We start from the raw sequence: 56,597 nt of genomic DNA, 5'->3' as shown, positions 1-56,597 counted from the left end.
GCAGGATCCGCAGGCGACCAACATGAACTTCATGCGGCTCGAAGGCATCACGAACGTCGACGACGCGTTGCGCGCCGCGCAGACCTTCGGCCTGCCGACGCAGAACTTCATGGTGGCCGACGCGCAAGGCCATATCGGCTGGACGCTTGCCGGGCCGCTGCCGCGCTTCGCGGATGCCGATGCGGACGCTGAAGTGGACGCTCAGGCGGCCGCGCTGGCGAGCCTGCCATACCCCTCCGGAAGTTACGCCGGCTGGCAAGGGTATCGGACGCCCGATGCGTATCCGGTGCGCGTCGATCCGCCGGGCGGCCGCATCTGGACCGCGAATAACCGCACCCTGCCGATGGAAGATGTGGCGCGAATCGGCGACGCCGGCACCGATCTCGGCGCGCGCGCCACGCAGATTCGCAACGACCTGCTCGCGCTGCCGCACGCGAGCGAGCGCGACATGCTCGCGGTGCAGACCGACGACCGCGCGTTCTGGATCGCGTACTGGCGACGCGTGGCGCTCGACGCGCTCGATGCACGCGCGCTCGACGGCCATCCCCAACGCGCCGAATTCCGGCGCCTCGTTGAGGCGTGGGATGGCCGCGCCGATGTGCATGCAGTCGGCTACCGGCTGGTACGCGCGTTCTACGACTCGCTCTACGAAGCATGGTTCGGTGTACTGGACAAACAGATGGCCGCGATTGCGCCGGACCTCAGCTATCGTGCGGCGAACTCGCGTTACGAAGCGACGATGGAGACGCTGGCCGACCATCGCGCGTGGATACCGGGCGGCTTCGCGGACTGGCGCGCGTTCATGCTGGACCGTATCGATCACGCGATCGCCCGGGTGCCCAAAGGCACCACGCTCGAAGAGGCGCGCTGGGGCGAGCGCAACCGCTCGGTCATTGCGCATCCGTTCGCGCGCATGGTGCCGGCGTGGCTGCCGTGGGTTCGCGACTGGCTCAGCGCGCCGCACGACCTGCTGCCGGGTGACATCAACATGCCGCGCGTGCAGACGCCGGCGTTCGGCGCGTCCGAGCGTTTCGCGGTGTCGCCGGGGCGCGAGCAGGACGGCATCTTCGAGATGCCGGGCGGGCAGTCGGGCAATCCCATGTCGCCGTATTTCCTCGCGGGGCACGAAACGTGGGCGCATGGCGACGCGGCACCGTTCCTGCCGGGCACAGCGGTGCATACGCTGAAGCTCGTACCGGCCGGCGCGCAGCAGGCCGCAAACTGAGGGTGCTCGGGTTGGCGCGCGCGGCGGATTAGCAGAACTCCGCCGACACCGCTAGAAGTGCTGGCTGATTCTGCCTATATCCGTTGCACGCCTACCTCCGGTGGGGGGGATTGCGTCAAGCTTGGCGCGCTCGCGTCGAGGCTTTCTCTCGCCGTGAGCCACATAAAACGGAAACGGATAAGGGGACAGCCATGAAGTGGCTCGATCGCATGACGGTGTTCAAAAAGCTGCTGACAGCATTCGCCGTTGGGATCGTATTTGCGGTGGCCGTCGGTGTGGCCGGCGTTGCGTCGCTGGCATCGATGCATGACATCGCCGATGAAATCTGCAACCGGCACATGAGCGGCCAGTTCTGGCTCGAGGAAGCGGCCTGCAGCAAGCTGAGCACCGACCTCGACGCCGCAAATCTGGGCTTCGCCGACGAAGCGGGACACCATCGTCTGAAGGAAGACATCGTCGCGCAACTCAAACGCATGCACGAATCGCTGGATCGCTATGGCGCTGCCGGCGTCTCGGCCAGCGACCGTGCGCTTTACGACCACGTGCTCGGGAAAACCTCGGCATGGGAAGCGATCGTGCATCAGCAGATCGGCTTCGCGCCCGTGCCCGCAGGCGTGGACAATGCCGAACTCGTACGCCGCGAGATTGCGGCGAGCGTTGCGTCAGGCGACAGCGTCGCCGCGCTGATCGATTCGCTGCAACGCGAGGCGAAGAGCGCGCAGACCCAAGCCACGGCGCAATTCCAGCACATGCGCACCCTCATCATGGCGATCCTGCTCGGGGCGGTCGCGACCGGCGCTTTGCTTGGCTGGTTGATTTCGCAGCGGCTTTCGCGCCAGTTGGGCTGCGAGCCGGCACATGCGATGGAAATCGCAGGCCGTATCGCGGCCGGCGATCTTTCGGCACCCATAGCAACGCGTCGCGGCGATACGGGCAGCCTGCTGTACGCGCTGGGCGGCCCTCGTCGAACAGGCGGCCGCCGCGGCAAGCTCGATGGCCGATCAGGCGGCGCAGTTGCAGCAGGCGGTGTCGGTTTTCAGGTTTGCGGGCGCCTGAGGTGGGGGCCGGTGCCGCAGCGATGGCTGCGGCATCAGGGCGTCATCGGGAAAGACCGCGTGCGTCGATCGGCCAGATCGCTTCCACGCGCTCGCCCCGAAAGCAGACGTACTGATCATGGAGATTCACGGTCGGGTCGCAGTGCCCGGGTGTCACGAGAACGCGCTGTCCCAGGAACTGGGTCGTATCGGTTTTCGGCGCACCGACTGTCTCCAGCTTGCCGTGCTCGTCATTGGCCGCGATGTAGGCGAGTGGCGGACCTTCGGATCCCGCCCATGTCACCTCTCGCGGCAGCCCGGCATCGACGGCCAGCCCCTTGAGGCCAACATCGCATACCACCATGCCGGGGCGGGTTGCGCTCATGATCGTGGATAGCACGAACAGGCTGTTGCGCGGCCGTACGGCGCCGTGCCACGCAATGCCGCCATACTCGCCGTCCATGATCGCGTAGGAGCCCGGCTGCACTTCGGTGTAAACGCCGCTGGCGACGTCGAATTCAAACGTGCCGGTGCCGCCGCCGGTCACGCGCGCGCATCGCACGCCGCGCGCCTCGAGTGCGCGGACGAAGGTTCCGGCGCGCTCGGCGGCGCGGCTGGCCGTGTCCTTTCTTGCCGCCCAGTCTGCAATGTGCTGCGCACCGCCGTGGTAGGCCTGCAAACCCGCGAAGCGCAGGCCCGGATGCGCGGCGATCGCCTCGACCAGTTCGAACAGGCCGTCATGGGTTGTCACCCCGCAACGGTTCTGACCGACATCGATCTCAGGCAACACGTCGATCGTGACGCCTGCGGACGCCGCGGCTTCGCCAAGCGCGCGCACTTGTGGCAGTGCGTCCACGCAAACGCTCAGACGGACGTGCGAGGCGAGTTCGGTGGCCATCAAGAGCTTGTCCCTGCCGACAAACTCATTGGTGACGTGGATGTCACGCACGCCGGCAGCGGCAAATGGATACGCTTCGCTCAGCTTCTGGCAACAGATGCCCACCGCGCCGGCTTCGAGCTGCCGCTGGGCGATGGCGCTGCTCTTGTGAGCCTTGGCATGAGGCCGCAAGGCAACACCGTGGCCGGCGACGAACGCCGCCGTGTCGCGCAGGTTCGCTTCGAATGCGTCGAGATCGATCAGGAGCGACGGGGTGCCGACCGAGGCAAGCGGGTCGCCGACCAGGGCGGGGGCAGGAGGGGTGAGAGTCATCGAGGCTCCGTTCAGGACGCGCAACAAGGTTGCGCCAGTATTGCACACGGCGTGGCCGGCATCAGCGGCCCGCCGTGTTCTCCTGCTGCCCGGAGGGCATCGCGGGCATGCGATCAGTGAGGCAGCACGCGCATGAGAAAGTCCTTCGCGCGCTCCGACTGCGGGTTGTCGAAAAAGGCCTCCTTGCCGGCATCCTCGACGATGAGCCCCTTGTCCATGAACAGCACCCGTTGGGCGACCTTTTTCGCGAAGCCCATTTCGTGCGTCACGCACATCATCGTCATGCCTTCCTGCGCGAGTTCGATCATCACGTCGAGCACTTCGTTGATCATCTCGGGATCGAGCGCCGAGGTCGGCTCGTCGAACAGCATGGCGATGGGGTCCATCGAGAGCGCCCGCGCAATCGCCACGCGCTGCTGCTGTCCGCCCGACAGCTGGCCCGGAAACTTGTCGGCGTGCGCGCGCAGGCCCACGCGGTCCAGCAGTTTCAGGCCCTTTTGCGTCGCCTTGTCCTTGCCGCGCCCGAGCACCTTGATCTGCGCGAGCGTGAGATTCTGTGTGATCGACAGATGGGGAAACAGCTCGAAATGCTGGAACACCATGCCGACCTTCGCGCGCAGCTTCGGGAGATTCGTGCGCTTGTCGCCAACCGACTCGCCGCCCACGACGATCTCGCCTTGCTGGAACGGCTCCAGCCCGTTCACGGTCTTGATCAACGTCGACTTGCCGGAGCCGGACGGCCCGCATACGACGACGACCTCACCCTTGCTGACTTCGGTGGAGCAGCCGCTCAGAACCTGGAATGGCCCGTACCACTTCGACACGTCTTTCAGTGTAATCATCGAACTATCCTTGTGATCGCGCGTGACCTGCCGGCTCAACGCACGTGCGCCAGCGCGAGGCGCCGTTCCACATGCCGCTGGACCCGCGACATCGCGGTGCTCAGCAGCCAGTAGATCGCCGCCGCGCTCAGATACAGCGGCAGCGGCTGAAAGGTGGACGCGATGACTTCCTGCGCCGCACGCAGCATCTCGGTCACGGTGATCACGGAGACGAGCGACGTATCCTTGATCAGGCTGATCAAGGTATTGCCAAGGCTCGGCACGGCGATCCTCAAGGCCTGTGGGCAGATGACGTAGCGCAGCGTCTGCAGATGGTTGAGGCCGAGACTATGCGCGGCGCCCCATTGGCCCTGGCCGATGCCGAGAATCGCACCGCGCATGCTTTCGGAAAGATAGGCCGCGGCATTGGCGGTCAAGGCGAGAATGCCGGCGCTGGTCGGATCGAGCGAAATGCCGAGATCCGGCAGCCCGTAGTAGACGACGAAGATTTGCACGAGCAACGGCGTCCCGCGCATGAGGCTGACGTAGCCGCGCGCAATGTCTGCGATGAGCGGCTGGCCACTGATGCCCATGATCGCCACGAAGATCCCGACCAGCAAGCCGAGAACGGAGGACGCGAGCGCGAACTTCAGGGTAACGACGGCGCCCATGAGAAGAACGGGCAGCGCGTGAATGACGAGGTCGATGGGTGTCATGCGATGAAGTGCCGTGCGGGTGCGCCGCCCAGGCGGGAAGCGGGGCGGCGCGCCAGGTGATGAAGAAGAGGGTTACTGCGTGACGGGTTGCGTGACGTCAGTGCCGAACCAGTGCATGGAGATCTTTTTCAGCGTGCCGTCCTGCTTCATCGCGCTCAGGGCGCCATTGACCGCCTTTTCGAACTCGGGGTTGCCCTTCCTGAACGGAATGCCCATTTCCTGCTCGCCGCCCTTGAGAACCGAACCGGCCCGCAAGGGCAGGTTCGAGGTCTTGATGATGTACGGCAGCATGAGGCGGTCGTCGAGCGTCGCGTCGATCCGGCCTGCCGCGAGATCGCGCAGTTTCTCCGGGGCGCCCGGGTAGGTCTGCACGTTGATGCCCGAAACGGCGCGAGCCATTTGGTCATAGTTCGTGCCGAGCGTCACGCCGATCTTCTTGTCCCCGCCGAATTCCTTGAGCGAGTTGAAATCGCGCTTGTCGTTGGCGCGCTGAATCAGCTGTGCTGCCGAGAAGGTGTAGGGCTGGCTGAAATCGAGCGCCTGCTGGCGCTGCGGGGTGATGGTGACCTGGTTGACGATCACGTCGAACTTGCCGGCTTGCAGGCCGGCGAGAATGCCGCTCCACTCCGTGGGGACGAATTCCGGCTTGACGCCCAGTCTCGACGCCAGGGCCTTCGCGACATCCACGTCGAAGCCCTCGAGTTCGCCGGCCGCGTTGCGGTAGTCGAACGGCGGATAGGTTCCCTCCAGACCGACGCGGAGCACACCGTTCGATTTGACCGTGTCGAGCAGGTCATGGGCGTGGGCGGCCGCGCCCACGAAGCTGAATGCGGCCGCAATGACCGCGCTGCGCAAAAGCGGGCTGATATGGCGTTTGAACATCGTCGTCTCCTCTTTTAGGGGTGTGGTCTTCGTTCTGCTGTGTGTGATTAGTCAACTATCATACGAATCCAGACCTTCGCTGTGAATGGCCGGAATTCGTCGAGATGGCGTGCACCGATGGAATCGGGGTTAACCCAGGCTGGTTGCTATCGAGGCGCGCAGAATCTTGTGTTCCAGAATCCTACGGGGCTGAGGAGAGAATTTTTTTCCAAAGATAGGCCCGTGTAACCCCTGACATCGAGAATAAAATTCTCCCGCCATCGCGAAGATGGTAGTGGATAATATGGTTGAATTATCAACTTAGATTTGCCGGCATGCTGTTCGCCTCGCGCGGCGCACGCTGCTTGCCCAGCCATTTCGCGAGATCGGCAGCGGACATCTCCTTCGAGTAGTACCAGCCCTGGCCATACTGGACGCCCTTGCTGCGCAGCCACGTCACCTGTGCGCCCGTCTCCACACCCTCGGCGACGATTGCCAGACCCAACTCATGCGCCATCGAAATGATGTGCGGCGCGACCACGCTCGAAGCGGTATCCTGGACAATCGTATCGACGAACGACTTGTCGATTTTCAGCACATCGATCTCGAAGGACTGCAGATACGCCAGGCTCGAGTAGCCGGTCCCAAAGTCGTCGATATAGATGGGATGGCCCGCGGCCCGGAACGCCGCGATGACACCGCGCGTGGCTTCGGCGTTCATGAAGCTGCGCTCCGTCGCCTCGATGCGGATTTGCGCGGGCGCGATGCCGGTGCCTTCGAGCGACGCGGTCAGCAGGTTCAGGAAGCGCAAACTTTGCAGATCCTCGGCGCCCACGTTGATCGAGACATAAAAAGCAGGGTTTGCCGTGAGCAGTTTCCCAAGCTGCGCGATGGTCTTTTCGAGCACGAGATCGGTTAGGGGCTGAATGAGATGATTGTCTTCCGCCACGCGCACGAAGACCTCGGGCGAGATGGCGCGGCCGTTCAGTGTCCACCGCACCAGCGCTTCGACGCCTGCACACTGGTTGTCCTCTAGCCGCATGATGGGCTGGAAAACCACGTCGATCTTGCGCCGGGTGATGGCCCATTGCAGCGTCGAAGGGAACGAGAGCTGCCGCGAAACGCGCTTGTAGGCGAACCAGCCGAGCGCTGCGCCCGAGAACACGCCGATGGTCAGCCACGCGGCGAGCAGCTTGGGCCAGTCGCCCGCCACGCTGCTGCGCGGCGACTTCACCACGACGCCGAGCGGGCGTGTCGCCGAGCGGGCGACAGCGTAATTCCAGTCATCGCTGTTCACGTTGCCGTTGCGTTTCCACGCGTCGAGCATGTCGTCCGGATCCGCGCCGGCCGAGACTGCGAGGAGCCTGCCCGTCGAAATCTGGATCACGGCGATTGGGCGCCTCGCCGGATCGATGAGATCGACATAGGAGCCCGGGTCGATGGAGACGTAGTGGCCATTGCGGCCAATCTGTATGTCCTTGCGGACGTCGCTTAGCGGGCTCTTCTGCTCGAACCACACCAGGTAGCCGTCGTTGCTGCGATAGTCGGGCGGCGGGAGCGTGAGATCCTTGCCGCGCGCGTCGCCAAGCAGCGGAGAGCAGAGATAGTGCCCCTCGGCGTAGGCGCCGGCATCCTGAACATAGCGGTAGTTGTAGATGACGCGCGCGGCCCGTTCGAGGCTGGACGGCGAACAGGGTGTGCCCGCTTCCCGGTCCAGGTCGGAAAGCGCGGCGAAGGCCTGGTACGTCACGAGGTCCGTGCGCATGACCGCCTTGTCGGCGAACTCTCTGAGTTCGGCGCGATCGCGCCGCTGGACGTCCATGTCCGCGACGTAAAGACTCGTGAAAACGGGGACGAGGGTGGCGAGGCACCCGAGTGCGACCGAAGCCGAAATCAGCGTGATGCGCTTGATCATTTCGCACCCCGGAGGATGGAACGTTAGGCAACGAACCACAGACTGGACGCACAGGTGGGGCATCTCAGATGCCCGGGAGCCCGAATATCAGAGCAAAGCATACTCTTTGGCGCTTCGTTTTCAACGGGCAAGCGCGTTGGCAGCGCTTGCTCGCGTGCCGCCACGGCTGTTCTTGCCGGTAGGACCATGGTCCGATTGTCCGCGGCCTGCGCGGCCGGCATGATCTGCACGTGCTGCTCGCCAGGTTCGCTGCTCAGGGGAGCGAGAATGGGGACTCTGTCCAGGTTCGTAAAGCAAGCGTGGCTTGCCGCCGTGGTGGCGCTCGTGGCCGGCTGCGCCCAGCCGTGGCAAAGCGTCGAGCCCGGCGCCGACCAGTCCGCGTTGATCGCGCGTCTCGGGCCGCCGCGCGAAACCTATAACCTGCCGGACGGCGGCAAACGTCTCATGTGGCCGACCCAGCCAATGGGGTCGACGAACACCGTTGCCGACGTCGATGCGAGCGGCAAGGTCGTGAGCGTGCGTCAGGTCATGCAGGCGAGCGAGTTCTATCGCGCGAAAATCAACGAGTGGACACGCAACGATGTTCTGATCAATTTCGGCCGGCCCGCGGAAACGGCCTACTTTTCGCGCATGCAGCGGGAAGTCTGGTCCTACCGTTACATCGAGAACAACGTCGATTACATGATGTTTCATTTCTACTTCGATGATCAGGGCATCTTGCGGCTCACGCAGAAGACGCCCGATCCATTACGCGACCGGAACCTGAGGCGCGGGTTCTAGACCAGGTTCCGTTCAGAGGCTTGCGCCTCACGGAGGCGCGTATGCGTAACGCGCGGCATTCGACGACCCTGCACCGCCTCGCGCGTGCGTGGCTATTGGCTGCGCTGCTCGTGCCGCCCGGCGTCTTGCGGGCCATGGAGTTCAAGATCTACTACCAACCCGATCTAAAACTGAACATGGTGATCGGGAAGGGAAAGATTCAGAGTGGCGATGCCGAAAAGTTTCTGGCGGCCGCCAAACTCGCCGGCCGTGATCGCGAAGGACTCGTTCCCCTGGTCCTGGATAGCCCTGGCGGAAATGTCGAAGCGGCGTTTCGCGTGGTGGACGCCATGGACCGGGTCAGGGTCTATACGATCGTTGCGGACGACGCGAGGTGCGCGTCCGCATGCGCCTCGATCCTGTTCGCCTCTGGGGAGCGCAGAAGTGTCATGGGCACGGGACAGCTTGGCTTTCACAGTTGTTATCGGCGCGCTGGCAGCACCTATGCCGAGGACTCGCTCTGCAACGAAATCATCGCGGCGAACGCCATGCAACGGGGTGTGAGCCACGCCGGCATCAATCGCTTCGTCGAGCAATATGGCGCGTCGGACATGGCGTGGGTCGGACGCAGTGTCGCGTGCACCTTGCTTCACGGGCTTTGCCGGCCAGGGCTGCTCGAAGCACAGCCCGCAACGAAAGCGGCGCTGGCGCAAAGCTTCAATTGCAGCGAACTCATCTCTGCTCAGGCACAACTGGTTTGCGGAGATTCGGAGCTTGCCAGCATCGATAAAACCATGGCCGAACTCTTTAACCAGAAGCTGAAGGTCTCGAGCAACAAAGACCGGCTAAGGGCAGAGCAACGGGCATGGCTTCGAACCTCACGCAATGCGTGCGGCGACAAGGCGTGCCTGTTGAAAAGCTATCAGCTGCGCGTGGCAGAACTGAAGCGACGTGGTTAGTGGCAACTAGTGGCAATACAGGTCGTTTTCCGCATTGAACATGTCGAACGCGAGGCTGATCGCCTGATCTTTGCGCACGGTCGCCAGCCACCGGCTGCGTCGCCACGCCATCACGGTGTCGCCGACGAAGACGGTGCTTGCCGTGTCGCCCGCGCGCGTGGCGACGAACGCGGCCTGCGCAGCGATCGTTCCGGGTAGCGGGCGATAGTAGGACCAGTCTGCCTGCTTGAGCAGCGCCTCGATCACGAACTCGTCGTCGACCAGCGCGGCGCAATCGCCTGCCTGGAACGCCAGCAGGGCATCGAGCGGCCGGTCGAAATCGTGCACGCCCGCGTGGTATTCGCGCGCCGCGCGCTGTGCATAAGGGTTGCCTCGCGATGCGCAAATCGCGCGGCCGCGCAGGTCGCGCCATGTCCGCACAGCGCCATGGCCCAGCACGAGCGCCATGCCACGGCCGCTCGAATACGAAGCCGCTGCGAACGCAACCCGCGCGTCGGGCGAGAAGCCCAGGCCGGCGATGGCGGCATCGGCTCTGCCCGACTGCAGGGCGGCGCGCGCGGCGGCCGGCTCGGCCAGCAGGAACTGCACGGGCAGTCCCGCGCGGCGAGCGAGATCCGAAGCGAGCGCCGCCGCGAACGGATCGGGCGCGCGCAGCGCGCGGTTGACTTTCCCGACGTAAAGCGTGGGCGCGGGGCGCGGGGGCACCGCCACGATCAGCACGCCGCGCGCTGCTGCGGCGGCGAAAGGCCGGTCGCTGTCGGGAAGGGCGCGTGGCAAGTCGCCGTTCAGCGCCCACGCGAGCAGGGCGACTAATGCAAGCGATGCGAGCGTGGCCGTTCGCGCGGTGGCCGGCCACGGCCAGCGCCGCGGAACTGGCGACACTTCGAGTCGAGCGTTCCTAGCCATTCTGCGCGAGCCCGACGCGCCAGCGCAGCAGTTGCCGTTCGAGTATCGACAGGCTTTGATTGATCAGTAAGCCAAAGATGGCGAGTAGTACGATGCCCGCGTACATGTCGGGAATCTGAAACGTCTCCTGCGAATTGAGCGTATAGAAGCCGAGCCCCGAACGCGCCCCGATCATTTCCGCCGCCACCAGCGCCGTAATGCTGTACGCGCCCGCCAGACGCACGCCCGTGAGGATCTGCGGCAGGGCAGCCGGCAGCACGACCTTCGTCGCGATGAAGCGCTGCGAGGCGCCCATCGAGCGCGCGCAGTCGATCAGCACGCGCTCGACCTGCTTCACGCCCGCGATGGTGTTGAGCAGGACCGGCCAGAACGCGGCCCACACGACAATGGCGATCTTCGACGACTCGCCGATGCCGAGAAACAGCATGAACACCGGAAAGAGCGCGAAGGCCGACACCTGCCGCAGCAACTGAAAGACGGGATCGACGATGCGCTCGACGCGCCGGAACCATCCCAGCACGAAGCCGCTGACGATGCCGCCCGCCACGGCGAGCAGCAAGCCGCTAATGGAGCGCACGGCGCTCGCGCCGATATGGGTCCACGCGTCGCCGTTTTCGAAGAGCCGCGCGATGGCGAGGGCGACCTGTGAAGGCGGGCTCAGGTAAGCCGCGTTGACCACGCCGAGCCGGGGCAGCAACTCCCACAACAGCAGGAAGGCGACGAGCGCGATGGAGCGCTCCACGCCTACGTAGAGGTGCGCGAAAGATGAAGCGGCACGCATGCGCCGCAGGCTGCGAGAGGATTCGCGGACCGCGCCCGGGTTGGACATCGAGTCAGACATCGAATCGGACATAATCGGCTCCCGTCAACGCATGGGTTTGCGGCTGCGCGTCGAGCCGCGTGTCGAGTTCCGTGCTGAGGCTCGCCCATGCGCGCTGCCGCAGCGCGACGAACGCCGCCGAGTGACGCAGCGCGGCGTCACGCGGGCGCGGCAGATCGACGTCGATGATCTCTTTCACGCGGCCGGGGCCACGGCCGAGAACGGCGATGCGATCGGAGAGAAAGATCGCCTCATCGATGCTGTGCGTGACGAACACGACGGTCGTGGCGCTTTGCTCCCAGATCGCGAGCAATTCCTGCTGAAGCAACTCGCGCGTCTGCGCGTCGAGCGCGCCGAACGGTTCGTCCATCAGCAGAATCTCGGGGCCATAAGCGAGCGCGCGCGCGATGGCGACGCGCTGGCGCATGCCGCCGGAAAGCTGATGCGGATAGTGATCCGCAAACTCCAGCAGGCCCACGAGGCGCAAAAAGCGTTCGGCCTCGCTGCGCCGCGCGGCGCGCTTCATGCCGCGAATTTCGAGTCCGGCTTCCACGTTCTTGCGGACCGTGCGCCACGGAAAGAGCGCGTAGCCCTGAAACACGAAGCCGAGCTTTTGCCGCACGGCGCTCACGGGGGCGCCGTCCACGCGGATATCGCCCGAGGTTGGCGGCGTGAGGCCGGCGAGCACGTTGAGGAAAGTCGACTTGCCGCAGCCGCTCGGGCCCAGAAGCGCCATGAATTCGCCCTCGTGCACGGCGAGATCGAAGCGCTTGAGGACCGTATGGTGCGTGTCCGTTTGGGCGTTGCCATAGGTGAGCGAGAGATCGTGCGCGACGATCTTCTCGCGTAGCGCAGTCGCCGCGCTCACGAGCGTGTTCCGTTCGGCAAGGTCGCCGCGCTGGCCTGGGCCTCGTGCTTCGCGAACTCATTGAAGTCGTTCGTGTAGACATCCTTGACGTTGACCTTGCCTTTCGGAATCTTGCCGGCCTGCTCGAGGATATCGATGTAGTACTGGATGGGCGGCTCCGTGACCACGAGGTCCTTCACGTAGGCATAGCGCTCCACGAGCCGAACGTCGATGCCGAGCCGCTCGGCCGTCAGCTTGCGCGCTTCGTCGGGATGCGCATTGACCCAGTTGCCCGCCTTCGCGATGGCCGTGACGAAGTCGCGCACCGCCTGCGGGTGGGCGCGGGCGAACGCGCCGTTCACACTATAGGGCGCCATGCCGCCAAGGCCGTGATCCTCGTCCCAGTCGCTCCATAGCTTGCGCAGTTGCGGATCGGCTTCCGCCGAGCCGGAAAAGGGCGGATGAATGATCGCGACGTCCACGTTCTTCGTGACGAGCGCCTGCTCGGACTGATTGTCGGGCACGACGAGCCAGTTCACCTTCGAGACATCCACGCCGTGCTGCGCCAGATACTTTTTGGTGACGAACTCCGCGCACGCGCCGAAGCTGTTGAACGCCACGGTTTTGCCCTCGAAGTCCTTCGGCCCGCGAATGCCCGAATCCTTGCGCACGAAATACTTCATGTGCGGCGCGTCGGGCAGCGTTTCACCGCCTGCCGAAACGACCTTGATATCGGCGCCGCTGGCGATCGCGGAGATGACGAGCGGCACCATGCGCGTGCCGAAATCGATATCGCCGGTACCCACGAGCGGAATGATCTGCGGCGCGGAAATCTTGCCGACATATTTGGGCCGCGTGCTCGTGTGGTCGAAATAGCCGAGCTTGTCGGCGAGATAGACCAGGTCGAACGCGGGATTGTCGGGGTACTTGAAGTAGGTGATTGCCTGCTGCGCCGACGCGTGTTGGGTCGTGACAGACGCGTCTTGCGCCTGCTCCGCATGCGGTTTGCAACCACTTTGGAGTATCAGGGCGGCAGCGGCGTACGCGGCAAGCAGAACGGTTCCGGCGGAGCGCCGACGGAGGGGGAACGCCTTCATGAGCGGAGACTCGGCAACGAGCAGGTAGGTAAGTGAATTGACGATGCTCGATGATTGTCGATCTGCAACGATTTCAGGCAAACCAACGAATTATGATTTGCTTAGTTGTTCGTATCGACAATGCGTCAATCCGGCTACTTCTGCTGTTGCTTCGAAATATCCGTTGCGGCTGCTTTGGTCCGGCTTTTCGTGTTGATCGAGTGCGAAAAGGGGCGGGCTGCACGTCACGCCCTTTTCATACGCTCAAGGCAGCGAGATCGTCAGATTCGCCGATTGCGGCCCGAGCTTGATGAGTTGCGTATACGGCGCGAGCATGTGCACCGTGTTGTCGCGCAGCCAGGTGCTGAGGCCGAGCCACGCGAGCAGACCCGCCAGCGCGAACACCGCGCCGATCGACCACAGCGGCACCTCGCGCTTGAGACGGTGCGCAACCTGGTCGGGCAGCGGCCAATGCGGCGCGAAGGCCGCGCGCTTGCCCTTGATATGCGCGATCTCGTCGCCCAGGCGCGCCGTGAGATAGGCGAGCTTTTCCGGCCCTTCGAGAATGTACTTGCCCTGGAAGCCGAGCAGCAGGCACATATGAAAGACCTCGAGCGACTGCAGCCGCGGTGCGCCCTGCGCGCGGCAGTCCTCGAGATACTGGAAGAACTTTTCGCCCGCGAGCTGCTCGCCGAACAGCGCGAGCTGCAAGGGGCGACGTTCCCACTCGGCGCGAATGCGGAACGACGACGCCAGCACCGATTCGTCGAGCGCGGCGCAGAACGCGAACTTGGCCGCGTACACGTCTTCGGCCGCGACGTTCAGCTTCTTCGCGCCGCGCTCGAAATCGCCTAGAAACTGCTGCACGCGCGCGCCGAATTCGCTTGCGTCGCCGGGCTCGCGGCCGTTCTTCAACAGGAACAGCATGAAGAAGCCGTCGTAGAGCAGATCGAGCAGCGAGCGCACCTGGTAGGCGGGTTCGGTTGCGGCCGCGGCGTGATTCACGGCCGGTGCCGCGTCGCCGAAAAGGGAAGGGGCATTGCTCATGACGTCACCGCGATGAGTTCGAGTTTGAGATCGTTGATGCCCGAGGGCGCGTAGACCATGGCCGACTGCGACTGGATCATGCGCTCATAGAGCGCACTGCGCGCCTCGAAGGCGAAATAGCACGCGCCGGGCCGCACGGGAATGGCGGGCGGCACCTGGGGCGTGTAGACGAGCCGCACGCCCGGCATGGCCGAGAGCACGAGCTTGTCGACGTCGTCGGGCGCGCCGACCTTGAAGCGCGCCGGCACCGCCTCGACGAGATCGACGGCGGGCATGTCCGCCGAGACGGCGAGGTAGAACGTGGTCTTGTCGTCGATCTTGCCCGAATCGAGCCGGCCGATATGGAACGACGGGCGCACTTCTTCGAGCGCAATGGCGAAGTATTGCGTGGAGATCACCGTTTCGAGCAGGTCGCGCAGAATCGCATCGAGGCGCGCAAAGCCGGGGCCGGGATCGTCGTGGCGGTACGCGGGCAGGTCGGCCAGCGCGTAGCCCTTGGAGAACGTCATGAGCTGCCCCGCGAGGCGCAGCAGCTCGTGAAAGAGCCGCTCGGGGGGAAGCGCCGCATGCTGATAGAGATGCGCGAGCGTGGCGAACGCGCCGCTCGCCGTATGCAGCAGCCAGAACGAGGCGATGTCGCCCGAACGGAACTCGATGATGTTCTTGGTCGGCTCGCGATGAAAGCCATAGAGCGCATTGACCTTGGCCTGCAACGCGTCGATGAGGCGGCGCAGCCGCTGGTGCAGTAGCGGCGACGCTTCGATGGCGAGACTCGGCGGCACGAAGCTTTCGTCGACCTCGAATCCCGAAGTCGCGGTGCGCCGCACGCGCGCGACGGGCACCGAGAGCAACTGGTCGCGCGGCTCGCTGTGCGCGATCAGCTTCACGTTCGTTTTCAGGAACGTCACGTCGGCCTGTGCCGCGTCCGTGTAGTGATCGGCGACGCTCGCCTGCTCGCTCACGTAGCGCGTGACGAAGCCGTCGTTGCGATCCGGCGCGTAGTTCGTGCCGGTTTCGCGCATCTGGTGCAGCGCCAGGTAGAACGTGAATTCGTTGATGCCCTCGGGCAGCGTGTCGAGTGCCACGGGCGGAGGCAGGTCGTCGGCCTGCGGCGCGCTGTAGAGCGTGCCGTCCGGAAACACGAGCGCAAGCTCGCTCATGCGCAGCATGTTGCTGCCCAGTGCGTCGTGGTCGAGCCGCGCGGTGCGCACACCCCAGTTGTACGGCGCAATGGCCTGGATCGATTCGAAGAGGCGCGCTTCGTGGTAGGCGTCCTGCCGCTGGAAGTGCTGAGGCCTCAGGAACAGGCCTTCTCCCCAAAGCACTTTCGAGGAATAACTCATGTTAAATCGGCTATATGCGTGATTCGGCCCGTGCCGCTCGCGCCGGCGATCGGCGGACTGAAATTGTTAAATATCCCGCGTGCTCGTTACTCTGCCCGGTGCTTTGTCCTTTATTCACCCGCAAGTTACCGACGAAAGCAGATTCAAGTGCTGCGGCGGTAATCCCTGGTCCGGCGAGATCACCGTGCCGCTCGTGACGGTCATTGCGCAGTTATGCAGGCCGACCATTATGCCGGATTTTTCGGATTTCGCAGGATCGAAGGCGAACTTCCAACGCTGCATGGCCGGATCGCGGAATAGCGCGACGATGCCGAATGCCTGCGCCTCGCGTGAAACCTTTTCGGTGGCGTTATATCGCTGGCCGGGAATGAGCGTCACTTCACGCACGCCGAGCAGGTCGGCGCCCAGCGCACTCTTTTCCTTTGCCGGGTCGGTGAACGTATCGAACGACGCCTGCTGGAACGAGGTCGGGTCCTTCAGTACATAGAGCCGCACGACGAGCGCCAGCGGCTTGTGGTCGGTCGCCGCGTTGAGGTTTTGCGCCGCCAGTAGCGTGATACCGAGGTCGCGCGGGGGTTTCTGGCTGTCCGGCACGTCGGGCTTGCCGATGCCCGCGAGCTGCAAGGCCGCCGACGCCGCACTGCCGAGCGCCGGCACGGCCGCCGCGCAGCCGGCGAGTTGCGCCGTGACCATGAGGATCGATGCGAAACGAATAAGACGCGCATTCATTATTTGTTGGCCAGGCGAGAATGCCCGGGGTCCGTTAAGTGGTGATATGCGATTCGAATAATGCTATCCGCATAAAGGTGCATTTAACCCCGCGTGGCGCCGATAAGCGGCTGATTATGTGAAGCGGCAAACTTTTCCGGCTCGCTCGTGTTTTCAATTGCACGAGTGAGAAATTCTTTCCTGTGTGAATTTCTTGTGGCAGTAAACCCCGCGGCAAAGAAGCTATTTAGTGTCGGCGCATTACATTAAGAAGTTGAATTATCAAAATTTGGGCTGTACTATACCCGCGCGCTAGAGCTAAAGCAAAACTCTAGTTCCCTCCCATCGAATTAATAACTACACGTTGGTGAAAGAATGATAAACCGGGTCATTTCAAGGCTCTCCGGGGTGGTGCTGGCATGCGGGGTAATCGCGGGCTGCGCTACGCAGGACCATAATCTCGCGGCATCGCCAGACGCATTCAACAAGGCGCTAGCCGACGCCGATACCGCGGCGAAGGGCGGCGATCAGGATCGCGCGATCGCGCTTTACCAGAAACTCGCCGCGGCGGATCCCACGCGCGAAGAGCCGTGGTCGCGCATCGCACAGATCCAGTTCCAGCAGCAACACTATGGACAGGCCATCGTGGCGGCGCAGGAAGCGCTGCAGCGCGATCAAACCGACCGTGCGGCGAAGAGCGTGCTGGCCGTGGCCGGCCTGCGGGTCGCGACGCAGTCGCTCGGCGAACTGCGCCAGGATGCCTCGCTGCAGGGCGACGCGAAGTCCGATGCGCAGGCGCTCGCGAAGCAGTTGCGCGACACGCTCGGCGAGGATTCGCTGTTCCCGCCCGAGCAGGCGGAAAAGCCCGCGCCCAAGAAGCGCCGCATCGTGCGCCACGTGCAGAAGCCGGCGGCGAAGCCCGTTGAAACGGCCGAGGCCGCGCCGGCTGCACCCGCCGCCCCCCCCGCTGTGGCTCCCGCGCCCGACAAAGCGGCGCCGGCCAAAGCGGCGGCAAGCGGTGGCGCGTCCGATCCGTTCAGCGCACTGCGCTGAACCGCGTGGCGGTGAATTGCTGACAACAGGTCTTGAACGACTCGAACAGGGGAGCCCTCGATGGCCAGGAAAGAAAGTATTCAGAAGCGCTTGCAGAAAGTGCGGCCGCCGCGCGTCCAGTTGACGTACGAAGTCGAGCTCGGCGACGCCATTGAGGTGAAGGAGCTGCCGTTCGTAGTCGGCGTGATGGGCGATCTCGCGGGCCAGTCGGAAGTCGAACAGCCGCGGCTGCGCGACCGCAAGTTCGTCAATATCGACCGCGACAATTTCGACGACGTCATGAAGGGCATCGAGCCGCGCGCGGCCTTCCAGGTCGAGAACCGCTTGAGCGAGGCGGGCGGCAAGTTCGCCGTGGACTTGCGCTTCCGTTCGATGGCCGACTTCAATCCCGACGAAGTCGTCGCGCAGGTCGAGCCGCTGCGCCGCCTGCTCGAGGCGCGCTCGAAGCTCGCGGACCTGCGCAACAAGCTCGCCGGCAACGACAAGCTCGAAGACCTGCTGAGCGAGGTGCTGGCCAATACGCAGCAGTTGCAGGCGCTCGCGGGCAACACGGGTGGCGCCGGCGAAGCGGAGCGTGGCGAGCGCAACGAATCCAGTGACGGCAACGGTCAATAAGCGCCAGGGGAGATCGACATGAATCAGCAGACTGGCGCAGTTCGCGCACCGGCCCTGGAACAAGCTCAGGCCGCGCCCTCGTTGCTCGACGAGATCGTCGAAAAGAGCAAGGTGGCCAAATCCGAATCCGAGCACGCGCGCGCGAAAGACCTCATCGGCGAGCTCGTGCATCAGGTGCTGGACGGCACCGTGATCGTCTCGAACAATCTATCCGCGACGATCGATGCCCGCGTGGCCGAACTCGACCGCCTGATCTCGGCCCAGTTGAGCGCCGTGATGCACGCGCCCGAATTTCAGGGGCTGGAAGGCACCTGGCGCGGCCTCGAGTATCTGTGCAAGGAAAGCAATACCGGCTCGACCATCAAGATCAAGGCGCTGCACGCGCCCAAGCGCGACATCGTGCGCGACTTCAAGACCGCCGTCGAATTCGACCAGAGCGCGCTCTTCAAGAAGATCTACGAAGAAGAGTTCGGCACGTTCGGCGGCGCGCCGTTCGGTGCGCTGATCGGCGACTATGAAGTGACGCGCCAGCCCGAAGACATGTATTTCATCGAGCAGATGTCGCACGTCGCGGCGGCGGCGCATGCGCCGTTCGTCGCGTCGGCGTCGCCGGAACTGCTGGGACTCGAGTCGTTCGCCGACCTCGGCAAGCCGCGCGATCTCGGCAAGGTGTTCGACACCGTCGAATACACGAAGTGGAAGTCGTTTCGCGACGCGGAAGATTCGCGCTACGTGGGTCTCACGCTGCCACGCTTTCTCGGCCGCCTGCCGTTCAACCCGAAGGACGGCGCGACGGCGGAAGGCTTCAATTTCGTCGAAGACGTGGACGGCACCGATCACGCCAAATACCTGTGGTGCAACGCGGCCTGGGCCTTTGCGGCGCGCCTGACCGCGGCGTTCGACGACTTCGGCTGGTGCGCGGCGATTCGCGGCGTGGAAGGCGGCGGCCTCGTGGAAGACCTGCCCACGCACACGTTCAAGACCGACGACGGCGAGATCGCGCTGAAATGCCCGACCGAAATCGCCATCACCGACCGGCGCGAAAAGGAACTGAGCGACCTCGGCTTCATTCCGCTCGTCCATTGCAAGAACTCGGACTACGCTGCGTTCTTTGCCGCACAGTCGGTGCAGAAGCCCAAAAAATATAGTACCGACAACGCGAACGCGAATGCCGTGCTTTCGGCGCAGCTGCAGTACATCTTTTCGGTGTCGCGCGTGGCGCACTATCTGAAGGCGATGATGCGCGACAAGATCGGCAGCTTCGCGTCCGCGCAGAACGTCGAAGTGTTCCTGAACCGCTGGATTTCGCAGTACGTGCTGCTCGACGACAACGCCTCGCAGGAGCAAAAGGCGCAGTTTCCGTTGCGCGAGGCATCGATCCAGGTCAGCGAGATTCCGGGCAAGCCGGGTTCGTACCGGTCGGTCGCGTTCCTGCGGCCGCACTTCCAGCTCGACGAATTGTCGATTTCGCTGCGGCTCGTGGCGGATCTGCCGAAACCGGCTAATTCGTAAAGCCGCGCAAGCGTGTGAATGAGTTGAGCCGGAGCGGTCCGCCGTTGATCCGCGGATCGTTCCGGGAAGCAACCCGAGGAATCGCCCTCGGGCCCGCGTTAGCAAACTACCGTAAACCACCACTCTGGGGAGTCGAGGCGTTATGAAGGACATCTATCTAAAATTCGGCAATCCGGCCATCAAGGGCGAGTCGCAGGACAAGGATCATGCCGGCTGGATCGAAATCGATTCGTGGAATCACTCGATTCTGCAGCCGCGTTCGGCAACGGCCTCGACGGCGGGCGGTCACACGGTCGAGCGTTGCGAGCATGCCGACATGCGCTTCCTGAAGGACATCGACGTCGTGAGCCCGTTGCTCTATCAGCACGCTTCGGGTGGTACGACTTTCGACGAAGTCACGATCGACTTCATGCGCTCGGACGGCGAGGGCAACCGCATCAAGTACCTCGAAATCAAGCTCAAGTACGTGATCATTTCCAGCATCACGCCGGAAGTGATCGGCGAAGGGCTGCCCACGGAGCAGTTCTCGCTGAAGTATGCAGCCGTGCAGTGGAAGTACACGCAGCAGAAGATCGGCGGCAACCAGGGCGGCAATGCGCAAGGCGCATGGAGCCTCACGAAGAACGACAAGACCTACGCGGTCTGACGCGGCGCGCGCAGGCGGCGCGCGCGATCGCGTGCACTTCCTGCGCCCCTTTCATCTGGCTGACCGACTCTATTTGAACCGATGAAGCGTTTCGAGCCAGGACTGCTCGACAAGCTCTTCGACGACGATCCGCATTCGCCGGCACCGGCGGCAGTGCGGCAGTTTTCAATCGAAGAGCTCAAGGGGACTGTTGCGCGCGATCTGGAGTCGATCCTGAACTCGCGCATCGCGTTCACCGAGCACGAACTCGCGATGTTGCCCGAGTGCCGCCGTTCGATCCTGACCTACGGGCTGAACGATTTTGCGGGCTTGAGCCTGGCGAGCCATTACGATCGCGCGTTCATCTGCAAGTCGATCCAGCAGGCGATCGAGCGGCACGAACCGCGTTTGCAGCGCGTGACGGTGACGCTCGAACTGAACGAGCGCTCGACCAACGCGCTGTACTTTGCGATTCAGGCGTTGCTGGTGGTGCATCCGGCGCAAGAGCCGGTGAGTTTCGACGCGATGTTGCAGCCCTCGACGCTGCAGTACTCGGTCACGCGCGCACGCGCAAAAGCATGACGCGGCCGCGACCGGCGGCGCGCGACATGGCATGACACAAAGGTAGTTTTGGGGGCGGGAGCGTACCGATGGAAGAGCTGTTGCCGTATTACGAGCGCGAACTGTCGTTCCTGCGGCGTTATTCGCGTGAATTCGCCCAGCGCTACCCGAAGATCGCGGCCCGCCTCGCGATGACGGGGGAGCACTGCGAAGACCCGCACGTCGAGCGGATGATCGAGTCGTTCGCGTTGCTTGGCGCGCGCATCAACAAGCGGCTCGACGACGATTACCCGGAGTTCACCGAGGCGCTGCTCGAGGTGCTGTACCCGCACTATCTGCGCCCGTTCCCCTCGTGCTCTGTCGCCCAGTTCGGCGCTGCGGGCGCGCTTGGCAATCTCACCGAGCCGGCCGTGATCGAACGCGGCACGGAACTGAAGTCGCGGCCGATCCGCGGCGTGCAATGCCGCTTTCGCACCGCTTACGACGTGACGCTCGCGCCGATTCGCATTTCGGAGGCACGTTACGTGCCGGCGGCGATCGCACCGAGCGCGACCGTGCTCCCGCCGAATGCAACGGGCGTCCTGTCGATCACGTTCGAATCGACGTCGCCGCAGTTCGACCTCTCGGCGTGGAGAAGCGGCGGGCTGCGCACTTACCTGCACGGCGAGCAGTCGTTCACCGCGACGCTCGGCGTCTGCCTGTTCGTGCACGCGATCGCCGCTTACGCCGAGCCCGAACGCAATGGCCGCTGGCGCGCGCTCTCCGCGCTGCCGTTCGCGCAGGCCGGCTTCGACGTGGCTGACGCGCTGATCGACTATCCCGCGAAATCACACCCCGCGTACCGCCTGCTCACGGAGTATTTCGCGTTTCCGGACAAGTTCGATTTCGTCGACTTCGACCTCGCGGCAATGACCGCCGCGGCGGGCCGCTGCCAGCGGCTCACGCTTCATATCGTGCTCAAGGACGTGCGCGGCGACTCGCACGTGGCGCGCTTGCTCGACGCACTCGCGGCGCACCACCTGCGCCTGTTCTGCACGCCCGTGGTGAACCTCTTCAAGCAGCATGGCGAGCCGATTCGGCTCGATCATCAGGCGGTCTCGTATCCCGTTGTGGCAGAGGGGCGGCGCGCATTCGCCTATGAGGTCTATTCGATCGACTCCGTGCAACTGGTGCGGCAACGCGCGCACGAAGAAACGGTCGTCGAGTTCCGGCCTTTCTATTCGCTGCGGCACGGCGAATCGATGCGGGCCGGCCACTACTGGTTCGCCCGACGCGACGAAGCCGTCGCGCAAAAGAGCCCGGGCTACGAAACCGAAATCTCGATCGTCGATATCGACTTCGAAGTCGATACCGAGCAAAACGAAACCTTGAGCCTCGAGCTGACCTGTACCAACCGCGACTTGCCTGCAGCGCTTGCGACGGGACTCGAAGGCGGCGATCTGTTTCTCGAGGGCGGCGCGATTGCGAGCAGCATCGCGCTCTTGATGCGGCCCACGCCGTGCGTGCGCTTCGAGCGCCGCCAGGCCGCGCACTGGCGGCTCATTTCGCATCTCGCGCTCAACCACGTCTCGCTCGTGAACCACGGCGCCACCACGCTCAAGGAAATGCTCGCGCTGTATGACCTGCGGCGCACGGCGGTGTCGGCGCGGCACATGGACGGCATCGTCGACGTCGAGCAGCGCGCCGCCGTGCAATGGCTACCCGGCAAGCCGTTCGCGACTTTCGTGCGCGGCATCGAGATCCGCCTGACCGTCGACGAGGACCACTTCGTCGGCACGAGCCTCGGAACGTTCGTACGCGTCATCGACGTGTTTTTCGGGCTCTACGTGCATATCAACAGCTTCGTGCAACTGGTCGTCGTCTCGCGGCGCACCGGCGAGGAGATCATGCGATGCAGTCCCCGCAGCGGCGAATCGATTCTGGCGTAATCGAGCGGCTGCTCGAAGAGCCGCACCGCTTTGGTTTTTTCCAGGCGGTGCGCCTGCTCGAACGCTGGTTCGTCGACAAGGCCGGCGCGCGGCAGCGCGACGTGCTCCCGCAGCGTATCGGCTTTCGCAACACGCTGTCGCTCGCGTTTCCGGCCAGCGAAATCGCGGGCGCCGTGTCGTATGACGCGGCTGGCGCGCCACTGGCCGATGCCGGCCAGCGCGCGGCCGCGCTCGAAGCGGGCGAACTCGAACGCGTGGATCTCACGCCCGCGTTCTTCGGGCTGCTGGGCGCGCAAGGCGCGCTGCCGCTGAACTATACAGAGCAGATCGTCGCGCGGGAGCAATTGCGGCGCGACCGCGCGGCGCGCGAGTTTTTCGACGTGTTCTCGAACCGCGCCACGGCGCTGTTCTATTCGGCGTGGAAGAAGTACCGACTGCCGTTGCACTACGAACTCGATCGCGACGAACGCTATCTGCCGCTGCTGCTCGCGCTTGCGGGCGTGGCCAACGATGCATCGCGCGAGAGCCTGCAGGACGGCGGCGGCGCGCTCTTCGACGAGGCGATCGCGGGTCATGCCGTGGCCGCGCGTCATCAACCGGTTTCCGCCGCGTATCTGCGCCAGACGCTCTCCGACTATTTCGGCGTGCCCGTGCAGGTCGAGCAGTTCGTGGGCAAGTGGTACGACGTGCCGCCCGATCAGCTTTCCATGCTCGGCCAGCGCAACGTGATGCTCGGTGCAACGGCGCTTGCGGGCGAGCGCGTCTGGCAGCGCGACATGCGTGCGCGCCTCGTGATCGGGCCGCTTTCGAAGGCCGACTATGAGGCCTTTCTGCCGGGCGCGGAACACGCGCTCGCGCTCGAACGCATGCTCACGCTGCTCGCGCGCGTGACGCTCGAATACGAGGTGCTGCTGGTGCTGCGCCGCGAGGAAGTCGGGCCAAGCCGCCTGGGCGCCGGCGCGCGTCTGGGCTGGGATGCCTTCCTTTGTACGCACGAAGCCGACCGCGACCGCCGCGACGCGCGCTACGAACTGCACGTCATTCATTGAACACACGAGACCCGAGGCCGGACCGGACGACATGAGCACGCCCCTGAAAACCCTGATCGCGAAGCTGAACACGACTTGCCGGCTGGCTACCGAGCGTGCGGCCAGTGTGTGCCTGTCGCGCGGGCACTACGAAGTGGACCTCGAGCACGTGCTGCTCGCGCTGCTCGAAGAACCGGCCAGCGACCTCGCATGCGTGCTGCGTGCGTCGCGCGTCGATGCGCATGCGCTGCGTGAGGATCTGGAGCGCGAACTGCAACGCCTCAAGACGGGCAATACGCGCACGCCGGTGTTCTCGCCGCATTTGATCGCGCTGTTCGAGCAGGCCTGGCTGATTGCGTCGCTCGACTCGCAGATCGGGCGCATCCGTTCCGGTCATCTGTTGCTCGCGCTGTTGAGCGTGCCAGATCTCGCGCAGTTCGCGCAGCGCATGTCGGCGCGTTTCGCAGAGATTCCCGTCGCCGAACTCAAGCATCGCTTTGATGAAGTGACGGAGGGCTCGGTCGAGATCGAGCCGATCGAAGGCGCGGCAGAAGCCGGTAGTGAAGTCGCGAGCACAACGAGTGTGGCCGCATCGAAAACTCCCGCGCTTGACACCTACACGACCGACCTGACTCAGCGTGCACGCGAAGGGCTTGTCGACCCGGTGATCGGGCGCGAAGCGGAAATCCGCCAGACAATCGACATCCTGATGCGCCGCCGCCAGAACAACCCGATCCTCACCGGTGAGCCGGGCGTGGGCAAGACGGCCGTGGTGGAGGGGCTCGCGCTGCGAATCGCCGCGGACGATGTGCCAGAGGCGTTGAACGGTGTTGTGCTGCGCGTGCTGGACATGGGACTTCTGCAGGCTGGCGCGAGCGTGAAGGGCGAGTTCGAGAACCGCCTGAAAAGCGTAATCGACGAGGTGAAAAAGAGTGCACAGCCCATCGTGCTCTTCATCGACGAGGCGCATACCATCATCGGCGCAGGCGGTCAGGCGGGCCAGAACGATGCGGCGAACCTGCTCAAGCCGGCGCTCGCGCGTGGCGAGCTGCGCACCATCGCCGCGACGACGTGGAGCGAGTACAAACGCTACTTCGAGAAAGATGCGGCTTTGGCGCGGCGTTTTCAGGTGGTCAAGATCGAGGAGCCCGACGAAACGCTTGCGGCGGCGATGCTGCGCGGTATGGTGGGGCTCATGGAGCGCCACTTCGACGTGCGCATTCTCGACGAGGCGATTACCGAAGCCGTGCGGCTTTCGCATCGGTATATCAGCGCGCGGCAACTGCCCGACAAGGCCGTGAGCGTGCTCGATACCGCGTGCGCCAGGGTCGCGCTCGCGCAGGGCGCTACGCCTGGCGCGATCGATGACGGCAAGAAGCGCATCGAACGTATCGAAGCGGAGATCGCCTCGCTCGAGCGGGAAACCGTGCATGGCGCCGAGCATGAGGAGCGCCTCGTGGCGCTGCGCGAGGCGCGCGACGCTGCCGCTCGCGAACTGGCAGAAGGCGAGGCGCGCCACGCCGAGGAGCGCGAACTCGTGGCGCAGATCACGAAACTGCGCGGCCAGATCGATGCGGCGCGCGAAGACAGTACGTCATCCGAACGAATGCGCGAAGCCTATCCCGCGCGCGAATCGTTGCCGCCGCTCATCGCGCGCCTGCACGCGCTGCAGCAGAACGCGCCGATGGTGCCGTTGCAGGTCGATGCGCACGTGGTGGCGGAAATCGTTGCTTCATGGACCGGTATTCCGCTGGGCCGCATGGTGAAGGACGAGATCCAGACCATGCTGAATCTTCAACCGCTGCTGGCCGAGCGCGTGATCGGCCAGGATCACGCACTCGAAGCGATCGCGCAGCGCGTGCGCACGGCGGGCGCGAACCTGGAGGACCCGAACAAGCCGCGCGGCGTCTTCATGTTCGTGGGACCGTCCGGCGTGGGCAAGACGGAGACGGCACTCGCATTGGCGGACATTCTCTACGGCGGCGAGCGCAAGCTCATCACCATCAACATGAGCGAGTATCAGGAGGCGCACAGCGTATCGGGCCTGAAGGGCTCGCCGCCCGGCTATGTGGGCTATGGCGAGGGTGGTGTGCTGACCGAGGCCGTGCGCCGGAACCCGTATTCGGTCGTACTGCTCGACGAAGTGGAAAAGGCCCATCCCGACGTGCTGGAAATGTTCTTCCAGGTTTTCGACAAAGGCACGATGGACGACGCCGAGGGCCGTGCGATCGACTTTCGCAACACGCTCATCATCCTCACATCGAATGTGGGCTCGACTGCGGTCATGCAGGCCTGCCTGAACAAGTCCGCTGAAGAGCTGCCTGACGCTGAGGCGCTGGCAGAGCTGCTGCGCCCGCAACTGTACAAGTCGTTCAAACCTGCTTTCCTCGGCCGCATGAAAGTCGTGCCGTATTACCCGATTTCCGATGACGTGCTCGCGGAGATCATCGAGCTGAAGCTGGAGCGCATTCGCCGCCGCGTCGAGGCAAACCATGGCGCGACGTTCGCGTGGGACGAGTCGCTCGTCGATGCAGTGCTCGCGCGATGCACCGAAGTCGATTCGGGCGCGCGCAACGTCGATCACATTCTGAATGGCACGCTCTTGCCGGAACTCGCGCAGCAGATTCTGGAGCGCATCGCGCAGGGCACGTCGCTCGCGCGCGTGAGCGTGCGCGCCGATGATGCAGGTGAGTTCGAGTACGCGGTGCAATGACCATGACCATGAAACGCGGCCGCCGCGCTTCGCTCGAAGCCCGCCGCCTTAGCCCTTTTGTAGAACGCCATGTCGACTGACACGACCGCGCTGCTAGCGCCTATTAATGAAGCGTCGCCGTGCGGCGCCGACCTGCTGTTTTCGGCGGATTTCGACGCGATTCAGCATGCACGCCGCTTCGACGACCCGTCGCTCGACCAGGGCGAGTGGATCACCGAGATCAAGGAAGCCGACTGGCCTTTCGTCGTCGAGCGTTGCACGGCAATGCTGCGCACACAGACGAAGGACTTGCGGCTCGCCGTGTGGCTCACCGAGGCGCTCGCGATTCAAGAGGGCGTGCCGGGACTCACGCAGGGCTATGCGCTCCTGGCCGGACTCGTCGATCAGTATTGGGAGCAGGTTCATCCACTGCCCGAAGGCGACGACACGGAGTATCGGCTTGGCAATGTCGCGTGGCTCGCGGGGCGCACGGCTGAATTGCTGCGCTCGGTGCCGCTCACGCAGTCGGGTGTGGCGTTCAGCGCGATCGACTGGGATGTCGCGATGCACGTCGCGCAGGCAGTCAAGCGCGATCCGGATCACGCAGACGATATCGCGCGCGGCAAGCCTTCGGTTGAGCAGATCGACGCCTCGAAGCGGGCCACGCCGGCTTCGTTCTATCGAACGTTGCTCGCGCAGTTGAAAGCATTCGAAGCCGCTCTCGCTGCGCTCGATTTGGTGCTCAAGGCGCGAGCCGGTGATGCGGCGCCGAGCTTCCGGCAAGCGCGCGAGGCCAACGAGAGCGTGTATGGACTTGCGGAGCGGTTCGCGCGTGACGTGGGCGTGAACCTGAATGCGGAGGCTTTGGAGCCTGCCGTGCAACCGGCCGCTTCGCCCGTGGCTGTCGAACGCGCAGAACCGAGCTTCAAGACACCTTTGCCCGTTGAGGACACCATGGCGAATCCGATTCGAATGCCGGTCCGCGCGTACGCGGGCATACAGAGCCGTGCCGAAGCCGTTGCGCAACTGCGTGCGGTGGCGGTCTTCTTTCGCGAGACCGAACCGCATAGCCCCGCCGCTTATCTTGCGGACAAAGCGGCCGAGTGGGCGGAAATGCCGCTGCACAAGTGGCTTTCGACCGTGGTGAAAGACGATGGCACGCTCGCGCAAATTCGCGAGATGCTTGGTGTGAAGACGGATGATGCGGGTTGAGCATGAATCTTACTGAACTTGTTCAGGTCATTCAGGGTGGTCTGATCCAGCAGGACCGCCTGATCAAGACCGATATTCCAGCGTTGCCGGACAGTGCGCTTGTGCCGCGCAGAGCAGTTCTTTGTTCTGAACTGGGGCGCGATTTCAGTGGCACGCTCGATCTGGTGTCCACGGCGGGCGACATCGAACTCAAGAAGCTCATCGCGCAGCCAATGACGCTGTGGATTCAGCAGGCGGACAAGTCCTATCTCCCGGTCAACGGCTATATTCATACGGCCCGAAGGCTCGGCGCGGACGGCAGCTTCACGAGTTACCAGCTGACCTACGCCTCATGGATGCACTTTCTGCGGTTCCGCAGCGACATGCGGTACTGGCAGGACAAGAGCGCCGACGCCATCATCACGGACGTATTCAACGAGCATCCGCAGGCGCGCGGACAGTTCCAGTTCGCCTTGAGCAAGCCGCTGCCGCAACGCTCGTATTGTCGCCAGAGCGAAACTGACTGGAACTTTGTGCACCGGCTGATGGAGGAAGAAGGTCTGTTCGGCTTCTGGCGGCAGGCCAAGGACGGTAAATCGCACACGCTGGTCGTGACCGACGACATCCACTCGCTCGACGAGGTGTCGCGGAATCCAGTTACGTTCTACCGGTCGGGCACTGGCAGTGAAACGGACGCCTTCACGCAGTGGTCAGGCTCGCGGACGTTGCAGAGCACCGTGCATACGACTCGCACGTTCGACTACAAGGCGCCTTCGTCGGCGGTCAATCCCAAAGGGACAACGCTGCCGACGATGGCGAACCAGGGGGATTTGCCCGAGCAAGCTGAGGTCTACGAATATACCGGTGCATATACGTACTCGGATCAGACTCGCGGCGAGCAGCTTTCAAGGGTTCATCTGGAAGAGTGGGAATCGCGGGCCAAGCGTTTCTACGCGGCGGGTGGCGTTCGCGGTATCGACGCGGGACTGCGCTTCGAATTGACCGGTCACCCGAAGCACGATCACGATTCGGCGAGCCAGCGAGAATTTGCCGCGATCAAGGTGCGTCGGTACATCGAGAACAACCTGCCGCTTTCGGACCACGAAGCGAGCTTTCCCCACAGCCTGCAGAACGAACTGGCACGAGCCAAGGCCGGGCACACCGGAGAAACTGTTACACAGGAAGACGGTTCCGCCGGTTTTTTTCTGGTCGAAGTCGAGGCGCAGCGCGTGACGGTTCCGTACCGCAGCCCGTTCGAGCACAAGAAGCCGGAAATGCACCTGGAGACGGCTATCGTCGTCGGTCCGCAGGGCGAAGAGGTCTACACGGACGAACTGAACCGCGTGAAGGTGATGTTCATCTGGGACCGGCAGAATTCTGGGGATGCGGGCGCTTCGTGCTGGGTGCGGGTCGCGCAGTCGGATACGGGTGGTGGATACGGGAGTGTTCACGTTCCTCGAGTTGGCGAGGAAGTGCTGATCGGGTATGTGGGCGGAGATTGCGATCGGCCCATCGTCCTGCATCGCGTCTACAACGGGAGTGTCCAGCCGCAGTGGCACAGCAACGGTATTCTCTCGGGCTACCGGTCGAAGGAGTATTCGGGTTCCGGCTATAACGAAATGGTTCTCGACGATGCGACTGGGCAGAATCGGGCGAGGTTGTTTAGCAGCACAGGGAATAGCCTGCTGCACCTGGGGTACCTGATCGACCAGAGTGGAAATACACGCGGTTCATATCTTGGCTCAGGATTCGATCTAAAGACGGATTCGTACGGTGCGGTGAGAGCGAGCAAAGGGCTGTATGTGACGACGCACACCACTTCGCAAGGAAGCCAACCGTTAGATACTTCCAGTGCGCAGCAACAGCTTTCGCGCGCCGAGAACGTAACCAAGGGTCTCTCCGACGCAGCCAGACAGCGCAACGCCGAGGATCTGCAGACAGAACTCGACTCGCTCAAACAATATTCGTCGGCGGCACAACATACTGTATCAGGGTCGTCGAGCGGCGGCCGAACGGCAGGAGGAGGGACCGGAAGCGCAAATGCGTTCCAGGAGCCGCTCATATTGTTGGCCAGCCCGTCCGGCATAGGCATTTCCTCCGAGAAGTCGACGCGCATTACGTCCGACCAGCATCTGAATCTCGTCAGCGGACAAAGCACTCATGTCGCATCCGGAAAGTCGCTGATCGTCAGCGTGGCCGAGAAAATTAGCCTGTTCGTTCAGAACGCCGGGATGAAGTTCTTTGCGGCGAAGGGGAAGGTCGAGATTCAGGCACAGAGCGACGGGATGGATCTGATTTCAGATAAGCAACTACGAGTGACGAGCGCCGGTCAGGATGTGCTGGTTGCTGCAAGCCAGAAGGTGGTGGTGACGAGTGGAGGCGCAAGTATCACGATCGAGAACGGCAACGTCGAAATTCGCTGCCCGGGCAAGTTCACTGTTAAAGCGGCTTCACACTCCTTCGAAGGCCCTGCGAGCCTCGATATGCCGCTGCCATCGCTTCCTCAGGGCGATCTGAAAATCACCAACGTCTATAACCTGTCACGATAACAACGATGATCATCAGCCCCCCCTTCCTGCTTGCGGGTGTGACGGACAATGCCGCTTCAGACGACGATCCGTTGATGACTGCGGTAAGCGCATTCGAGCTTGCACACGGAGTCTATCCGATTGCGTTTGACCGGCGCTGGCATACCGGTGTGCATCTTATGCCTGATAACAAGGGAGACCCAGTACGCGCGGTCGCCGACGGAGAGGTTGTCGCGTATCGCGTGAGCCAGAAGGCGATCGACGGCGGAGCGGGAACGCTCGACAGCAATCCGGGCTTCGTGCTGCTCAAACATCACACCGACACGGGTGACGGCCGATCCATCACATTCTACTCCCTCTATATGCATCTGTTGGATCTGGACAGTTACGGGGCTGCCGGGGCGGCGTCCATGGTCCAGGCGTTGCCGAAATTCCTGCAGAAGGCCACGCCTGATGATGGGGTTGCGGGCAGCAGCACACTGAAGGTGCATCGGAAAGATGTGCTCGGTTTGCCGGGAGCCTGCCATGGTCAGCGGCATATCCATTTCGAAATTTTCATGCTGCCGGCTGATTTCAATACTTACTTCGGTGGTACGAAGCTCGACGACAAAAAGCCCACCACGCCAGGTAGCACTGACTATTGGGGGCACAGCTACTTCGTCATTCCGCCAGGCCAGACGTTCAAGAAGCTGCCCGACGGCGCCACTAGCCACCACAAGCCTCACGGCGGTATCGTATATACGCTTAACGGAGTCGAATTTGTGCCGTTGGTGGATGGAACGAACGACGGAAACGCGTTGCACGTGGAAACTTGGTTTTACAAAGGCGACAAATTCACAAGCGTATGGATCATCTCGCCTGATGGCACGAAAACTCTACTCACGTCGCAGCCAGCACGGGAGCAGGGATACGAATACGATCTATACCACAGGGCGAAGAGTCTATATCCGAGTTGTCCGAGCGACGGTTACGAGCTACTTCGCTTCGGCCGCATTCTGTCGCCTCAACCGAGGCTGGCGGTCGGTGCAGGACGCGCTACGTGGATGCGGGTGATGTTTGCAGCGGGGAAGGAGGGGTATGTTGACGTCAGCCCAGATTCTGTTGTGAAGCTGTCGGATGCCGATTTCCCCCTTTTTATGGGTTGGGAGAAGATTAGCGAGGGTAATACACCCTACAGCGATGACGGCATATGCGATATTGACAAACTGCAGAAGATCCTCGGGGTTGTCCAGCCGAAATCGCCCGATGCAAAGGAATACGAGGACGAGGACGCGCTGAGCGACTACGTTAAGGGTAACGATTCGGTTCGAGCCAAACTGCGAAAGTTGGTTTGTGAGGCTCCAACGGAATGGAATAAGACACACAATTCCGCTCGATACGCGAGGCTGAACGAACCAGATGGCTTCTACGGCAGGCAGCAGCAAACGAATCCGGGCGGTTACGGCGACTTCCTCGCACTATTGGAAAAATTTCAGTTCTGGGACAAGACTGGGCTTCCTGACGGCAATCTCTGGTTCTTTCATCCGATGCAATTCATTCGCACCTTCCGCGGGTGTGGTTGGTTGAGTATGAAAGAATTTGAGCAAATATATTCGGACAGCAGATATAGCAGACACAAACGTTCGCAGGCTCCCCAGTTGCGATCGACGTATCTTGTGCCTTTGAATCTTGCAGTGAGAAAGTATGGGTTGACTTCGCCGGTAAGGCTGGCACATTTTCTCGGACAAGGTGCGGTTGAAAGCGGATGGTTGGCGTCAATGCAAGAAACAAGTATGCTCGGGCAACTTGATGCGATAGGGTTTCATGGGACAGCGGAAAATCCCGCGTCTACGGTAGCGGAGTCGGGCTTGGGGCACTGGTACGGAGCGACTCCTGCCGAAGATGACGCTTGGTTCCGCTCCAAAAAATACAACAGCCACGGCGGATATATCACAGGTTCGTACGATTGGGAATTGGGGAATTGCGACTTCGAGGATGCGCAAAAATTTAGAGGTCGTGGGTTTAAACAACTAACGGGACGCAGCAACTACGCAGACTACTGGTTATTTAGGGGGTGGTTGTCGGAAACTGATTTCACCAAGAATTGGTGGGATGATCCGGCGTATCACGCGCGCCACAGAAGTAGCATGACACGGAAGCCGGCGGAGATCGACAGTCCACAGAAGGTGGCGCTTCCGGAGAATTGCATTGACAGTGGCGGATTTTATTTGCGTTGTGAGAGACCGGCCGTTGCGAAAGCAATTGATGCGGATAACGCAGAATCCGCAACAAGCGATTCGGGAAAAAGGGCTGAATTTGCGATTTCTCAGAGTGTCACGCGAGCAATCAATGGTGCCTTGTTGGCGGATAGGGATAGATGGGAGGATACACGTGTTGCGAAAGATATTTTGTCTTAGAAATGTGATGGCTTTTTTTCTTGTGACTGCGCCGGTTATTTTTGCGCAGGGATGTTATGCAGACGATGATTTATCGATAGATGGAAAGTTCATCATTAAATCATCGAAAGATGGGAATATACAATGCGCTCTCGATGCTGCGCCGACGTTTGCGGTGGAGAGCGCAGACGGCCAAGCCGTCATCGTGTCAGAACGCGGATACGTGCTGATGTCTGATCTAAAGAAATGTCGGGCTGGGAGCGCTCTGCACGTTGCCGAAATTCCAAAGGGTGTTGGATTTTTGTCGGATATCAACGTATCAAAGGCTGTTTACGTTTCCCTGGATTTTGTAAGCACCCATCCAATGACCTACCTTGCGACGGTCGCAAGGATTGGAAGCAAGAACAATCTGGTAAACCTGGATGGTGCATATATAGCGGCGAAGAGCATCAATCAGTTGAAGAAAACGGCATTCTCGGCATCTGGCGATGCCGGTTCTTCAACCATTTCGCCTGACGGTCGTTATGTCGCGCCTAGTGGTCAAATAGACTGTAGCAAGGAAGCATATCCCGGTGTTTGGGATATCGCTAATAATAAGCGGGTGTTTGTCGAGCCCGAAGCTTGCAATGATCTATTCAAGCAGGCTAAGTAACGAAGGCGGAGTCCATGTCGTAAGGTTAGAAAAACGCATGGACACATCATTCATAAGTGAATTGGGATGGGGCAGAGAGTAATTCGAGCCTTATGAAACGCTACCTGATCCTCAATGGCGACCGGACCGCCGCGAACGGTACGGTGGTCGCTGCGTCAAACGTGGTCCAATTCGGCGGACGCGATATCGCCCACGAAGGTGACGATGTGCGATGCCCCGCATGCGACACTACGGGAAAAAACAAATGCGATGGTCCACGTCAAGTGATGACCGCGCCAGACGGCCGGCATGCGGCATTGAGCGACGATCTCTGCATCTGCGAATGTGATCCGGCGCCGAAACTCGTTGCTTCGCAGCAGTTGATGTCAGTCGACGCATGATGATCTTAACGGGCTGTGACGACGCGGTGCGGACGGAAATGAGCGTGCGACAACTCATCGGTGACAGCGATTGATCGGAAACACAACTCGGTCGCCCGGAAATGTCGCCACCCCTTAGTTTCTGGCCGATAGTTGACATCGAAGCTTCCGCTGCGGTGGATCTGGGGTTCGCAGCGCCTCTAAGACTATATGACTTACGACTATCTGACGCAGGTATCCATAAACCGGCGGCTTACCGAAGAGGAGGCTCGGCGTCGTCTCGACATCCATAAGTCCGCGGCGGCTGAAGCGAACGACAAGCATACGGTTTTTCGCATGAACGATGTGTATCTGGATGTCTGTGATGCTTCGTATCAACAGCTTGGTTGGGGACTACTCGCCTTCATCATCGGGTTCTTTCCATTCGCGTTCCTGACTTGGAAGGCCATCAGTACCGCTTCGGAAGCGGCGATATTCTGGACGCTGGTGCCTTTCGGCGTGGCTGGATGTATCGTGTGCGTTCTGCTGCTGCTGAGGGATTGCTTCGGCTATCGCCACAAGACGGTCCGGTTCAACCGAAAAAACCGTATGGTCTATGCTTTTCGCCACAATGGCCCGGGTGGTGTAATCGCGGTACCCTGGGACGAGGCCTTCTTTTATGCACATCGTCAGACGTCTGGTCCGATGTTTGGTGGAGCTCCGACCGTCATGCGTTGCTTTGTGCTCGCGAAGGATGGCAAGACGATTAAGGACACGTTCAGTTTTGGGTTGCGCACGGTAAACGGGGGATCGGAGTCGGGACGATGGGGCAAACTCGTACTGGACCAGGTGCTGGTCAATTTTGAGTTTATTCGCCGATTTATGGAGCAGGGGCCCGCTGGTTTGCCGCCCGTTAGGGAATATATGCCAGAGGGACCCTCAATCAAGGCATCTTTCAACGTCTATTTTCATGACTTCAAGGAAGCGCGCGAAACGAACTCGTTTATGAACACACTCGGCGCCATTATCGCTGCACCTATGCTCGTCATGGTGCTTCTGCACTTCATCGCGCAGATTACTGGCCGCAAGCCTGTATGGCCAGAAGAAGTTCAGCGGGCATCGCAATCCAACGAGTCATCGTCTGCAATCGTTACCTGATTCGTTCATTTCTTCTGTCTAGGGTGCCCGCTCGCTCGCATATGCGAACCAGGCGCGAGGAATTTCATATGGCGTATGACCTGAATGGCATTCGACGGAAACATCTGGATCAAGCTTCGGCGACCCTTGTCTGACTGGGAAAAGCGTCAGCATCTCAAGGTGGACGCTCCCATCAGCACGGGCGCACTTCCTGGACACGCCGTGTTTGACATCGACGACGCTTTCCTCGAAATGAGCGATGTGATGTTCCTCCAACGAGGTGTCATTACGTGGGGAGGGCCGTGGCTCCTCGCGGGGGCATTCATGCTCATCCATTTTTGTGTGTGGGCCTTCATGACGCCACCTCCAGGTGTGCACGGAAGCGACCTTGTCCTCGCTTACTCCGCTGTGGCCGTCGGTCTGGTCTTTTCCCTCGGTCTTCTTGCGTTTATCCTCTGGGGGTTGCACCTCGAGAATTTTACGTGGACCAGAAGACCCGTTCGTTTTTACCGCCAAACGCGAATGATTCATGCGTATCGCGGCGCGGGCTCCAGCGAGGTCATATCCGTTGCATGGGAAAAGGCTCACCTCTTCATCGAGAAACGTCCCCGAGACGCCATCATGCGCGCAATTCCATACGTCTTGCGCTGCCATGTTCTTGACGACCGCTCGAACGTCGTTCAATCGTTCTCTATCGGTCCGCGCCTTATGTCATTTGACGATGAGACCACCGAGGCGGGCGCAGCCACGATGGAGCGTCTGAAGGGACGCCTGGAATTCGTTCGTCGGTATATGGAAGGCGGTCCGGCTGCCGTCGTGGTCGACGAATTGTTGCCCACAACGACCTCGTTTGCTGCCGCCCGCTGGATCGCCACCTGCGATGACAAGATTCTGATTCAACAGGGAAATGGCGACATGGTCAAGAGAACGGCTCCATTGGGGTATCTCCAGTCCGTGTGCGCATGGCTCAGCTGGAAAACATGCAGGGAGCCGGTCTGGCCTGAGGCAATAGAGGAGTCGCAAAGCCCGACACATTCGTGGCAAGCGCTACTAAAGTTGGATCAGCGAAAAATCTCAGGGAGCAGATATGACTCGCAAATTCATACTGAAAGACGACAAGACCGATCACAACGGCGTCGTGATGGAAGGCATCGAGGGGTCTTCGTTTTCCGGGAGGCCGATGGCCTATATCGGAGCGCCCGTCATGTGCCACACCTGCAATACCCAAGGTGTCATCGTGTCGGATGGAACTCCGCACACGCTGACGGTAATGGGGAAACAGGTCGCTCTCGAAGGCGACCTGTGTCAGTGCCACTGTCAACCCCAGCCGAAGCTTGTGGCATCGCAAACCACGGGAACGCTTTCCGCCTGAAGCGATTTGTGCTTTCGATGATCGGCCCGAGGACCGTCCCCCTACAACCCCGCCCGAAACTCAATCCGCCGATTCCTTACCCGCCCATCACTCGTATCGTTCGATGCAATTGGCTGGTCACGACCCACACTCGTCGCCGTCATCTGTTGCGGCGAGACCCCCTTGTCGACGAGAGTACCGAAGAAGAGTCGAAGCGCTACTCTGAGGCGGATGAACACAAGCATTTTGCGCAACTGACCTCGTAATGCGGAGCAAGTATGTATGACTACCTGACCAGTGTTGACGTGAACTGTCCCGTCGATGAGTCGGAAGAGAAGCGGCGGCTCAACGTTCAAAAGCCCGCGGCAGACAAGACCGAGGACGGATATGTCGTCTTCGAGATGAACGACGTTTATCTCGATGTATGCAACGCCTCCTACCAGCAGCTGGGCTGGGGAACGCTCGCCTTCCTGATTGGTTTTCCGGCGGCGGCCTATGGAGGCTGGCAAACTGCGCTGTTTACCCGATACGGTGAACTGGTTCCCGTGTTCTGGGCACTCGTAGCGGGCTGGATGTTAATCGGTGTGCTCACGGTAGTGCTCCTGTTCCGGGATTGCTTCGGGTACCGGCACAAGACGGTCCGGTTTAACCGCAAGAACCGCATGGTTTACGCATTCAGGCGCAACGGGCCCGGCGGCGTGGTAGCCGTCCCGTGGGACAAGGCGTTTTTCTTCCCGCATCGCCAGACGTCTGTCGCGATATTCGGCGGCGCGCCAACGGTCATGCGTTGCTACGTCATGGACGACGATGGGAAGACCATCAAGGACACGTTCAGTTTCGGCGTTCGCGTGGTCAATGGTGACGATGAAACCGACGAGTGGGGAAAAAAGGTTCTCGGAGAGGTCCTCGCCAATTTCGAGTTCATCCGACGGTTTATGGAGGATGGGCCGGAGCACTTGACCGTGGACCGATATATGCCAAAGGGGCCCTCGCTAAAGGCATCGTTTAGCATCTGGTTCGACGGCTTCAAAGAGGTCGGCAGCGTCGTCAAGGTCCTGATGGCATTTGTCGCCCTTCCGACTGTCATTCTCGCGACGCTTCACTACATCGCGCAGTTGACCAGCCGAGAGCCTGTATGGCCGGATGATGTACAGCGTGCATCGGCGTCCGATGAGACCTCAGTAACGGTCATTGCGTAGGGTAAAGATGACTCGCAAATTCATACTGAAAGACGACAAGACCGATCACAACGGCGTCGTGATGGAAGGCATCGAGGGGTCTTCGTTTTCCGGGAGGCCGATGGCCTATATCGGAGCGCCCGTCATGTGCCACACCTGCAATACCCAAGGTGTCATCGTGTCGGATGGAACTCCGCACACGCTGACGGTAATGGGGAAACAGGTCGCTCTCGAAGGCGACCTGTGTCAGTGCCACTGTCAACCCCAGCCGAAGCTTGTGGCATCGCAAACCACGGGAACGCTTTTCGCCTGAAGCGACTTTTGGTTGCGATGATCGGCCCGAGGGCCATCCCCCTACAACCCCGCCCGAAACTCAATCCGCCGATTCCTTGCCCGCCCATCACTCGTATCGTTCGATGCAATCGGCTGGTCAGGACCCACACCCGTCGCCGTCATCTGCTGTGGCGAGATCCCCTTGCCGACGAGATAGCCCTTGACAGCATCGGCACGCGCCTGGCTCAGCGCAATATTCGAAGTGCGATTGCCCGCGTTGTCCGTATGCCCAATGATCGCCACAGTACGCGTATTCATCTTCACAAGCACGGCCGCCATCTGATCGAGGATCGCGCGGCCTTGCGGCGTGAGCGTCGCGCTGCCCGTTTCGAATTCGATCGTGCGATTCGCAAGCGTCTGGTCGAGCAGCCCCTGCTCGGACGCGCTCACGCGCAACCCATTGCGAATCGTATAGGTCGGATTGAGCGCGGTGGCCATATCGCTCGCGATCTGCTGGCGCGTGGCCTCGTTGCCCACCTCGCCGCGCACGTCGATTTGCGTGCCGTCGATCTTCAGCTGTCCTTTGTGGATCTGCTTGAGCTGCGCGTTGAGTAGCTTCTGCACGTTGTCCGACCAGTTGGGCGGCGTCGCAACGTCGCCCACTTCGATCTGATCCACGACGTTCCCCGCGCCATAGGTCTCGCGCAGGCGCGCGAGCACGGCCGCGTGCGTGGCTTCGTCGGGCACCTTGCCGCCTGCCACGACCTGACCGGGCACCGTATCGACAGGCGCGGGCGTGGACGTGGCGGTCGAGCGGGGCACAGTGGCAGCATTAGAGGCCGCCGGGTTCGCCGCCGGAAGCTCAGTCGTGCTGACCTGCGCGCCGCTGTTGTTCACGGGCGTGACGCGAGCAGGGCTCGCATCGTCGGCCCACGCGTTTGCGCCAGCGAACCCGAACACGCCAGCCGCGAGCGCCACAGCCATCGCCGTACGCACAGGAATCCGCGCCCGTTTATCCGCGCCGCGCATGCCCAGCCTCCCCAACGAACGCTTCCTGGAACGTGTCGATTGCAAGACGCAGCGACAATTGCGGCTGATCGAGGTAGCTGACGAGTTTGCTGATGCCATGGTCGCTTTGTGCGTGACCGTCGATCCATTCGGGATCGTCGATATCGATGTTGTGGGCGGCGTAGGTTTGCGGATCGACCACGCTGTGCAGGGTACGCGCCGAGGCGCCGTTGAAGCCGACGATGAGCCGTTCGCGCTGCGCGATGGTGCCGATGAAGATAGCGAGTTCGAAGTCCGCCTTCGAAACGAACGGCGCGATCAGCTCCAGCCAGAATGCGGCCACGAGGCTGCGGTAGAACGGGTCGGTCGGCAGCGGCAGTGTGAGGCCGCGCTCCAGATGCGAGGAGCCGCTCGTCATCACGGGCCGCAGGAGAGACCCGAGCGCGAGCATCGCGCCGCGCAGGCGCACGGGGTGGCCGCTCGCGAGCAGCATTCGCTCGAGGCCTTCGAGCGTCTGATGTTCGACGAAGTCGTTGAAAGTGCCGTCGTGCGGGTTGCCCACGCCGCCTACGTCTACGGGCACCTGGGTTTCGCCGAGCGCGTGCAGCGCGCCCGCCGGCTCGCTCGCGCCAAGGAGCGGCTGCATCTGCTGGGCGGCGCGCGACCACAGCCGCGCGAAGGCGAGCGGGCTGCGCGCGAGAAAGGCGAGCGGCTGCTCGACTTCGAGCGCGGTGGCCGCGAGAAACGGAAAACGCCGCGACGACTGGTCCTGGCTCGCCACCATGTGCCCGGCGATTGCGAGCTTGCTCTGCGAGCCGAGAAACGCGAAGTGCATGGGTTGCGCTTCGCCATAGACGATCTTCCAGCGCGGATCGTCGGCGAGCAGTTCCATCGCCTGTGCGATCCAGCGGTCCAGTGTCTGCAGCAACTGCGGATTGTGCGCACTCTTGACGAAGTCGCCGCGCGACGGAATCTTGCCGAAGTACGCGATCTGCGCCTGAACGGACTGCGTCATTGCGCGGTTCCTCCTGTCTGAGTGGGGGCCGCCGATGTTGTCACGGCAGCCACGGCAGCGGGCGTAGCGCTCGCGCTGGCCGCGGGGTTGGCAGCCGCACTGTTCACCGTCCCGACGCTTGCGATCGAAGAGGGCAACTGCACGCCGCTCAAGCCTTGCTGCTGCGGCGCGTTACCGCTCGCGGCCGTAGGCTGCGAGGTGCTGACGATGCGCATGCTCACCGATACGGTCACGCTGCCTTGCGTCCACGAAAGGTCGAAGGTGTCGTCCGGATGGCGCGTGCGCTGCGCCGAGTTGATGAGTTTCTCCAGACCGTAACGTCCCGGCTCGTTGACGAACTGGATCGTGCGACCGTCGAACGTGGTGGCCGAGAGCGTCGCGCCCGGCGTGCCTTGCGGATTGGGCCAGACGAAGTTCGTCCACTGCGGCGGCGTGTTGCGGTAGCGCAGTTGCTGTCCATCGATCGCAATCGTGTACTCGGTCGTGCCGCTCGAAGGCTGCGGCAGGATCTGGAACACGGTCTGCGGCTCGGACGAGCCTTGTCCCGCGCCTGCCGCGCCGCCCGCAAGCGGGGCCACCCAGCGTGCGAAGCCGGTCGTGAAGTCGGGCGTGAGCGCGAGGCCCATGTCGCCCCAGGTGCGTGCGGAGAGGGTGTCGCCGCGGCGCACGGCGAGCGGCCCGAGCGTGGTGCCGACGAACTTCGAGATCGCACCGTCCGGTCCGAACATCTGGGCGATTTCGCTCGCGCCGGCTTCGATCTTCGCGCTGCCCGCAAACGGGTACTTGTTTGCGAGCGAGGCCTGGAACGGTTGGTACACCTGCGCATTCCAAACCTTGTTCACTTCCACGGTCGCAGGCTGGATCACGACGGCGTAGGCCTGCATGAGCGGGCGCACGAGCAGCGGACGCAAGGCCTTCTTCTGCGCGTCGGTCAAGCCCGTGAGCATCTGCTCGTCGACGAACTTGAGCGAATCGGAGAGTTCGGAGCCGTTGCCGTCCAGCGTTTGCTGCATGAGCTGGCGCGCGCCTGGTCCCGGGTCGCCCTGATTCTTGATGACGTTCAGACGCGTGCGCACCTTCGAGAGCGAGTCCATGTAGCCGCCGAGCAGCGACGCGTTGTCGTGCGTCACGACCATGCGGCCCAGACCCGCGAACGCCTGGCCGATCGGACCCATCGAAGGCTCGACCGGATTGCCGTTGAGGTCGAGATTGGCCGTGACTGTGTTGCCCGACATGCGCGAGAACCATTGCTTGACCCAGCCCGTCACGCCGCTTTCCGCGCGCTTGATGCTCACGCTCGCGAGCGACGGGTTGTCCCACGAGGTCTGGTCGTACGCGGTTTCGAGGATCTTGCGGATCGGCGAATCCTGCGGGTCGCCCAGGCGATTCATCGCATCGACCGCCTGGCCGAACGTGCCGAAGTCCTGCACGGCAATGCCCTGCATGAACTTCTGCCAGTTCTGCGCGTACTCGGTCTTGTACATCGACACCAGCGCCTTCTGGATCTGCTCGGGGCTGCCTTCGAGCGTGAGATCGTCTTGTGCGGAGGTGTTGAGCACCCAGTCCTTCGCCTGCAGTTCCTTCGTCGCGGCATCGCGGATAGCGGGCTGCACGTACTGGAACCACGCCTCGCGCGTGAAGGTGCCGGAAATCGCGTAACTGCCCGCAATCAGCGAGGTATTCGTATCGCCGACGATGCGCGCAACCGTCATGGGCGCGAAACGCGTGGAGGCGCGCGCCTTGATCTCCTCGTACACACGCTGACGAGCCGGCATGCCGCGCACCACGTGGCGCAGGTTTTCGCGCGTCTGGTCGACGAGCGCGAGGTTCGCGTCGATCATCGGCCAGTCGTCGTCGGATACGCGCGCGAGGTAGAACGTGATCATGCGCTCGGCGCTCTTGATCATCTCGTCGCGAGGCATGTTGCCGCGATTCGTTTCGAGCCAGCCGCGCCAGAAGCGCGCGATCTGATCGGTCAGGTGCGCGGCCTCGACGTGACGCTTGTCGGAGAGCATCAGGTAAGTCTTGAGCGCGTTATAGGCGTCTTCGACGCTCGTGGACGAGGCGGCGCTATAGAGGCCGCCCTGGCTGCCGCCCGCCATCGCCGTGTGCGCCGATACGGGAATCGCGCCCGAATCGGGCGTATGCGACATCGGCGCGAGCAGTTCGGGGTGCGCGTCCACGTCCTTGAGGAACGAGGCGAGATTCTGCGAGACGGGCGTCAGCATGATCTGCCGTACGCCGCTGTAATACTCTTCGAGCAGATGCTGTTCGAGCCGGTCGCCCTGGTAGAGGCCGAGCGAAACGGCGAGCGGGCGGTCGCGGCGGAACTGCTCGAGCTGCTCGATGCGGTCTTCGAGAATGTCCATGGCCTGCAGGCGCGACTGCAGGTCGTTGCGGTTCTGCTGGAGGCGCTCGACGTTGTCGAGGTCGGCCTGTACATTCGCCACGAGCTGCTGGTTGCCGATGGTCGACCACGTCCAGCCGCCCAGCGCGAGCGCGAGCACCGCCACGAAGCCGAAGAACGTGGCGTATCGCAGACGCGTCTTGGCAGGGCTCGCGAACTGCTTCACGGTTTGCCGGTCTGCGAAGATCACTTTCGAGAACAGGTCGCGCAGGAAGAAGCCGTTCTTCGAGAACGCGCTATGCGGCTTGGGCAGCCCCTCGGCGGAGAGCACGAAACGGTTGGCAATGCGCTGCGCGGCGGCGCTGCTGGTTTCGCCTTCCTGCAGCGCGCTCGTGAAATAGAAGCCGCGGAAGATCGGCTTGTACTGGAACGGGTTGTTCTCGAACAGCGTGGCGAGGAACGCGCGCAGCGCGGGCTTGATCGCCGAGAATTCGAGCGGGAAGCTCAGTTGCCCAGGCGAGAGCTGCTTGCCGCGGCTCAGCGACATCTGCGCGATGCTGATTTCCTTGAGGCCTTCGTAAAGCTCTTCGAAGCGCTCGTCGAACAGCGCCACGATATCGCGCTTCTCGTCCGGCTCGTAGGGCAGGGTGGCGCCCCACACGCGGTCGTACTCCTGGCGGTCGTTGCTGCTGAAGAATTCGGTGAAGCCGGTAATCAGGTCGGCCTTCGTGAACATCACGTAGACGGGCGCGAACACTTCGAGCTTCTCGGTCAGTTCCTGCACGCGCTGGCGCAGGTTCTTCGCGAGGTTGATGGCGAACTCGGGGCGGTTGCCCGTGAGTTCCGCGATGCTCGCGGTGACGATGATGCCGTTGATCGGCGCCTTCGGACGATGGCGCTTGAGCAGGCCGAGAAAGCCGAGCCATTCGCTGCGGTCTTCCTCGTGGACCGAATAGCGGCCCGCCGTGTCGAGCAGGATGCCTTCGGTCGTGAAGAACCAGTCACAGTTGCGCGTGCCGCCGATGCCGTGCACCACGGCGTCGTGCTTGTCGGCGAAGGGGAATTGCAGGCCCGAGTTCAGCACGGCGCTGCTCTTGCCGGCCGCCGGATTGCCGATGACGATGTACCACGGCAATTCATACAGGGCCGAGCCGCCCGAAAGCTGGCCGATCTTCGAGGTCTTGATGGTCTTGACGGCGTCGACGAGCCGCGTGCGCAGCACGTCCAGCTCCGCTTGCCTGGCGGGCGCGGCGGCCGGCGCGCCGTTGTCAGTCTGCGCCTGCTGCTCCAGCATGTCGCCGAGCTTGCGGTTCGCGCGCCGCACGCGCGCGCGGCGCCAGAGCCAGAACACGAGCCAGATCGCGAACAGCGCGCCGAGCACGGCAGCGGGCCAGACCGGGCTGATTTGCAGTGCATCGGCAGCGATGAACAATGCGGCCGCGAGTGCGATCACGCCGACGACAGAGAGCGTGCGCGTGTTTGTCAACACGTTGAAGAAGCGTTGCATAAGCCGTTCAGGTCCTGGTGCCTTGGGTGCTGTTTGTCGTGGTGTGCGGTGTCGTCACGCAGCAAGAGGTTTTGCCGCCCGGCAGAATGAATGAACGCCCCATAAAACTCCCCAATTATTTCCCGCTGCGCCTCATTTAACAATTGCCGGCGCGCGACCCAGAACGAAGCCGGGTTTGTGATATTCGACGTGGCCCAGGTCCATCAATTTCCAGCGTCCGCCCCAGGTCAGGCCAACCTGCTCGGCCACCTGGCCGTATAACTGATAACCCCGCATCCCCCAGGGATCTTTTTCTGAAATGACGAGCTTGCCGTCACGCAGAAATGCGTTATCGGCCGCGAGTCCATATTGGTGATAGCTTTGGAAAGCTGCCGCATTTGTCACATTACCGCCCAATTGCGCAAGCCGGTTTTGCCGCTCGGGGCTGCGGTAACCTTCCAGTAGTGCCATTTCATAACCGTATTGCTCGCGCATGATTTTGTAGACGAGCAATAGCCGCGTGCGGAAATCGGCGTCCAGCAGATTCCAGTCGCGGCTTGCGTCGTGCAGCGCGGGCCGCACCTGCTCGACCTCCTTCGTGGCGAATACCTCGGGAGGCAGCGGCGGCGGTGGAACCAGCTGCTCGCCGTTCAGCAAGGCAGCGATTTTTTCATCCGGCACCCGGGGCGTGTCATCGTATTGAAATAACTGATGACCGCGCAATGTAATTGCAATGAGCGGCGGCGTCGCAAGAATACCTGCGGTAATGAAAATCAGCAAGCGTCGCCTGATGAGTATATTTTTCATATCGGCCATTCTCGAATGAGAAATTTTTGCCGACTTAAAGAACTGACTCCGGGCGTGAGTGGCGCTCGCTGAAGCGCGACGCATAATCAAATTATGCAATTCGAATAATGTGCTGAAAAGCGATGCACGTACGGCGGGCAGCAGCAATAGTGCGGCCAGTGGTACGGCAATGGCAAAATAGGCGACGAGAGCAATGGCGACCAAAAGCGAACCCGCGGAGTGGCAATTGTTTTTTGTAATGCTTGATTTTAGAATCAGCGCTGCCCGAAGTTGGGCCGCCTCGTATTATTGCGGTGAAACAGGCTCAATTCAATGAGCACAATGAGCACGATTCCAACGAGACAGTGAATGAGTGCGCCGGACAACTCTACCCCCAAGGCTGCGCCCAGCCTCCTCGCCGACACGCCTGCCAGCGTCCCGGGCGCACAGCCGGGCGGCTCGCGCATCCTCGCGAATCTCGAGGGCCGCGTCGTGCCGCCGGCCACGCCGCCCGGCACAGGAAGGCGCCCGCGCGCACCGATGCTGATCGGTGCGCTGGTTCTGATCAGCGCTGCCGGTTTCGGCGCCTGGCACGTGGCCGAGCGCGGCGCGCCGGCGAACGCCGGGACGCAGGCGGCTACCCCCGCGGTTGCACCGACCGTTGCCCCCGCAGGCGCTGCGCCAGCCGTTGCAAACGCGGCGAGCGCGCCTGATACGGCATCGGCTTCGCACACCGCCACCATCGTGAGCGACGACGAAAGCGCCGGCAACGCGAAGCCCGTACCCGACGCCGTTGCGTCCGCAACGGTACCCGACGATGGCCGGCTTTCGCGTGCGTTGGCCAATGGCGCGCGCGATGCCGGGGCGAGCACGCCGGCGGGCGGCGCGGCGCCGCTGGCGAGCGCGTCCTTAGACGCGAATCGCAAGCATCCGGCCAGGGGCGCCGAATCTCGCCACGAAGCGAAAAGCGCCGCGCATGCAGGGAACGCCAAGGCGGAGGCGCTGGCGAAGAAGCGCCACGATGGGCGTCCAGGCAGCCAGAAGGACGATTCCGATGTCGACCTGCTAGCCGTTCTCGTTGCCCGCACGAAGCCGGGCGATGGCAAGGACGCGTCCGCGCACGCGTCGAAGCCGGCGACAAGCAAGCTCACGCTCGCGCAGCAAGTCAAGGCGTGCGGAGAACAGGGCTTTTTCGAAGATCAGCTTTGCCGTTGGCGCGTCTGCGACGGGCATTGGGGCAAGGATCCGGCGTGCCCCGCGGCGGCGCGCGCGAGCACGGAGCATTGAGGCGTCAGCGCGCCTCTCTCGAACGCACGCGCACGTCATCAAGGGCGTTCGTTCGCCGAGTACTGTGAACACCCCGGCGAACACTCTGGCGGACACCCCGTTGCATCGCGAATCGTGGCCATCAGGTCTTCTGGGTGGACCATCAATTCGCGCACGAGACGCAGCATCGAATACTGGTCGAGCACGGCATGCCAACGTGGCGATTGCGTGAGGTGCTGCCAGACAGCAGCCAGTATTTCCGGATCTGCATGTTGCCCGTCCCACTGGGTGCTGGCGTATTTCAGGCTCGCCGGTGCGGACAACAACTGCATGCGGCTCGCGGCGTTGAGCATTCGCGAAGTGCCGTTGGCGGGCGCATCGCAGCAATAGAGTACGGCGTTCAGCAAGCCGGGCTCGTCGATGCCTTGTGCGCGTAGCGAGGCGCCGTGCAGTCGTACCGGCCCCTGCTGGGTCTCGAACGTATAGACGACGTTTTCTTCGGCGTGCGCGAGCAGGCGCAACCCGCGCATGAGCCGCGGGAGGTCGGTCGTTGCGGACTCGACGGATGCCTTCGCTTCGACGAGCAGGCGCACGTTCCAGACGGGCACGATATCGAAGCTCCTGGCGTGCAGCCGCTCCAGCAGGACCACGTCCCATTCCGTTTTGGCGCGCTCGTGCGTGCCCGGTATCGAGGCCGGAACGCGCATCGAACTCACGACACGATAAGCGTGCGAGTGCTCCTGCGCTGCGTTGAGCCGTTGAGCCAGGGCTTCGAGTGCCTGTACGGCCAGCGCTTCGACAGCCGCGCCGCGCCGCTGCGACGCCCGGCCTTGCGCCACGGCCGCCGGCGTACCCGGCCGCGGACCATATGCATCGAGCAATGATACGTACTGCTGCACAAGTGGATCGGGCGCCAGGGCTTCGATCCGGCACAGGCGCGCAAGTGCCGGACTGTCCCGCAGATCGACCAGCGCGGGCTCGAAGTCCGAGCCCTTCGCAAGCTCCGGCGAGGCGAGGACGTTTAGCACGGTTTCGTGAAGTCCCGCGTAATGGGCCTCGTGGTGCGCCAGTGACGCGGACGCATGCAGCCGCGCAAGGGCTTCGCGCTGCCAGGCTTGCAGGGCGCGCTGCTGTTTGGCCGGATGCGCGATCGCATTGACGGCGGCATGGATCTGCCGGCGGTCCTGATCGGCCTGTGCCGAAAGCGACGCAAATTCGCGCACCTGCGGGGCGCGGTGCCGCAGCACCATCGCCTGAAATGCCCGGTCTCCGGAATCGGCGTGCATGGCCTCGGTGATCATGGCCGCGAGCGCGTCGATGAAACGCGGCTTCTGCGTCGCGTCCGGCGCTCGGCCATGCGCGATGGCTTCACGCGCCTGTTCGATGACGCGTGCCAGCGCCGTCGCCGGATTGGCGTCCCCAGGCGGCAGCGCCGAAGCCGCGGCCTCTAGCGGCAAGCGATAACGGCGTGGGACGTCGCGAAGGATCTGTTCGAGCAGCAGGGCGGGTGAGGACATCGGCGGTTGTGCAGCATGCGCGTGCGGGGCGATGAGGAACATAGTCTCACAACCCCGCGCCCCGCTAGTGGCGGGTGTGTTGCGCACGTGCGGCGCGTGTCTTCGCCGCCTTTTTTGCCGCGGCGGAACGGCCCGCTGCGCCCTTGGTCTGCGCAGCCTTCTTCGCCGCCGCCGAGCGGCTCGCCACGGGGCGGCGCGCCGCCGCGCTCTTCGCCTGCTTCGACACGGCTTGTGGCGACGCGCCCGCCCGGCTTTCGCCCTTGAGCACTTGCGTCGTCGTGCGCGAGCGTTTGGCCTTCGATTCCGTGTTCGCGCGGGCCGTTTTCGCGCCGTGGCCCGCCGCGCTATCCTTGGCGGCCTTCTTGCGCGTTGCTTCGCTGGTCTTGCCGGGCGCCGGCGGTTTCAGGTCCACACCGGCGCGCCGCGCCTTCGAGAGGCCGATGGCGACGGCCTGCTTCGCGGAACGCACGCCATGCTTGCCTTCGCGCACGCGATCGAATTCCTCTTTCACGAATTCGCCGGCCTGGGTGCTTGCGGATTTCCCCGCGCGCTTGTCAGCGCGCGCACGCTCGATCGTTTTCTTCTCGGGCATTTTGGCTCTCCTTGATGAGTGACCCTCTCATCCCAGCAAGCACCGTTCCGCACAGGCGCGCGAAGACCACGCAAAGTCATCAGACCGCCACGAAAGCCGGGCGTGGCTCGGCTGCGAGCATTTCGGCAACGAAGTCGAGAAACACGCGAGTCTTGTTCGGCAGCCGCCTGCCCGATGGATGCACGCCATGGATCGGCAATGGCGGCGGCGCAAAATCCTCCAGCACGCTGACGACCTCGCCGCTCGCCATCTCCGCGGCGAAGAGCCAGGCGGGCGCCTGAACCAGGCCCATGTGGGCCAGGACGGCCGCGCGAATCTGCTCCGCGTCGCCGGTGCGGAAATTGCCGGACGGAACCTGCCGACCCGGTCCTTCGACGTTCCGGAAACGCCATGGCCGCGGCTCGTGCTGGGGCGCGAAAACGACACAGGCATGCCGTTCAATTTCGTGTGGCCGTTCGGGGCGCCCGTGCTTTTCGAGGTATTGCGGCGTTGCGACGACAGCGACGGGACTCGAGGCCAGATGCCTCGAAATCATCGAGGAGTCGGCAAGCGGTCCGCTCTTGATCGAAAGATCGAAACCTTCCTCGACGAGATTGACGATCCGCTCCGTCGCGGAAAGGTCCACGGACACCTGCGGATAACGGGAGAAGAACACCGGCAGGTGCGGCACGACATACAGCCGGCCAAAGACTGGCGGCACGGTGACGCGGATCAGCCCACCCGGAGACAGCTGGCCATGCCCGACGGAGGACTCGAGATCCGTGAAGTCGCCAATGATGCGCAAGCCCGCTTCATAGACCGTTTGACCGGTCTCGGTAAGCGTCATGCTGCGCGAGGTGCGCCGCACCAACTGAGCGCCAAGATAGCGCTCGAGCGACGCAAGCTGCTTGCTGACCGCCGGCTGACCCACGCCGATGTCGCGCGCCGCCGCGGCGAAACTCCCGCTTTCGACGATGCGAATGAAAAGCTTGAGCGCGTCGAGCCGGTCCATTGCTTCTTCCCCAAAGCTTCCTGAGTGGAATTGATTTTATTCCATTTGCCATTCTTCCATGGTGTAAATGGAATCGATATCGTCATGCCCATCGACAACGTATTCACGCAACGACGGAGCCATGATGAGCATCGGACAACGCGCAAACCTGATCGAAGTGCGGCACAGACTCAGCGATGACGACCGCGAGGCAGCGAGGGCCTCGATCGAGCGCACGCAACGGCACTTCAACGAATTCCATGGAACGATGCGCGAGGCGTACGACGCCATGACCGCGCAGACGCCGGTGGCGGAGGGTGTCGGCATGGAGAGCATGGCGAACGCGGACGTGCAAGGGTGGTGGATTCGGCCGCGCGCCGCGCCTGCCCATCGCGCGATCCTGTTCCTGCACGGCGGGGCCTTTGTGCTCGGGTCTGCCTGGGGGTATCGCGGGTTCGCGAGCCAGATCGCGGTGCGCGCCGGCGTGGACACGTTCGTGCTCGACTATCCGCTTGCGCCCGAGCATCCGTTTCCCGCGGCGCACGACGCCGTGCTCGCCGCGCTGCGATGGCTGGCGCACGGCGGCATACGCGAAGTCGCCCTGGTTGGCGACTCCGCAGGCGGGGGCCTTGCACTTGCGGCTCTGGGTGTCGAGGAGCGGCCAGCGTTGAACATCGCGAGCGTGGCCGCTTTCTCGCCGTGGGTCGACCTGGGGTTGACGGGGCCGTCGTTCCACAGCGATGCGACCCGGGATGCCGTCCTGACGCGGCCTGTACTCGCCAATGCCGCCGCCGCGTACCTGGGCGCTGCCGATCCCGCGGATGGACGCGCGTCGCCGCTGCATGCCGTTCCCGGGCACCTGCCGCCCATCGCGCTCCAGGTGGGCACGGACGAATTGCTGTTGGACGACGCGCGCCGTTACGCGGCGGCCGCGGCGGAGCAGGCCAACGAGGTCCAGCTGGAAATCTACGAAGGACTGCACCACGTGTTCCAGCGCTCCACCCACGAGTTGCCGGGCGCGCGCAGTGCGCTGGATGAAGTCGCGCGATTCATCTCGCGATGCTGGACGCCTGACGCGTAGGCCTGCCTCAGCCCTGCTTGCGCACCTGCCCGATGGCGCGTTCACGCGCCGCCTGCGCTTGCTGCACGAGCCGGTAGGCGGCGTAGTACTTGTAGATATTGCGCACGTAGGTGGTCGTCTCGATCCCGATCTTCTCACCAACCACGATCTCGACATTGTTGAACCACTTGTCGGGCGAGAGCCCCCGGGCGGCCGCTTCCTTGCGCATCTTCGCGATCCGGGCCGGACCCGCGTTGTAGCTCGCGAACGCGAACAGGGCCCGGTCCGAATCGGAAAAGTGCGCATCCGGGAAGTAGCGGGACATCAGGAGATCCAGGTATTTCGCGCCGGCATGGATGTTCGATTCCGTCACGCGGATGTCACCGACGGCCAGCTCCTTGCCGGTCGACGGCATGAGCTGCATGATGCCGATCGCGCCAACGTGGCTGCGGGCGCTTTGATTGAGCTGCGATTCCTGGTACCCTTGCGCGGCGAGCATCAACGGATCGAAGTGATATTGCGCGCCGTACTTTTCGAAGAGACCGACCGTTTGCGTGAAGCGCTTCAGTTCGGCGTCCTCGGTATTGCTGGTGATCTGCTTGACGCGCTGCAGTTCCTGCTGTAGTCGCACTTCCGCCACGCTCTGCTTTTTCACGTAGCCAACGTAGAAGTCGGTGATGGCCTGCTGGAGTTTGGGACTCTGCTTGCGGATCGCCCAGCCAATATAGCCGGCGTCACGCACGGCCATGTCGTCGTGCACTACGATGCCCGGCAGCACCTGCGCCCAGAATTTCGCCTTCCAGTCATCGACGACGAGAATCTGGACCAGCCCGACATTGAGCATCTCCATGGCGTCCTCGTCCTCGAGCGCATCGGGCAGCAAGACCAGCTTCACCGGCGGCTTGCCGTCTTTTTTGAAGCGCGCGTTCAGGGCGGTCAGACTCTCGAAGTAGCTGCTGCTCGCGCGCACGTGCACGGTCTTGCCGCTCAGGTCGTCGAGTTTGTTGAGCGCGGGCGACTTCGGACCGGTGACGACTAGCTCCCGGACCGGCTTGCGGTCGCGCGGCGCGACGAAGTCGACCTGCTTGAGTCGCGTTTCGGTGGCGGTCAGATTGCCGGAGGCGATGTCCCCCTTCCCGGCCAGCAGAGCGGGAATGAGCTGGTCGCGCGTCGTCGGGATGATCACGAGCGTCAAGGGACGCTTGCCGAGGCTGCTCTGGTACGTCTTGTTCAGGTAGCGCTCGAAGTCGCGCATGAGCCCGGCAGTCAGCCCGCGCTCATGACCGAGCTCGTTGAAATAGAGCGTCCTGCTGTATGGCACCAGCACGCGGATCAGCCTGCGGTCGAGCATGGCATCGAAATCGCCGAACTTCGGCTGGATGGCCAGGTTGAGGCGGCGCGTGGTGATGGGCGTGGGGGCCGCGGGGGGCGAGGGCGCACTGGCTGGCCCAGCCGTCGCGGCCTGTGACGCCGCGGCTTGCGCAGGCGTTCCCTGGGCCGCGAGGCACCCTGTCGGCCGGCCGGCAATAGTCATCCCGAAAGCCAGGATGATCAGCAACGTATGAACAATACGCATGATGGCAGGGCCGAGTGTTCCGCGCCTTCCCATCATGTCACAGCCGCATAGGCTGGCTATGGGCCGATGGTCCTATAGAGAAAGTGAACAGCCGCTACTTCGCCGACGTCATGACGTCGCAGCCGCCGTGGGTGCCGGTGTTTTTCAGGGTGAGCGTAAGCCGGCTGCCCCGGTTCGCCGTGATGATCTGCCCGTAGCTCACCGTGGGAATGAACTGGATATCGGGCGCCACCGCCACAGGGGGATTCCTTGCGCCGTCGACGGTCAGGTCGAGCTCCACGGTGACCGAGTCGATTGCGACGCCCATATCCTGCTTGCGGTCGGCCTGTTCCTTCTTGAAGTTGCATAGGCCCGTGAGAACCTGCTCGAGGGCGGTCGGAATATCAACCGGCTTGCCCGGCGGGATCGGCGGCGTGTTGCAGCCGACGATCATGAATGGCAAAGCGCAAAGGACCACATATCGGCAGGCGCGCATCGGGTTCCCCTTTGATGAGCCAAAGGACGGCTTTGTCGAAGGGTGCCATGTGTGGATGCGCAGTCAATCGGACCTATGGCCTATGCGGAAGCTGCACGCCTAAAGTTCGTCTGCGCCCCCGCCGATATTAATTCTGTCCTCGCGGCTCCCGCATGAGCAGACCCTGTGCACGCCTGCCGTACGACTACCGCTGATGACTTCCCATTTAAAAGAAAAAAGAGCGCGTTATGAAAAATGAATACATTTCAAGGGCCGGGGTTGCCGCTTGCGCGATTGGCATGACGCTTCTGGCGGGCTGTGCGTCTTTGCCGAATAGCGAACTCGCGGCTCAGAATCGCGAAAAACTGCATTCCATCGCGCTGCTGAAGATGAACGAGCCCGCGGCAGAGAACGTGTGGAATCTGGGCGGGGCGGCGGGAGCGTTTGGCCTGCTTGGCGGACTGGTGCAGGCTGGCATCAACAGCAGCCATTCGAAGACTTACACGCAGAAAATCGCCGAACAGAAGATCGAGTTCGCACCGCTGGCCAGCGATGGGATCGTCTCGCGCCTGACCACGGACGGGTATCAGGTCGTCACGCTGACCGACCAGAAGGTCAAGCTTTCGGCGGACGGCAAATCGGACGACTACTCCGAAGTTCATACGGACGCCGATGCCATCCTCAATGTGTGGTTTGCGTCGTTCGGCTACGTATCGCCGCCTGAATCCATCGATTTCGTCCCATGGGTCGTCGTTCGCGCCCGCTTGCTGGATGCAAAAACGAAACAGGACATGTATTACAGGACCTACGCTTGCGGCTACGACATCAAGGCCAACAGCGTGCACATTGACAGCGATGTCGCGTACCGCTACGGGAGTTTCGGCAATCTGGAGGATCAGTTCGATCAGTCGGTGACGGGGCTCAAAGCGTGCGAGCAAGCCGTGGTGGCGATGATTGGACAGGATTTGGCGAAGACGCAGTGACGGGCCCTTTGCCACGCGGAGCCAAGTCGCGGCGGGCACGATGCGGGTTCAGCGCATCGAACCGGTGTCGTTGCCCGCATTCGCCCGCTTCTCGTGAATCACCCGGTCAGGCGCGCCCATAGCGTGCGTATGCGGCGCGCGCGCTCGTCGAACAGATACGACGCTGCGAGCGCGATCAGGCCCGACACGACCCCCGTCGCAATGTGTTCGAGAACATGAATGCGATAGTGACTCGTGTGCGCGTAGGCATCGCCGAGTATGGTCAGGCAGCCCACCAGCAGCGCGTTGCCATAGCGATTCGCGTACCACTTCGCTGCTGGCGTGAAGGTGAGCAGCACGGCGAGCGCGCCGGTGAACAGTCCCGTCTTGAATGCGATGGTCCAATGGGGCAAGCTCATGATGTTGCCCCAGCTCCCCGGCATGCAGGTCATGCACGCACTGGTTGGCTGCCAGAAGCGCTGAACGAATAATTTCAGGCGGCGTTGCCATTCGCTTTCCATCACGTACTCCCGGTGCAGGGTGTGCGGCCCCGCGGAAATCGTGCATCGCTTGCGCATTGTGCCGGGGCGCGCGCGCTGCGCTCCTGGCGCAAGCTATGCCGGGAGCGCGTTACGACGGTTCAATGCGCCATGGCGCCCGACGCCGGGTGATCCATGCCCATGGCGTCGTGCTTCATCGGCTTTTTCATCTGATCATGGCTCATCGCGCCGCCTTTGCTCATTGTATCGTGCGACATGGCGCCTTTGCCCATGGTGTCCTTCTGCATCGAGTCCTTCGACATGGCGTCGTTCGACATCGCGCCGCTAGCCTGCGCGAATGCCCCCGCGCTCATGCTCAACAGGGCGGCCGAGATGGCGATGGCTGCGAATCGGATCGTGTTCATTTGCATTGCTCCTTGCTGGGTGGAAAAAACCGTTGCCCCTTTTGCGGGCGGAAGTGAAACGGAGCCGTCGCATGACGTGGCGTATCAGGCGGCGGCAGGAAGACGTCACGAACCGCCGAACCAGTTGTAGCCCTGGTCGACCCAGTAGCCGCCTGGATACGCATTCGTGACGAAAATCTCGACGATGTGCTTCGGGTTCTTGTAGCCGAGCTTCGTCGGCATGCGCAGCTTCATCGGATAGCCGTATTTCGCCGGCAGGCGCTCGCCGTCGTAGTCGAAAGCGAGCAAGGTCTGCGGATGCAGCGCCGTCGCCATGTCGATGCTTTCGTAGTAGTTGTCGGCGCAGCGAAAGCCCACGTATTTCGCGGTGAGATCCGCATCGACCCGGCGCAGGAAATGCGCGAATGGCGTGCCGCCCCAGCGGCCTATCGCGCTCCAGCCTTCGACACAGATATGTCGCGTGATCTGCTCGGCGTGCGGCAGCGCGTACAACTCGGGCAGCGTCCAGACGCGCTGGCCCTTGACGAGCCCGCTGAGCCTGAGCCGATAGTCGCCGCCATCGACCACGGGCGCCTCGCTTTCGCTATAGAACGCGTTGAAAGGGAAGGGCCGCGTGATCTGGGCTTCGGTGTAGGTGGGTGCGAGCCGGGTCGGGTCGAACAGCCATGCCTGCACGCGATCGTTGAGCCGGGAAACGGCGCTGAGGAACGTGTTGACCGAGGCGTCGTCGGTGATCGTGCAGCCGCTCAGCAGCGAAAGCCCGCCGAGCGTGAGCATGCGCTTGCCGAACAGGCGCCGTGACGGCATGTCGAGTTCGCGCCGTGCATCGGCAAGAATCGCCGCGCGGTCGATTGCGATGATCCTGCGGTCTTGCGTGTTCATCTGGAATCCTTATCGATATCGAAGGATGGTGACTCGAATGGCATCGGGCGGCGTGTTCAGCGTCCGCGCAGCATGGTGAGCAGCGAGCGCGGCACGAGCGCGACCATCGTCACGTGAACGAGCACGAACGCCGCAAGCACGGACATCGCGCAAAAGTGCACGACGCGCGCGCGGTCGTATCCGCCCATCAACTCGCGCAGCAGCGGGAACTGTACCGACTTCCAGATCGCAAGGCCCGACAGCACGAGGACCACGAGGTCGGCGATCGCAACGAGATAGGCGAGTTTCTGCACGGCGTTGTACTGGCTCAGGTCGGCGTGCGAGAGCCGGCCCGTGAGCGCGGCGCGCAGATCGTGCAGCACGGCGCGCGGGCTCAGCGGGAAGAACTTCGTGCGCCAGCGGCCGGTGGCGAGATTCATGGCGAGATAGAAGAGGCCGTTGAAAAACAGCAGCCACATTGCCGCGAAATGCCATTGCAGTGCGCCACCGAGCCAGCCGCCGAGGGTGACCGAGGTTGGAATGACGAAGCCCGCGAACACGGGAGACGCATCGTAAATGCGCCAGCCGGAGAACATCATGATCAGCGCCGCGAGCGCATTGAGCCAATGCGTGACGCGCAGCCAGAGCGGCTGGATGGCGCGTGGGCCGCGCACGCTGGCGGCAAGTGCGGGCGATTCACCGATCGACGTGTGCATGGCGATTCCTGGTTGGCGCGGAGTTGACAGTGAATTCGCTGTGGCGCGCGCGCCGGTTACATCGCGTCGAGAAAAAATTCGCGCGACCGGGGGCGGATAAAAATAAATCGCCGAGGCTGTAACCCAACTGGCATGGCGACCGAACTACCCGCAACGGGCGTACGCTCGCGCTACGCGAAAGAGGCAGAAGGTGGGTCTGACCAGCACATGGGCGGCGATGACGGAAGGGGCGACGCCCGGCGCGCGCGCCGGGGCAGCGCATGCCGTTGCGGGGCGCGAAGCGTTCGGCTACGCTCACGCGAACGGACGCGAAAGCGGCGGCGTTCGTAATCGGTTTGAAAGCTCGCCTTTGCAAGACCCGGCGAGCACCATGCCCGCAAGCCCGTTAACAATTCGTCGCGACCATCCAGGACGACCTTTGCACTCCGCGGAAACCCGTCTCAAAGCGCTTTTCGTCAGCGGCCTGGAAGGCGACGCGCAAGCGTATCGCGACTTCCTCGAGGAACTCACGCGCCATTTGCGCGGCTACCTGCGCCGCCGCATCCCGCAGTTGCGCGACGACGTCGAGGACCTCGTGCAGGAGATCCTGCTGGCGGTTCACAACGCGCGTCACACATGGCGCCCCGACGAACCGCTCACGGCCTGGGTGCACGCGATCGCCCGCTACAAGCTGATGGACTTTTTCCGCTCGCGCGCACGCCGCGACGTGCTCAACGACCCGCTCGAAGATCACACCGATCTCTTCGCCGCGCCCGACGACGAACCCGCGCAGGCACGCCGCGATATCGGCAAGCTGCTCGAGCAATTGCCCGACAAGCAGCGCTTGCCGATCGTCCACGTGAAGCTCGAAGGGCTTTCGGTCGTGGAAACGGCGAAGCTCACGGGACTCTCCGAATCGGCGGTCAAAGTGGGCATTCATCGCGGTTTGAAGGCGCTTGCCACGCGCATCAGGGGAGCGCGATGAAAACCGACGATCTGATCAACCTCCTCGCCGCCGGCGATGCGCGCGTGGACCGCAAGGCGGTGCTGCGCCGCTTCGCGCGGGCGCTGGCGCTCGGTTTTGCGGGCTCGGTCGTGCTGATGAGCGTGGTGTTCGGCGTGCGGCACGATCTCATGAGTGTCATGCACACGCCAATCTTCTGGGCGAAGGTCGCGTTCCCGTTGTGCGTCGCGGCCGCTGCGGCGCTCGCGGTCAGCCGCCTCGGGCGGCCGGGCCGGCGCGGCGGCTATGCGTGGGCGTTGGTGGCGCTGCCGTTCGTCGCCGTGCTGGCGGGCGCATGGCTCGCGCTGGCCGACGCGGCACCCGCGCAGCGCATGCCGCTCGTGATGGGCCTCACATGGCGCACGTGCCCGTTCAATATCGTGCTGCTTTCGGTGCCCACGTTTGCGGCCGTGTTCTGGGCCGTGCGCGGTCTCGCGCCCACCCGCCTGCGCGCGGCGGGCGCAGCGGCCGGGCTCTTTGCGAGCGCGCTCGCGACCATTGCGTATTGCCTGCATTGCCCGGAGATGAGCCCGGCGTTCTGGAGCGTCTGGTATGTAATCGGCATGTTGCTGCCGGCCGGCATTGGCGCGTGGCTGGGGCCGCGGCTGCTGCGCTGGTAGCGGCGTGTGCCGGTCAACGGGCGTGAGCGCGCTTCACTGCTTCAGGAAGCGTTGCGCCAGGGCCTCGTACAGCGGCGGCGCGAATAGCCTGGAAACCTGGCTCGACACGAGTGCCGTTGCCATCAACGAGAGCACGAGCGCGTGCCCGTCGATCATTTCGATGACGATGACGAACGCTGTGATCGGGCTCT

The 56,597-nt window shown here is 62.9% G+C and carries 50 protein-coding genes and 3 pseudogenes (1 of these 53 running past the window's edge); 27 read left to right on the top strand and 26 right to left on the bottom strand.

The genetic code is table 11. The features are described from left to right. Window positions 1-1,225: the end of a penicillin acylase family protein gene (locus AB4Y44_RS30500; protein WP_368701658.1), read on the top strand. The gene continues 1,298 nt to the left of window position 1, outside the view; 1,225 of the gene's 2,523 nt are visible here — the last part of the coding sequence; the start codon falls outside the window, past its left edge; the stop codon is at window positions 1,223-1,225. A gap of 191 nt (window positions 1,226-1,416) precedes the next feature. Beyond that, window positions 1,417-1,905, top strand: a pseudogene (locus AB4Y44_RS30495) (MCP four helix bundle domain-containing protein); the annotation flags it as partial. Between the two features lie 418 nt (window positions 1,906-2,323). Here the strand turns inward: AB4Y44_RS30495 and AB4Y44_RS30490 are convergent. The 5 genes from AB4Y44_RS30490 to AB4Y44_RS30470 form a co-directional block, all read right to left on the bottom strand. Beyond that, window positions 2,324-3,469 (bottom strand): DSD1 family PLP-dependent enzyme, encoded by a 1,146-nt coding sequence (locus AB4Y44_RS30490; RefSeq protein WP_368701671.1) that lies wholly within the window; start codon window positions 3,467-3,469, stop codon window positions 2,324-2,326. Between the two features lie 113 nt (window positions 3,470-3,582). Continuing rightward, the gene (locus AB4Y44_RS30485) at window positions 3,583-4,311 is read right to left on the bottom strand and encodes an amino acid ABC transporter ATP-binding protein (RefSeq protein WP_368701657.1); all 729 of its coding nucleotides are present in this window, start codon (window positions 4,309-4,311) and stop codon (window positions 3,583-3,585) included. Between the two features lie 35 nt (window positions 4,312-4,346). Then, window positions 4,347-5,006 carry an amino acid ABC transporter permease gene (locus AB4Y44_RS30480; RefSeq protein WP_368701656.1) on the bottom strand — a complete coding sequence of 220 codons (660 nt, stop codon included), beginning with the start codon at window positions 5,004-5,006 and terminating at the stop codon, window positions 4,347-4,349. Between the two features lie 72 nt (window positions 5,007-5,078). Continuing rightward, window positions 5,079-5,888, bottom strand: a complete 810-nt coding sequence (locus AB4Y44_RS30475; protein WP_368701655.1) for a transporter substrate-binding domain-containing protein — start codon at window positions 5,886-5,888, stop codon at window positions 5,079-5,081. A 295-nt stretch (window positions 5,889-6,183) separates the two neighbouring features. Continuing rightward, complete coding sequence (locus AB4Y44_RS30470) at window positions 6,184-7,782, bottom strand: EAL domain-containing protein (protein ID WP_368701654.1); 1,599 nt, start codon at window positions 7,780-7,782, stop codon at window positions 6,184-6,186. A gap of 267 nt (window positions 7,783-8,049) precedes the next feature. Between AB4Y44_RS30470 and AB4Y44_RS30465 the strand changes: the two genes are divergently transcribed. Continuing rightward, window positions 8,050-8,562 (top strand): hypothetical protein, encoded by a 513-nt coding sequence (locus AB4Y44_RS30465; protein WP_342924633.1) that lies wholly within the window; start codon window positions 8,050-8,052, stop codon window positions 8,560-8,562. Window positions 8,563-8,603: 41 nt separating this feature from the next. Beyond that, window positions 8,604-9,500, top strand: a complete 897-nt coding sequence (locus AB4Y44_RS30460; protein ID WP_342924634.1) for a lysozyme inhibitor LprI family protein — start codon at window positions 8,604-8,606, stop codon at window positions 9,498-9,500. A 6-nt stretch (window positions 9,501-9,506) separates the two neighbouring features. Here the strand turns inward: AB4Y44_RS30460 and AB4Y44_RS30455 are convergent, their stop codons facing one another. The 7 genes from AB4Y44_RS30455 to tssJ all read right to left on the bottom strand — a co-directional run bounded on the left by AB4Y44_RS30455 (window position 9,507) and on the right by tssJ (window position 16,268). Continuing rightward, window positions 9,507-10,382: a transporter substrate-binding domain-containing protein gene (locus tag AB4Y44_RS30455; RefSeq protein WP_368701653.1), complete on the bottom strand. Its 876-nt coding sequence runs from the start codon at window positions 10,380-10,382 to the stop codon at window positions 9,507-9,509. Between the two features lie 16 nt (window positions 10,383-10,398). Beyond that, window positions 10,399-11,187 (bottom strand): ABC transporter permease, encoded by a 789-nt coding sequence (locus AB4Y44_RS30450; protein ID WP_342924636.1) that lies wholly within the window; start codon window positions 11,185-11,187, stop codon window positions 10,399-10,401. A gap of 52 nt (window positions 11,188-11,239) precedes the next feature. Then, the gene (locus AB4Y44_RS30445; RefSeq protein WP_368701670.1) at window positions 11,240-12,064 is read right to left on the bottom strand and encodes an ABC transporter ATP-binding protein; all 825 of its coding nucleotides are present in this window, start codon (window positions 12,062-12,064) and stop codon (window positions 11,240-11,242) included. A 26-nt stretch (window positions 12,065-12,090) separates the two neighbouring features. Beyond that, window positions 12,091-13,170 carry an ABC transporter substrate-binding protein gene (locus AB4Y44_RS30440; RefSeq protein WP_368701652.1) on the bottom strand — a complete coding sequence of 360 codons (1,080 nt, stop codon included), beginning with the start codon at window positions 13,168-13,170 and terminating at the stop codon, window positions 12,091-12,093. 243 nt (window positions 13,171-13,413) lie between these two features. Further along, a complete protein-coding gene (locus tag AB4Y44_RS30435) occupies window positions 13,414-14,196 on the bottom strand; it encodes a DotU family type IV/VI secretion system protein (protein ID WP_342924638.1) in 783 nt (260 codons plus the stop codon). Next, window positions 14,193-15,539: a type VI secretion system baseplate subunit TssK gene (gene tssK, locus AB4Y44_RS30430; protein WP_368701651.1), complete on the bottom strand. Its 1,347-nt coding sequence runs from the start codon at window positions 15,537-15,539 to the stop codon at window positions 14,193-14,195. The genes AB4Y44_RS30435 and tssK overlap by 4 nt, the downstream gene beginning before the upstream one ends. A 114-nt stretch (window positions 15,540-15,653) precedes the next feature. Next, a complete protein-coding gene (gene tssJ / locus AB4Y44_RS30425) occupies window positions 15,654-16,268 on the bottom strand; it encodes a type VI secretion system lipoprotein TssJ (RefSeq protein WP_342924640.1) in 615 nt (204 codons plus the stop codon). 354 nt (window positions 16,269-16,622) lie between these two features. On the opposite strand from tssJ, the gene AB4Y44_RS30420 reads away from it, so the two are divergent. The 18 genes and pseudogenes from AB4Y44_RS30420 (at window position 16,623) to AB4Y44_RS30335 (ending at window position 37,324) form a co-directional block, all read left to right on the top strand. Continuing rightward, window positions 16,623-17,300, top strand: coding sequence for a tetratricopeptide repeat protein (locus AB4Y44_RS30420; protein ID WP_342924641.1), 678 nt, complete (start codon window positions 16,623-16,625; stop codon window positions 17,298-17,300). A 60-nt stretch (window positions 17,301-17,360) separates the two neighbouring features. After that, the gene (gene tssB, locus AB4Y44_RS30415) at window positions 17,361-17,915 is read left to right on the top strand and encodes a type VI secretion system contractile sheath small subunit (RefSeq protein WP_368701650.1); all 555 of its coding nucleotides are present in this window, start codon (window positions 17,361-17,363) and stop codon (window positions 17,913-17,915) included. An 18-nt stretch (window positions 17,916-17,933) separates the two neighbouring features. Further along, entirely contained in the window at window positions 17,934-19,427 is a 1,494-nt protein-coding gene (gene tssC / locus AB4Y44_RS30410; protein WP_368701649.1) for a type VI secretion system contractile sheath large subunit, read from the top strand. A 142-nt stretch (window positions 19,428-19,569) separates the two neighbouring features. Next, on the top strand, window positions 19,570-20,073 hold the full coding sequence (locus AB4Y44_RS30405; RefSeq protein WP_324162172.1) for a type VI secretion system tube protein Hcp: 504 nt from the start codon (window positions 19,570-19,572) through the stop codon (window positions 20,071-20,073). Between the two features lie 81 nt (window positions 20,074-20,154). Then, window positions 20,155-20,634, top strand: coding sequence for a type VI secretion system baseplate subunit TssE (gene tssE, locus AB4Y44_RS30400; RefSeq protein ID WP_342924644.1), 480 nt, complete (start codon window positions 20,155-20,157; stop codon window positions 20,632-20,634). A gap of 68 nt (window positions 20,635-20,702) precedes the next feature. Continuing rightward, window positions 20,703-22,541 carry a type VI secretion system baseplate subunit TssF gene (tssF, locus tag AB4Y44_RS30395; protein WP_342924645.1) on the top strand — a complete coding sequence of 613 codons (1,839 nt, stop codon included), beginning with the start codon at window positions 20,703-20,705 and terminating at the stop codon, window positions 22,539-22,541. Next, window positions 22,505-23,590, top strand: coding sequence for a type VI secretion system baseplate subunit TssG (gene tssG, locus AB4Y44_RS30390; protein WP_368701648.1), 1,086 nt, complete (start codon window positions 22,505-22,507; stop codon window positions 23,588-23,590). The genes tssF and tssG overlap by 37 nt, the downstream gene beginning before the upstream one ends. A gap of 31 nt (window positions 23,591-23,621) precedes the next feature. Then, the gene (gene tssH / locus AB4Y44_RS30385) at window positions 23,622-26,282 is read left to right on the top strand and encodes a type VI secretion system ATPase TssH (RefSeq protein WP_368701647.1); all 2,661 of its coding nucleotides are present in this window, start codon (window positions 23,622-23,624) and stop codon (window positions 26,280-26,282) included. A gap of 69 nt (window positions 26,283-26,351) precedes the next feature. Further along, window positions 26,352-27,473, top strand: a complete 1,122-nt coding sequence (gene tssA / locus AB4Y44_RS30380) for a type VI secretion system protein TssA (RefSeq protein ID WP_368701646.1) — start codon at window positions 26,352-26,354, stop codon at window positions 27,471-27,473. Window positions 27,474-27,475: 2 nt separating this feature from the next. Beyond that, window positions 27,476-30,001, top strand: coding sequence for a type VI secretion system Vgr family protein (locus tag AB4Y44_RS30375; RefSeq protein ID WP_368701645.1), 2,526 nt, complete (start codon window positions 27,476-27,478; stop codon window positions 29,999-30,001). Window positions 30,002-30,006: 5 nt separating this feature from the next. Continuing rightward, window positions 30,007-32,376, top strand: a complete 2,370-nt coding sequence (locus AB4Y44_RS30370; RefSeq protein ID WP_368701644.1) for a hypothetical protein — start codon at window positions 30,007-30,009, stop codon at window positions 32,374-32,376. Next, entirely contained in the window at window positions 32,351-33,007 is a 657-nt protein-coding gene (locus AB4Y44_RS30365) for a hypothetical protein (RefSeq protein WP_368701643.1), read from the top strand. The genes AB4Y44_RS30370 and AB4Y44_RS30365 overlap by 26 nt, the downstream gene beginning before the upstream one ends. A 92-nt stretch (window positions 33,008-33,099) precedes the next feature. Beyond that, window positions 33,100-33,387 carry a PAAR domain-containing protein gene (locus AB4Y44_RS30360; RefSeq protein ID WP_368701642.1) on the top strand — a complete coding sequence of 96 codons (288 nt, stop codon included), beginning with the start codon at window positions 33,100-33,102 and terminating at the stop codon, window positions 33,385-33,387. A 189-nt stretch (window positions 33,388-33,576) separates the two neighbouring features. Next, window positions 33,577-34,503, top strand: a complete 927-nt coding sequence (locus tag AB4Y44_RS30355) for a DUF6708 domain-containing protein (protein ID WP_368701641.1) — start codon at window positions 33,577-33,579, stop codon at window positions 34,501-34,503. Window positions 34,504-34,587: 84 nt separating this feature from the next. After that, window positions 34,588-35,442, top strand: a pseudogene (locus AB4Y44_RS30350) (hypothetical protein); the annotation flags it as partial. A 127-nt stretch (window positions 35,443-35,569) separates the two neighbouring features. Continuing rightward, on the top strand, window positions 35,570-35,854 hold the full coding sequence (locus AB4Y44_RS30345) for a PAAR domain-containing protein (protein ID WP_342924655.1): 285 nt from the start codon (window positions 35,570-35,572) through the stop codon (window positions 35,852-35,854). A gap of 257 nt (window positions 35,855-36,111) precedes the next feature. Then, window positions 36,112-37,032 (top strand): DUF6708 domain-containing protein, encoded by a 921-nt coding sequence (locus tag AB4Y44_RS30340; RefSeq protein ID WP_342924656.1) that lies wholly within the window; start codon window positions 36,112-36,114, stop codon window positions 37,030-37,032. A gap of 7 nt (window positions 37,033-37,039) precedes the next feature. Continuing rightward, on the top strand, window positions 37,040-37,324 hold the full coding sequence (locus tag AB4Y44_RS30335; protein WP_342924657.1) for a PAAR domain-containing protein: 285 nt from the start codon (window positions 37,040-37,042) through the stop codon (window positions 37,322-37,324). Between the two features lie 41 nt (window positions 37,325-37,365). Here the strand turns inward: AB4Y44_RS30335 and AB4Y44_RS30330 are convergent, their stop codons facing one another. The 4 genes from AB4Y44_RS30330 to AB4Y44_RS30315 form a co-directional block, all read right to left on the bottom strand. Beyond that, entirely contained in the window at window positions 37,366-38,268 is a 903-nt protein-coding gene (locus tag AB4Y44_RS30330) for an OmpA family protein (RefSeq protein WP_368701669.1), read from the bottom strand. A 28-nt stretch (window positions 38,269-38,296) separates the two neighbouring features. Next, window positions 38,297-39,307, bottom strand: a complete 1,011-nt coding sequence (gene tagF / locus AB4Y44_RS30325; RefSeq protein WP_321924928.1) for a type VI secretion system-associated protein TagF — start codon at window positions 39,305-39,307, stop codon at window positions 38,297-38,299. After that, complete coding sequence (gene tssM, locus AB4Y44_RS30320; RefSeq protein WP_368701640.1) at window positions 39,304-43,161, bottom strand: type VI secretion system membrane subunit TssM; 3,858 nt, start codon at window positions 43,159-43,161, stop codon at window positions 39,304-39,306. The genes tagF and tssM overlap by 4 nt, the downstream gene beginning before the upstream one ends. A 132-nt stretch (window positions 43,162-43,293) precedes the next feature. Next, window positions 43,294-44,151: a M15 family metallopeptidase gene (locus AB4Y44_RS30315; RefSeq protein WP_368701639.1), complete on the bottom strand. Its 858-nt coding sequence runs from the start codon at window positions 44,149-44,151 to the stop codon at window positions 43,294-43,296. Between the two features lie 144 nt (window positions 44,152-44,295). Here AB4Y44_RS30315 and AB4Y44_RS30310 point away from each other — a divergent pair, with 144 nt between their 5' ends. Beyond that, entirely contained in the window at window positions 44,296-45,213 is a 918-nt protein-coding gene (locus tag AB4Y44_RS30310; RefSeq protein ID WP_368701638.1) for a hypothetical protein, read from the top strand. A gap of 38 nt (window positions 45,214-45,251) precedes the next feature. Here AB4Y44_RS30310 and AB4Y44_RS30305 read toward each other — a convergent pair whose 3' ends face one another. From AB4Y44_RS30305 to AB4Y44_RS30295, 3 genes are all read right to left on the bottom strand, one after another. Further along, the gene (locus tag AB4Y44_RS30305) at window positions 45,252-46,709 is read right to left on the bottom strand and encodes a 3-deoxy-D-arabino-heptulosonate 7-phosphate synthase (protein ID WP_368701637.1); all 1,458 of its coding nucleotides are present in this window, start codon (window positions 46,707-46,709) and stop codon (window positions 45,252-45,254) included. Between the two features lie 64 nt (window positions 46,710-46,773). After that, on the bottom strand, window positions 46,774-47,301 hold the full coding sequence (locus AB4Y44_RS30300) for a DUF6496 domain-containing protein (protein WP_342924663.1): 528 nt from the start codon (window positions 47,299-47,301) through the stop codon (window positions 46,774-46,776). A 79-nt stretch (window positions 47,302-47,380) separates the two neighbouring features. Further along, the gene (locus AB4Y44_RS30295; protein WP_342924664.1) at window positions 47,381-48,292 is read right to left on the bottom strand and encodes a LysR family transcriptional regulator; all 912 of its coding nucleotides are present in this window, start codon (window positions 48,290-48,292) and stop codon (window positions 47,381-47,383) included. Between the two features lie 121 nt (window positions 48,293-48,413). Here AB4Y44_RS30295 and AB4Y44_RS30290 point away from each other — a divergent pair, with 121 nt between their 5' ends. Further along, window positions 48,414-49,352, top strand: coding sequence for an alpha/beta hydrolase (locus tag AB4Y44_RS30290; RefSeq protein ID WP_368701636.1), 939 nt, complete (start codon window positions 48,414-48,416; stop codon window positions 49,350-49,352). A 7-nt stretch (window positions 49,353-49,359) separates the two neighbouring features. On the opposite strand, the gene AB4Y44_RS30285 is transcribed toward AB4Y44_RS30290, so the two are convergent. Then, on the bottom strand, window positions 49,360-50,907 hold the full coding sequence (locus tag AB4Y44_RS30285) for a transporter substrate-binding domain-containing protein (RefSeq protein ID WP_368701635.1): 1,548 nt from the start codon (window positions 50,905-50,907) through the stop codon (window positions 49,360-49,362). Between the two features lie 94 nt (window positions 50,908-51,001). Continuing rightward, on the bottom strand, window positions 51,002-51,382 hold the full coding sequence (locus tag AB4Y44_RS30280) for a hypothetical protein (protein ID WP_342924667.1): 381 nt from the start codon (window positions 51,380-51,382) through the stop codon (window positions 51,002-51,004). 227 nt (window positions 51,383-51,609) lie between these two features. On the opposite strand from AB4Y44_RS30280, the gene AB4Y44_RS30275 reads away from it, so the two are divergent. Then, entirely contained in the window at window positions 51,610-52,344 is a 735-nt protein-coding gene (locus AB4Y44_RS30275) for a hypothetical protein (RefSeq protein WP_342924668.1), read from the top strand. A 98-nt stretch (window positions 52,345-52,442) separates the two neighbouring features. On the opposite strand, the gene AB4Y44_RS30270 is transcribed toward AB4Y44_RS30275, so the two are convergent. From AB4Y44_RS30270 to AB4Y44_RS30255, 4 genes are all read right to left on the bottom strand, one after another. Then, complete coding sequence (locus tag AB4Y44_RS30270) at window positions 52,443-52,844, bottom strand: hypothetical protein (protein ID WP_342924669.1); 402 nt, start codon at window positions 52,842-52,844, stop codon at window positions 52,443-52,445. Window positions 52,845-52,963: 119 nt separating this feature from the next. After that, window positions 52,964-53,227, bottom strand: a complete 264-nt coding sequence (locus tag AB4Y44_RS30265) for a pentapeptide MXKDX repeat protein (protein WP_342924670.1) — start codon at window positions 53,225-53,227, stop codon at window positions 52,964-52,966. A 105-nt stretch (window positions 53,228-53,332) separates the two neighbouring features. Further along, window positions 53,333-54,109 (bottom strand): molybdopterin-dependent oxidoreductase, encoded by a 777-nt coding sequence (locus tag AB4Y44_RS30260; protein ID WP_368701634.1) that lies wholly within the window; start codon window positions 54,107-54,109, stop codon window positions 53,333-53,335. Between the two features lie 56 nt (window positions 54,110-54,165). After that, window positions 54,166-54,804, bottom strand: coding sequence for a cytochrome b/b6 domain-containing protein (locus AB4Y44_RS30255; protein ID WP_342924672.1), 639 nt, complete (start codon window positions 54,802-54,804; stop codon window positions 54,166-54,168). Between the two features lie 418 nt (window positions 54,805-55,222). On the opposite strand from AB4Y44_RS30255, the gene AB4Y44_RS30250 reads away from it, so the two are divergent. Both AB4Y44_RS30250 and AB4Y44_RS30245 read left to right on the top strand, forming a co-directional pair. Further along, entirely contained in the window at window positions 55,223-55,768 is a 546-nt protein-coding gene (locus AB4Y44_RS30250; protein WP_342924673.1) for a sigma-70 family RNA polymerase sigma factor, read from the top strand. Further along, the gene (locus tag AB4Y44_RS30245) at window positions 55,765-56,406 is read left to right on the top strand and encodes a DUF1109 domain-containing protein (protein WP_368701633.1); all 642 of its coding nucleotides are present in this window, start codon (window positions 55,765-55,767) and stop codon (window positions 56,404-56,406) included. Before AB4Y44_RS30250 ends, AB4Y44_RS30245 begins: the two co-directional genes overlap by 4 nt. Window positions 56,407-56,439: 33 nt before the next feature. On the opposite strand, the pseudogene AB4Y44_RS30240 reads toward AB4Y44_RS30245, so the two are convergent. Next, window positions 56,440-56,597 (bottom strand): annotated as a pseudogene (locus tag AB4Y44_RS30240) (chloride channel protein); the annotation flags it as partial.

The sequence above is a fragment of the Paraburkholderia sp. BR10937 genome (genome assembly GCF_040965695.1).
GTDB lineage: Bacteria > Pseudomonadota > Gammaproteobacteria > Burkholderiales > Burkholderiaceae > Paraburkholderia.
Note: the sequence above shows the minus strand (reverse complement) of the source record. Positions and strands in the feature narration are given on the sequence as shown.

What these genes read in the sequence shown, in the direction of transcription:
- AB4Y44_RS30450 (WP_342924636.1), bottom strand. Translation starts at nt 11,187, where the DNA reads ATGCGTGCCGCTTCATCTTTCGCGCACCTCTACGTAGGCGTGGAGCGC.
- AB4Y44_RS30465 (WP_342924633.1), top strand. Translation starts at nt 8,050, where the DNA reads ATGGGGACTCTGTCCAGGTTCGTAAAGCAAGCGTGGCTTGCCGCCGTG.
- AB4Y44_RS30280 (WP_342924667.1), bottom strand. Translation starts at nt 51,382, where the DNA reads ATGCGCGCCTGCCGATATGTGGTCCTTTGCGCTTTGCCATTCATGATC.
- tssB (WP_368701650.1), top strand. Translation starts at nt 17,361, where the DNA reads ATGGCCAGGAAAGAAAGTATTCAGAAGCGCTTGCAGAAAGTGCGGCCG.
- AB4Y44_RS30355 (WP_368701641.1), top strand. Translation starts at nt 33,577, where the DNA reads ATGACTTACGACTATCTGACGCAGGTATCCATAAACCGGCGGCTTACC.
- AB4Y44_RS30435 (WP_342924638.1), bottom strand. Translation starts at nt 14,196, where the DNA reads ATGAGCAATGCCCCTTCCCTTTTCGGCGACGCGGCACCGGCCGTGAAT.
- AB4Y44_RS30470 (WP_368701654.1), bottom strand. Translation starts at nt 7,782, where the DNA reads ATGATCAAGCGCATCACGCTGATTTCGGCTTCGGTCGCACTCGGGTGC.
- AB4Y44_RS30330 (WP_368701669.1), bottom strand. Translation starts at nt 38,268, where the DNA reads ATGGCTGTGGCGCTCGCGGCTGGCGTGTTCGGGTTCGCTGGCGCAAAC.
- tssF (WP_342924645.1), top strand. Translation starts at nt 20,703, where the DNA reads ATGGAAGAGCTGTTGCCGTATTACGAGCGCGAACTGTCGTTCCTGCGG.
- AB4Y44_RS30275 (WP_342924668.1), top strand. Translation starts at nt 51,610, where the DNA reads ATGAAAAATGAATACATTTCAAGGGCCGGGGTTGCCGCTTGCGCGATT.
- tssA (WP_368701646.1), top strand. Translation starts at nt 26,352, where the DNA reads ATGTCGACTGACACGACCGCGCTGCTAGCGCCTATTAATGAAGCGTCG.
- AB4Y44_RS30490 (WP_368701671.1), bottom strand. Translation starts at nt 3,469, where the DNA reads ATGACTCTCACCCCTCCTGCCCCCGCCCTGGTCGGCGACCCGCTTGCC.
- tssK (WP_368701651.1), bottom strand. Translation starts at nt 15,539, where the DNA reads ATGAGTTATTCCTCGAAAGTGCTTTGGGGAGAAGGCCTGTTCCTGAGG.
- tssH (WP_368701647.1), top strand. Translation starts at nt 23,622, where the DNA reads ATGAGCACGCCCCTGAAAACCCTGATCGCGAAGCTGAACACGACTTGC.
- AB4Y44_RS30295 (WP_342924664.1), bottom strand. Translation starts at nt 48,292, where the DNA reads ATGGACCGGCTCGACGCGCTCAAGCTTTTCATTCGCATCGTCGAAAGC.
- AB4Y44_RS30345 (WP_342924655.1), top strand. Translation starts at nt 35,570, where the DNA reads ATGACTCGCAAATTCATACTGAAAGACGACAAGACCGATCACAACGGC.
- AB4Y44_RS30300 (WP_342924663.1), bottom strand. Translation starts at nt 47,301, where the DNA reads ATGCCCGAGAAGAAAACGATCGAGCGTGCGCGCGCTGACAAGCGCGCG.
- AB4Y44_RS30440 (WP_368701652.1), bottom strand. Translation starts at nt 13,170, where the DNA reads ATGAAGGCGTTCCCCCTCCGTCGGCGCTCCGCCGGAACCGTTCTGCTT.
- AB4Y44_RS30340 (WP_342924656.1), top strand. Translation starts at nt 36,112, where the DNA reads ATGTATGACTACCTGACCAGTGTTGACGTGAACTGTCCCGTCGATGAG.
- AB4Y44_RS30245 (WP_368701633.1), top strand. Translation starts at nt 55,765, where the DNA reads ATGAAAACCGACGATCTGATCAACCTCCTCGCCGCCGGCGATGCGCGC.
- AB4Y44_RS30260 (WP_368701634.1), bottom strand. Translation starts at nt 54,109, where the DNA reads ATGAACACGCAAGACCGCAGGATCATCGCAATCGACCGCGCGGCGATT.
- AB4Y44_RS30305 (WP_368701637.1), bottom strand. Translation starts at nt 46,709, where the DNA reads ATGTCCTCACCCGCCCTGCTGCTCGAACAGATCCTTCGCGACGTCCCA.
- AB4Y44_RS30370 (WP_368701644.1), top strand. Translation starts at nt 30,007, where the DNA reads ATGATCATCAGCCCCCCCTTCCTGCTTGCGGGTGTGACGGACAATGCC.
- AB4Y44_RS30335 (WP_342924657.1), top strand. Translation starts at nt 37,040, where the DNA reads ATGACTCGCAAATTCATACTGAAAGACGACAAGACCGATCACAACGGC.
- AB4Y44_RS30285 (WP_368701635.1), bottom strand. Translation starts at nt 50,907, where the DNA reads ATGCGTATTGTTCATACGTTGCTGATCATCCTGGCTTTCGGGATGACT.
- AB4Y44_RS30420 (WP_342924641.1), top strand. Translation starts at nt 16,623, where the DNA reads ATGATAAACCGGGTCATTTCAAGGCTCTCCGGGGTGGTGCTGGCATGC.
- tssE (WP_342924644.1), top strand. Translation starts at nt 20,155, where the DNA reads ATGAAGCGTTTCGAGCCAGGACTGCTCGACAAGCTCTTCGACGACGAT.
- tssC (WP_368701649.1), top strand. Translation starts at nt 17,934, where the DNA reads ATGAATCAGCAGACTGGCGCAGTTCGCGCACCGGCCCTGGAACAAGCT.
- AB4Y44_RS30460 (WP_342924634.1), top strand. Translation starts at nt 8,604, where the DNA reads ATGCGTAACGCGCGGCATTCGACGACCCTGCACCGCCTCGCGCGTGCG.
- AB4Y44_RS30310 (WP_368701638.1), top strand. Translation starts at nt 44,296, where the DNA reads ATGAGTGCGCCGGACAACTCTACCCCCAAGGCTGCGCCCAGCCTCCTC.
- AB4Y44_RS30485 (WP_368701657.1), bottom strand. Translation starts at nt 4,311, where the DNA reads ATGATTACACTGAAAGACGTGTCGAAGTGGTACGGGCCATTCCAGGTT.
- AB4Y44_RS30480 (WP_368701656.1), bottom strand. Translation starts at nt 5,006, where the DNA reads ATGACACCCATCGACCTCGTCATTCACGCGCTGCCCGTTCTTCTCATG.
- tssG (WP_368701648.1), top strand. Translation starts at nt 22,505, where the DNA reads ATGCAGTCCCCGCAGCGGCGAATCGATTCTGGCGTAATCGAGCGGCTG.
- tssJ (WP_342924640.1), bottom strand. Translation starts at nt 16,268, where the DNA reads ATGAATGCGCGTCTTATTCGTTTCGCATCGATCCTCATGGTCACGGCG.
- AB4Y44_RS30265 (WP_342924670.1), bottom strand. Translation starts at nt 53,227, where the DNA reads ATGAACACGATCCGATTCGCAGCCATCGCCATCTCGGCCGCCCTGTTG.
- AB4Y44_RS30270 (WP_342924669.1), bottom strand. Translation starts at nt 52,844, where the DNA reads ATGGAAAGCGAATGGCAACGCCGCCTGAAATTATTCGTTCAGCGCTTC.
- tagF (WP_321924928.1), bottom strand. Translation starts at nt 39,307, where the DNA reads ATGACGCAGTCCGTTCAGGCGCAGATCGCGTACTTCGGCAAGATTCCG.
- tssM (WP_368701640.1), bottom strand. Translation starts at nt 43,161, where the DNA reads ATGCAACGCTTCTTCAACGTGTTGACAAACACGCGCACGCTCTCTGTC.
- AB4Y44_RS30475 (WP_368701655.1), bottom strand. Translation starts at nt 5,888, where the DNA reads ATGTTCAAACGCCATATCAGCCCGCTTTTGCGCAGCGCGGTCATTGCG.
- AB4Y44_RS30360 (WP_368701642.1), top strand. Translation starts at nt 33,100, where the DNA reads ATGAAACGCTACCTGATCCTCAATGGCGACCGGACCGCCGCGAACGGT.
- AB4Y44_RS30375 (WP_368701645.1), top strand. Translation starts at nt 27,476, where the DNA reads ATGAATCTTACTGAACTTGTTCAGGTCATTCAGGGTGGTCTGATCCAG.
- AB4Y44_RS30255 (WP_342924672.1), bottom strand. Translation starts at nt 54,804, where the DNA reads ATGCACACGTCGATCGGTGAATCGCCCGCACTTGCCGCCAGCGTGCGC.
- AB4Y44_RS30405 (WP_324162172.1), top strand. Translation starts at nt 19,570, where the DNA reads ATGAAGGACATCTATCTAAAATTCGGCAATCCGGCCATCAAGGGCGAG.
- AB4Y44_RS30290 (WP_368701636.1), top strand. Translation starts at nt 48,414, where the DNA reads ATGATGAGCATCGGACAACGCGCAAACCTGATCGAAGTGCGGCACAGA.